Origin of the sequence: Bartonella rattaustraliani AUST/NH4 (genome assembly GCF_000312565.1) — a bacterium.
GTDB lineage: Bacteria > Pseudomonadota > Alphaproteobacteria > Rhizobiales > Rhizobiaceae > Bartonella > Bartonella rattaustraliani.
Window position 1 is genome coordinate 57,672 of record NZ_CALW02000006.1, and the last position, 55,347, is coordinate 113,018.

A 55,347-nucleotide genomic window follows, 5' to 3' on the forward strand; every position below is an offset into this window, starting at 1 on the left:
TTGTGTATTGCGCGTGCCATTGCAGTGAGTCCTGAAGTTATTTTGATGGATGAGCCGTGTTCGGCTCTTGATCCTATTGCAACGGCACGTATTGAAGAGCTTATTGATGCGTTACGACAAAATTATACAATTGTTATTGTGACACACTCTATGCAACAAGCAGCACGTGTATCTCAATATACGGCTATGTTTCATTTGGGGCATTTGGTAGAAGTTGGTGCAACTGAAATGATCTTCACTTCGCCAAAAGAGCAACGTACGCAAGATTATATTACGGGGCGTTTTGGATAGTTGAATTGAGGAGTATAGAGATGCCTATAAACCATACTGTTCGCTCGTATGATGCAGAACTCAAATATTTGGAAGCAAGGATTACTCAAATGGGGCATCATGCAGAAAGAATGATTGAACGTTCTGTTGCATCGATTGTGTGTAATGATCTTCAACTTGCTGCGGCAGTAATTGCCGATGATTTGTTTTTGGATGAAGCAGAGCGTGACATTGACGAGAAAGCGATTGCCATTATTTGCAAACGCCAACCAATGGCTGTTGATCTACGTGAAATTATTGGTGCTATTCGTATTTCTTCTGATCTTGAAAGGATTGGGGATATGGCAAAAAACATTGCCAAGCGGACAGTAGCTCTTTCAGAGATACGTCAGCCTGCTGCTTTTTATCATGGGCTTGAAACGATTACAACTTTAGCTCTCAATCAGTTGAAAGAAATATTGAGTGCTTATTCAGGACGTTTATTGGAGCGGGTTGATATTGTACGTGAACGTGATGGTAAAATTGATGCTTTGTATACTTCTCTTTTTCGTGAGCTTTTGACTTATATGATGGAGGATATGCGCAATATTACGATTTGCACGCACTTACTTTTTTGTTTAAAAAATATTGAACGGGTTGGTGACCATGTTACCAATATTGCTGAAATGTTGCATTATATCATAACGGGTGATCATATGTCTTTTGATCGTCCTCGTGATGATCTTACCTATAAAGTTGGAGTAGGTGAAGAGAAAAGAGATTAAAGTTTCCCTTTATGATTTATAAAATGGTTTTGTGATGAAACATGAAAATGATAGGGCACGGTTTACCATGAAGTCCGTAGGAGAGAGAGGGTGAATGTGTTTATAGGCTGGTGTAAAGCAAGCGGTGGAAAAGTTTTTACAGGCAAAGTGTGGATTTGTGACTTTAAATGAGATACACTCAGAAAGTGCTTTCTCTTTAATATTTTAGAGAGGGATATTTTTAAAAATTTGTGACATAAGGGATATGTGTGTTGAAGTCTCAATAGGGATGCAGACATGTCGCGTCTTTTAATTTTTTATTTAGAATTGTTAGAGAGCTTTCAGAGGCATGGTGTTTTTTATGATCGAAGTGGGACGAGAGGTATCGCTCTGTGCTGTTTGTCACTTCATAATGATAATATTGAACTGTAAATTAAGAGTTTTTTATTTTTTTTTGCATAAATCTCTTTTCATGACTGCTTGTATTAAAATTTTACGAAGTGGTAAAAATTAACCGTATACTTTCTTTGAACATATATTTAAAACGCGTTCAAGTTTTGGGTATTTCAGTGGCATAGGAATGTTTTGTATAAGATGAAAAAAAATTGTTGGACTGTTTTTATGAGCTTTTGTCTCATACCGTTTGTTATTGTGGGGTGCACTTCAAATCATTTTGGTATTGAAAAAATAAATAATAATAAGGAAACAAAAACAGTAACTTATCCATTGACAGAACGTCAATGCCTTGTGCGGGCCATGTATTTTGAATCAAATCGTACAAGCTTTGAAGGTATGGTTGCTGTGGGAACGGTTGTGATGAATCGTGTTAATTCAAGCGCTTATCCTAAAACGATTTGTGGTGTTGTTGGTCAGTATAAGCAGTTTGCTCCTGGTGTTTTAACACGTCCTATGAGAGAGTCCGCCTCTGTTGCTCTCGCTCAAAAGGCCGCTGATGCTGTTTTACGCGGAAAACGCGATAAGAAGCTTAAACACGCTAAGTTTTTTCATACCGCAGGTTTATCATTTCCTTATAAAAATATGCATTATGTTCGCGTTGCAGGGGGAAATGCTTTTTATGAAAGGCGCTCTCGTAATGGATTACTTCAGGTTCCTACCAACGATCGTCCTTATGATGTTGCCTATGCTTTTGCCCAAGAGCGTGCAGGCAATGTTCCGAGTTTCATGGATGAAATCTCAACAAGTCAGGGAATAAAAGCAGAGGAAAAACAAAATGCATCTTCTTCGGTAAAAGTGGCGCAGTCGAACAAAGTGTATACGAGGTCTTTTGCTCTGGTACAGCTTGATAAAGTTCCCATTCCTATGCAGGCACCTCATCGTATAGAGGAAAAACTAGGCACGGCAATTATGGCGTATACTGTGCCCTCATCAAAACAGTTAAATACGGTTGTTGCATTGTTGGAAAAGCGGCATAGAAGCTGGTAAATTTTTCAAAATCAAAAAAGGATCTTGTAATGAACTTTGATATTCATGAGGTCATTTCGCCTGAAATGTTGAACCATCTTGCAGAAGTTACGGTTAAAGTTGGGGTGAATTTACAAAAAGGGCAGGATCTCGTTTTGACGGCTCCAGTCTCAGCATTACCGTTTGTTCGGCGTGTTGCATACCATGCTTATAAGGTTGGTGCTGGTGTTATTACGCCACTTTTTAGCGATGATGTGCTCTCATTGACACGTTTTGAAAATGCGCATAGTTCTAGTTTTGATTGTGCACCTTCTTGGTTATATGAAGGGATGGCGAATGCTTTTGGAAAGGGTGCTGCTCGTTTAGCGATTGTTGGTGATAATCCTTTGCTGCTTTCCAATCAAGATTTTGATAAAGTTTCGCGTTTAAATAAGGCGACTTCCGTTGCTTATCAGCCGGCACTTAAAAAAATATCAAATTTTGCTATAAATTGGTCGATTGTTGCTTATCCAACACCAGGATGGGCTGAGGCAATGTTTCCTTCGTTACCGCTCAATGAGGCGATGAAGAAATTAGCGGATGCCATTTTTTCTGCTTCACGTGTGACAGAAGAAGATCCTGTACAGGCGTGGTTGGTGCATAATGCGGCTTTGAAACAACGGTCATCTTGGCTTAATGATCGGCGTTTTTCTGCTTTACATTTTACAGGACCAGAGACTGATTTAACGGTTGGTTTGGCAGATGATCATGAATGGCATGGCGGTGCCTCAAGAGCTAAAAATGGAGTTCTTTGTAATCCTAATATTCCGACAGAAGAAGTCTTTACCACCCCTCATGCGCATAAGGTTGAAGGTTTTGTTCGTTCGACGAAACCGCTTTCCTACCAAGGAGCACTCATTGATAATATTGAAGTACGTTTTGAAACAGGACGTATTGTTGAGGCACGTGCTTCAGCGGGGCAGGAAGTTTTACAACAGATTTTGAAAAGTGATGAAGGTGCAAGTCGATTAGGTGAAGTGGCTCTTGTGCCTCATTCTTCACCCATTTCTAAGAGTGGTCTTCTTTTTTATAATACATTGTTTGATGAAAATGCTGCCTGTCATATTGCTTTAGGGCAATGTTATTCTAAGTGCTTCTTGAATGGAGAATCATTGACAGCAGAAGAAATTGTAATGCGTGGGGGGAATAAAAGTATGATTCATATCGACTGGATGATTGGATCGGGTGAAATCGACATAGATGGCATTATGCAGGATGGTACGAGAGTTCCAATATTCCGTAAGGGGGAATGGGCTTAATATCATTATTTTTCAAATACGTTATTGGAATACATATAATGCGTATGCGCATAATTCTTAAGAAGGTAAATGCCTGAGCTTCCCGAAGTAGAAACCGTTCGTCGTGGGTTAGAACCAGTTGTCACTGGTGCAAAGATTAGGTCTGTTACACTTAATCGTAAAGATTTACGGTTTCCTTTCCCTGACTTATTTTGTGAGCGACTTGTGGGAAAGACGATTGTAGAGCTTAGTCGGCGTGCGAAATATTTATTGTTTCATCTTTCGCAGAATGAAACGATTTTGAGCCATTTAGGAATGTCTGGATCATGGCGCATAGAGGATGATTTTGCCAGAGAAAGGTCTTCTCTTACAGGAAAAATTGCCAAGCATGATCACTTTGTTATGGATATTCAAGCAAAGGATGGTAGAGCTTATCATCTTACTTATAATGATGTCCGTCGTTTTGGATTCATGCTTTTAGTCGATACAAACAGGCTTGATGAGCATCTGCTTTTAAAGAAGCTCGGGCTTGAGCCTATGAGTAATGCGTTTTCTGGTGATTATTTGCAAGAGTCCTTCGTTAATAAAAAAACATCCCTTAAAGGGGTTTTACTTAATCAGTCTATTGTTGCAGGCCTTGGGAATATTTATGTTTGTGAAGCGTTGTGGCGTAGTCGATTGTCTCCACAGCGTGGTGCATTTACTTTAGCATTGAAAACTGTACACGCACGTGCCTCTGCAGATTCTTTAGCGCAGAATATACGGGATGTTATTGCTGAAGCCATTTTTTCTGGGGGATCTTCTTTACGAGATTATAGGCATGTAGATGGTTCACTTGGTTATTTTCAACATGCTTTTGCTGTTTATGGACGAGAAGGCGAGGAATGTTTGCAATGTGAAACGCCCATTATACGTATTTTGCAGTCTGGGCGGTCAAGTTTTTACTGTCCAGAGTGTCAAAAGTGAATAAGGTGTCTTGCAAAATCCTATAAGAAGCTTAAAGTCATTTCTATAATGACACAAGGATTGGGAGGTTTTTTGATGCTGAATAAAGTATTAACATATCTTGATGATAATATAGAAAAGAGTCTTGAACGTCTTTTTTCTCTTTTGCGTTTTCAATCGATTTCAACAGATTCCGCTTATAAGGATGAGTGTCGTAAAGCCGCTGATTGGCTCGTAGAAGATTTAAAAAGCATAGGTTTTGAGGCTTCCCGTCGTGATACATCAGGTCATCCGATGGTTGTTGGGCATCATCCAGGACCTTCAGAGGATTGTCTGCATGTCTTGTTTTACGGGCATTATGACGTTCAACCTGTCGATCCACTAAGTTTATGGGAGGATGATCCGTTTACACCTGCTTTAAAAGAAAGAGATGGGGAAAAGGTCATTTCTGCTCGCGGAGCTTCAGATGATAAAGGTCAGCTCATGACATTTGTGGAAGCATGCCGCGCATTTAAAAAAGCGACAGGGCAGCTTCCTGTTAAAATTACTGTTTTATTTGAGGGTGAAGAAGAAAGTACTTCTCCTTCTCTTTTTCCTTTTTTGAAAGCAAATAAGGATGAGCTTAAGGCTGACTGTGCGTTGGTTTGTGATACGTCGATGTGGGATGCAAATACACCATCTGTTGCTATTGCTCTTAGAGGCATTATGGCAGATGAGGTTACTATTACAGCGGCTGATCGTGATTTGCATTCTGGGTATTTTGGGGGAGTTGCAGCCAACCCCATTCGTATTTTAACGAGAATTTTGGCTGGACTTTACGATGAAAATAACAGGGTAACACTTCCTGGTTTTTATGATGGTGTAGAAGAAACACCTCCTCATATTTTACAATCGTGGAATGCACTTAATTGCAATGCTGAAAATTTTCTTAATCCCATAGGTCTTTCTGTTTCTGCAGGTGAAAAAGAACGCAGCACTTTAGAACTTGTGTGGGCGCGCCCTACACTAGAAATTAATGGTATTAGTGGTGGTTATGAGGGAGAAGGGTTTAAAACGGTTATTGCTTCTCAAGCAAATGCAAAGGTATCTTGTCGTTTAGTTCATAAGCAAGATCCAGAGAAAATACGTCAAGCTTTTCGTGATTATGTACGCAGTCTACTTCCCGCTGATTGTAGCGTTGCATTTAAAGAACATGGTTCTGCTCCAGCATTTCAGCTTTCTTATGATTCACCTTTAATCAAGGCGGCACAGGATGCTTTATCGCAAGAATGGAGCAATCCCGCTGTTTTAACCGGCATGGGTGGTTCGATTCCAATTGTTGGAGATTTTCAGTCAATTCTTGATATGGAAACTGTTTTGGTCGGCTTTGGATTGGCAGATGATCGTATTCATTCACCGAATGAAAAGTATAATTTAAAATCATTTCATAAAGGGCAGCGGTCTTGGGCGCGTATCCTTACAGCTTTAGCAGATAGGAGGGTAAATGGCTGAGATTCGTGTTCATCGAGGTGATTTACCAAACTTAGACAATTATCAAGTCGGCTCTGTTGCGATTGACACTGAAACTTTAGGATTACAACCGCATCGCGATCGTTTATGTGTTGTTCAGCTTTCTTCTGGAGATGGAACTGCTGATATTATACAGATTGCTAAAGGGCAAAAGAGCGCACCAAATTTGGTGAAATTGCTTGAAGATAAGGCAATTACCAAAATATTTCATTTTGGGCGTTTTGATCTTTCTATTTTAGCACATACATTTGGTGTTATGCCAGATGTGGTTTTTTGTACAAAAATCGCTTCGAAACTCACGCGTACCTATACGGATCGTCATGGATTAAAGGAAGTTTGTGGTGAATTGCTGAATGTGAATATTTCTAAGCAGCAACAGTCTTCGGATTGGGCTGCTGAAACTTTATCACGTGCACAAATTGAATATGCTGCTTCAGATGTTTTATATTTGCATCGTTTAAAAGATATCTTTGAAGAACGCTTAAAACGTGAAGAGCGAGAGAGTGTTGCAAAGGCATGTTTCCAATTTTTGCCTATGAGAGCAAAGCTTGATCTTCTGGGATGGTCTGAGGTTGATATTTTTGCACATAGCTAAGTTTACAAATTTTTTAAAATTAGAATAGGAGGAGTTATTGATAATGCCGTAAAATGCTGTTTTGGGGGATAATATTTTACAGCATATATCAAAAAATAAAATGCGATACTGTTTGATTTCTATCTTTTGTCTCAACCAAGTGTAAAAAGAGTAATGAAGCGAAAAATTTAGAACTTGTCTGTAGGTACCTATGAAGTCTGTTGTGGTAAGGCTGGTGGAGCTTCGTCAGAAGAAATCAATCGAGTGATAGAGGCATGGGGGTAATATTTCTTGTTCTATGAAGAGAAAAGCCCACACTTTCTTTGTTAATTCTTAAATTGCGCGCGTTTTTGCATTGAAACGATTTTTAAGAGACATTTTTATTTTTTCTCTAAAAATCATATTATCTGCACGCTTATTGCATTTACAGCATACAAGGGAGTGATCGTATTTCACCATGAAAAAGGTTTGAAATAAGGGAATCTGAAGGTATTCATGGCTTTCTTTCAACAAAAAACAGGGAAATTATCTTTGCAAATGAATGTATTAATTTAAAAAAAAGGGGAAATTAAGGACGCAACAAAATAAAATATCCATAACATATGGGGTTGTCCATTTTTGTTTTTCTAAAATCTTTTTGATGAAGAATGTTATGGGGGGATGCCTAGAGTTGTTGTGTTCTGTTTCTTTTGATCTTTCGCAATTAAAGTTGCTCTTATAAATATGCACATTTTTATGTTTATAACTGTTTTTCTTAGTGTTTTTAAAAGAGACAAAAAGTTTTGTGAGAAGAAAGACCTTAGCAGAAATAATATTACAGAGAAAGTTTTCTATAGGAGTACTGTGGGATAAACCGGTACCATCACTCTATTGATCAGCGCTCAATGTTACGGCAGCCCTTGCATGAAAGGGGTTCATAAAAGGCATTTTTCCCTCTTTTTTTACTAATTTTTATCCACATACCAATTCCGCTTATGAAGTACAAGCCAAGTGAGCAAAATCGATTCAACACAAAGTGGTTTGAGATGCGAGGATCTTACAATATTCGGGGTTATGATTCGAGGTGAGAAAAGACAAATTATCATTAAAATCAATATGTTGTCATTATATTGAGCAATAGAGAATGGATCTTTTCATAAGTAGTGCTTTGATAAATGTCCATGTGATTGGTTTTCCATTGGGTGTGGTATTATTGATGATAAAGCCGATGATGTTTGTATCACTTTATTGAAAAAAATTGAAGAACTACAAAGCCTTGTTTGGGGAGAGGGTGCATTTTTTACCGCTTAAGTGTATCGTTTTTCATAGGATAACGACATTTGGTGTGAATTTTTAGTATGTGTGAAACCATTTTCATAAACCAGCAGAGAGGTTCACAATCATGGTTACTCGTGTCAATAAGGTCGCTTGACTGTGTGCCTTGGGTTTATCCTAAAATCAGTCCCCCCCTCAATTTAGGGAATAGAGTTGCCAGTTTTAATCTTGCTACTTTTGAAAGCTGGAAGGATCATAAGATGGGGGGAGAAGCACGAGTGTGCAAAGTAGTGTGATATTGTGATTTTTGATGAATATTTTGTAAAGATTACAGAGAAATATCTCAAAAAGGTGAAAGGGCTTATATTGAGAGGCAATTACAAATCCGTAAATGGCAAGATAAAAGTGGTCATAACCGTACAGCGCAGAAATTATTTTAAAGGACTTTCATGGAAATTGAAAGTGAGTACTCTATTATAAAATCCATTATGGATATTTATTATGGAGATAAATTTATGAACATAAAATATTATATTACAGCTTTCGCGACTTTTGCTTCAATCTCTGCAGCACAAGGATCTACGCTTTTAGGTTCTCAAAAGTTAGTAAAGGGCATAACAATTCCTTCTAAAGATTTTTCTTTTGCTAAGAAGGTTAGCAATATCTTGTCTGAAGCTTTTCAAGAAGAGTCTTCTTCTATTGATAACGTCCACGAACAAATAGCTGTTGAGTTGGTATCTGTGTCATCTTCGTCTAGAAGATGTAAGAGAGCTGTAAAAAAAGGAAGGCAACCAAATCCGTTTTGCAGAAGTCCAATGAGTTTTTAGTCAGTGAAGTAGGTGATTTTGAAAGATATATTTTCTTTTCGGTAAGGAGTGAAGCTTAAAGGAGGGAGAATATCTTAAAAAGAGAGTCCTCGTTCTATTTATTCGTAATTTTTAGTGTAATTCCTGTTTTAGAGAGAAGAAGAAATCTGCAAGTGTAAGTTGCTGTATCTTGTCATGTGATGTTTAAAGTTAGAGGTGTTGTGAGAAGTGTATTTGCGCAAATTGAGGGGGGCATTTTGCGAGAGTTGAGAATGCTATATGTTTTATGGTGTTCAGATTTTGAGGAAAGGAGGAAAATAGCATTAATTCTGAAAGGAGAGCAATTCTTAACGTCAAAACTTACAAATTTTCTTCAATAAAAAACTAAGGGAGGGCGAGAGGTTTTGTATTTTTTTATGACTGTATCATTTTTACTACAGATATCTGGAGGTGGGGCTCTATATGAGGTTGCGTGTTCAATATTCAGCTATGGAGAGAAAATATGAATATGAAATGGTTAATAACAGCTTCTGCTTTCGCTTTAGTTTCAACTTCAGTAGTGCATGCGGCAGATGTTATTGTGCCTCCAAATCCAGCACCGGTTGCACCGGTTGTTGTTATCCCTTCTTTTTCTTGGACAGGTTTTTATTTTGGGGGTCAGATTGGTGGTTTTTCGAGCAAAACAAAGATGGATATCCTTGCTAACGGAAAAAACATTCCGGTATATGATGATTTTTTGCCGAAGCTTTCAGGTTTTATGGGGGGTATTTATGGGGGGTCCAATATTGATCTTGGCAATGGTCTTATTTTAGGTGTGGATACAGATATCGTTTGGTCTAATAAAAGCGACACGAAGACGGGAAAAGCATATGTGATTTCTCCAGAGCACATAAATTATATTACAAAAATGCTGCAAAATGCTGGTATTAATGTTGGTGAAAAAACCATCCAGCCGAGTGATAAGCGTGCGAGCAGTTTCACTTTTAAAAAGAAGTGGGCTGGGGCGACACGAGTGCGCATTGGTTTTGCGGCTGAACGTATTATGCCTTATGTTGCTGGTGGTATTGCCTATACACAGCTTCAAGATACCACATCGGTATCAATAACAGACAAAGATACAAATAAAGTCAAAGTTTCTGGTAACTTGTTTGATGAAGCAAAAACATTTGTCGGCTACACTCTTGGCGCGGGTGTTGATTTGGCAATGACCAATAATGTGATTGTCCGTGCGGAATACCGTTACTCAGATTTTGGTAAAAAGAAGTTCTCAAACGATAAATACGAAACTTCTTACAAAACGAATGATTTCCGCGTTGGTGTGGCTTACAAATTTTAATTTCTTGTAAGATAAATGATGAAGAATCACGTTTTGAGTGATGTTGTGGTGATATTCTGTGGCTATATTATCACATAATTCATATTATTTACATATATGGAATATTGCTACATGTTGATTTTTGTGAAAAGAAATACGTAAATGATAAAGTAATTTATCTATTATTTCAACAAGTTGCGTATCTATATAACTTACAAGCTTTCGTATAAACAAAATTATCACAAGGTCCCATTTTTAAATGGGATCTTCATTTTATATGACTGTGTTATTTTTACTACAGATTTTTTTTCATAAATGTTTAGTATTGTGCCATAATTATAAGGAGCAAAATTTATGAACATAAAATCTTTAATGACAACTTCTATTATCGCTTTGGTTTCAGCTTCTGCTGCACAGGCTGCAGACGTGGTAATTCCTCATCAGGAGGCAGCACCAGCAGTTGTTACTACCCCTGCATTTTCTTGGACAGGCTTCTATCTTGGTGCTCAGATTGGTGGTTCTTCAGGTAAAGCTGCTTTTAAAGATAAGGATCAAGATACTTTAATTTTTGAAGGCGCAAAGTCTAAACTTTCAGGTTTTATTGGTGGTATTTACGCAGGATCCAATATCGATGTTGGAAATGGTCTTGTTTTTGGTGTTGAAACAGATTTGAATTGGTCTGGAAAAAAAGCGGTTACTATAAAAGATAATTCTGCAGGTGCTGGAGCTGATGCTGGTGCAGGTGCTGGAGCTGGAGCTGGAGCTGGAGCTGATGCTGGTGCTGGAGCTGATGCTGGTGCTGATGTTGGTGCTGGTGGTACAGAAGATGTTGGTTTTAAACAGAAATGGGCTGGTGCTACACGCGTACGTCTTGGTCTTTCTTCTATTGATCGTATTATGCCTTATGTTGCTGGTGGTGTTGCCTATACGCTGGTAGATGCTGTTTATGCAGCAGGGAAGGATGTTGCAGTTGATAAGACAGCAACAATGGTTGGTTTCACCGTTGGTGGTGGTATTGACTTTGCAATGACTGAAAATGTTCTGTTACGTGCGGAATATCGTTACTCAGATTATGGTAAAAAGAAATTTTTGGCAGAAAATAAAGAATATAATTTCAAAACCAATGACTTCCGTGTCGGTGTCGCTTACAAGTTTTAATTGAGTACAAAGCGCATTCTTATTATGTGTAAGCTTAAATTATACATGTAAAATAAATTACAAAAAGCCCTGTCTTTAGATGGGGCTTTTTTATTTTTTCATGTTTCATCCAAATAAGTATTTGTTTTCAACCTCTAAAAATAAATAACTTCTAAAATGCGTGATTTTTCTGATATTTCTTATGCTTGTATCATTTTTACTACAGATTTTTTTATAGATGTACAGTATTGCGTCATAATTAATAAGGGACAAAATTTATGAATATAAAATCTTTAATAACAATCTCAGTTATTGCTTTGGTTTCAGCGTCCGCAGTACAGGCTGCAGACGTGGTCATTCCTTATCAGGAAACAGCGTCAGAGGTTATTATTGCCCCTGCATTTTCTTGGGCAGGTTTCTATCTTGGTGCTCCGATTGGTGGTTCTTTAGGTAAATTTGGCTTTAAAGATAAGGATCAAGATGCTTTAGTTTTTAAAGGCTCGAAGCCTAAACTTTCAGGTTTTATTGGTGGTATTTATGCAGGATCCAATTTTTATATTGGAAATGATCTTGTTTTTGGTGTTGAAACAGATATGATCTGGTCTGGAAAAAAGGTGTAAAAGTAATTGCTATAACAGATGATTCTGCAGGTGGTACTGGAGCAGAAACAGGAACTGATACGGAAGGAAGTGAAACAGATGCTGTTACACTCGTTAAGAGTGCAGGCGTTCCAGCTGCGTTTGGTAGCGCCAGTGTGAGTGAATACAAAGCTGTTGGTTTTAAACAGAAATGGGCTGGTGCTACGCGCGTGCGTATCGGTTTAGTTACTTCTTGAATGCATTATGCCTTATGTTGTTGGGGGTGTTGCCTATACACAGGTAGAGGCTACTTATGGAGAAGGAAATAAAGAGAGTGCTAATGCTGTAACTAAAATTGCTAAAACTACATTGTATGAAACAGCAACAATGGTTGGCATTGGTGGTGGTATTGATTTTGCAATGACTGACAATGTTCTGTTGCGTGTGGAATATCGTTTCTCAGATTATGGTAAAAAGAAATTTTTTACAGACAATGAAAAATATAATTTCAAAACCAATGATTTCTGCGTTGATGTAGCTTACAAGTTTTAATTGAGTACAAAGCGCACTCTTATTACGTGCAAGTTTAAATTGTACATGTAAGATAAATTGTAAAAATCCCTGTCTTTAGATGGGGCTTTTTTATTCTTTCATATTCTATCCAAATAAGTATTCGTTTTCAACCTCTAAAAATAAATAACTTTTAAAATGAATGATTTTCCTGATATTTCTTATGACTGTGTCATTTTTACTATATATTTTCTTTGCATAAGTGTCTAAGGTCGAGTGATTATTAAAAGGAGCAAAATTATGAATATAAAATCTTTAATGACGGCTTTTATAATCGCTTTAATTTCAGCTTTTGCTGCGCAGGCTGCAGATGTTGTCATTTTTCATCGGGAAGCAGCACCAGCGGTTATTACTGCCCCTACATTTTCTTGGACTGGTTTCTACTTCGGTGGCCAGGTGGGAAATTTTTCAAGCAAGACCAAGATAAAAGATCCAGCATTTGGTGAAGATACTTTCACAAAAGAGTGTACGCCAAACCCTTCAGGTTTTATGGGTGGTGTTTATCTGGGTTCCAATATTGATCTCGGAAGTGGGCTTATTTTAGGTGTTGAAACAGATGCTGTTTGGGCTGGTCGTAAAGAAACAAAAGAGCTTGGAGAGAGAGAGCTAGGTGACAAGAATGTTGACGCTATTAATAAGTCCCTTAAATTAACGGCGGACGCAGATGGCAGAGTATTTAAACAAGGTGAAAAAGCAAGCGCTTTTGCAATCGGCGACACGATAACAGACAGTTATACTTACAAAGAGAAGTGGTCTGGTGCTACACGCATACGTCTTGGTCTTTCTTCTGTTGATCGCATTATGCCTTACGTCGCAGGTGGTATCGCCTATACGCAAGTGCAGGGGATTCATTCGATTTCAGGAAAAAGAGGAACCAGAACTAATGCTGCTAAGGTGGTCACTAAAGAGGGTGATAAAAGCACAGTTGCTGTAACTTTGCTTCAGGGTGGAAATGTTGCTGATCGCAGTAAGACAATGGTTGGTTTTACCATTGGTGGAGGTGTTGATTTTGCGGTAACAGATAATATTCTGTTGCGTGCGGAATATCGTTACTCAGACTTTGGTAAAAAGAAAGTCGTAGATGATACACAGGAATTTCATTACAAAACCAATGACTTCCGTGTTGGCGTCGCTTACAAACTCTAATTTAAGTATTTTAATTTCGTGCAAAGCCTGCTCCAGGCAAAGCTGAGCGGTTAATACGAAATTAAGTTGCTGACAGGCCCCGTCAAAGACGGGGCCTTTATTTTTTTTGTGAATGTGATATTTTTGCTACAGATATTTCAAAATAGATACACTATATACAATTCGTTTTGGATATTTGGAGATTTTTTTATGAACACTAAACGGTTAATAACAACATCTATTTTTGCTTTGATTTCAGCTTCTGCGGTTCATGCAGCGGATGTCATGGTTCCTCATAAACCAGCACCAGTTTCTTCATCAGCTTTTGTCGCACCTGCTTTTACATGGACAGGTTTTTACTTTGGTGTCCAAGCTGGAGGTTTTTCAAGTAAAACTGACATGGGGCTTGCCGGTGAAGAGAAGGTTATACCACTGAGCAAAGATTTATCACCTAAGCTTTCAGGGTTTGAAGGTGGTTTTTATGCAGGTTCCAATATTGACCTTGGTGATAACTTTGTTTTTGGTATTGATACAGATTTAACATGGTCTGGTCAAAAGCACACAAAGACCATAACAATCGGTGTACCTGACAGTTTTTCAGTGGATGGTATCGTAGCAAGATCTCGTAGATCAGCAGAACTTACTCCTACTTCACCAGCACCTGCGAAGCCAGCCGCTACAAAACCAGCCGGAACAGCAGGGGGTCCAGGAGCAGGAACACCAGCATCTGCAAAACCAGCGCCTGTGAGTTCGGTTTCAGGGGCAGTACAAGGAACAGGAAGGGTAGCAGCAGCGCCAAAAGCAGCACAAGAGATACAAGTAAAGAGACAGCCATTAGTGCTTGCAAGATTAGCAGAATCGGAAGAAAAACCAGCCGGGCAAGGAGCTTCGTCCTTAACTTTATCAGATTCAGCACATGAACAATCAGAACAAGCTGGGAAAAAACAAGCGTCAACGGAATCAGCAGCAAAAGTATCAGGATCATCTAGCTCAGAACAAGGTAGTTCCGGTGGGGCAAGTGGGAATCATGGGCACGGTCATTCTCATGGGGGTCGATATCGTGGTGGTCATTACGGGGGTGGTGCTGTTAATCCACATGGTCCTGGTCATCCTGGTTATTCTGGTGGGCAGGGTAGTAAAGCTCATCCACATGTTGCATTGGGTTCTTCTGGACATGGTACACAGAATGTGTATAAGAATGATGCTGGTGTTTATGCTATAGAAGAAATAAAGAAGGCAGTTTCTGAACTTGGTCTCGAGGAAGAAGTTGAAGCTTTAGACCATACTTTAAAGCAAAATTGGGCTGGTGCCACACGGGTTCGTATCGGTTTTGTCGCTGATCGCTTTATGCCTTATGTTGCTGGTGGTATTGCTTATACGCAGCTTCAAGATACCGTATCGGTATCGGTTAAGAGTGAAAGCAGAAGCGAGATTTCTTCTAAGGATTTAACCAATGAAATAAAGACGATGATTGGTTACACCCTTGGTGGTGGTGTTGACTTTGCGATGCTGGACAATGTTGTTGTGCGTGCTGAATACCGCTACTCCGATTTTGGGAAGAAGAACTTTGCTAAGGAAAAACTTGAAATGAGTTACAAAACCAATGATTTCCGCGTTGGCGTAGCATATAAGTTTTAATTGAGGATATCGTTAAATTTTTTTAAGAGGCTTCACCATGGGTGGAGCCTCTATTTTTAAAAGGAATCATTTTTGGGTTTCCTTTCTTTAGTGTTTCATGATAAAGCCCATAAAATATGATGATATATTTTCTTGATCGCTGCTTAATACGAATGATGAGTTTGGTTTTCCCTATAAATAAAAAAACAAAGTTGCAGGGTTCAGGGAAGTTATGCAAAAATGAAATCGTAAAAGTGGACAGGAATATTTCACAATGACTGTGAAAAATGAAACAATAGATTATTCAAAAACTCTTTATCTTCCACAAACAAATTTTCCCATGCGTGCGGGGTTGCCGCAAAAAGAGCTTGAATTGATGGCTCGGTGGGAAAAGATGGGGCTTTATGCCAAATTGCGCCAGCAAGCTAAAGAGCGTCCACTTTACATTCTTCATGATGGTCCCCCTTATGCCAATGGCCATATTCATATTGGTCATGCCTTGAACAAAGTTCTAAAGGATGTGATTATTCGTTCATTTCAAATGCGTGGTTTTAATGCAAATTATGTTCCCGGTTGGGACTGCCATGGGCTTCCGATTGAATGGAAGATTGAAGAAAAATACCGTGCGCAGGGAAAAAATAAAGATGATGTTCCTCTTAATGAATTTCGTCAAGAATGCCGTGAATTTGCACAACATTGGATAACTGTTCAAAGTGAAGAGTTTAAACGCCTTGGTGTTGTGGGAGATTTTAACACGCCCTATACGACAATGGCTTTTCATGCAGAGGCGCGTATTGCCAGCGAATTGATGAAATTTGTTATGTCCGATCAGGTTTATTGTGGTTCAAAACCTGTCATGTGGTCTGTTGTTGAGCGTACGGCTTTAGCTGAAGCAGAAATTGAATATCATGATCATGAATCGGAGGTTATATGGGTTAAGTTTCCAGTTCTTGAGGCAGATTCGAGCGATTTACAGAATGCCTTTATTATCATTTGGACAACGACTCCGTGGACAATTCCTAGTAACCGTGCAGTGAGTTATTCTTCACAGATTGCTTATGGTGTTTATGAAGTGGAAAGTGCAGAAAATGATTTTGGTCCTCAAGCTGGAGAGAAACTTCTTTTTGCTGATGTCTTAGCCATGAGTTGTGCAGAAAAAGCAAAACTTGTTTTAAAGCGTTTGCGTGCGGTTTCTGTTGAAGAACTGAAAACGATGGTTCTTTCTCATCCACTCAAAGGTTTAGCTGGAGGTTATCATTATAAGATTGCACTACTTGATGGTTCACACGTAACAGACAGTGCTGGTACTGGTTTTGTTCATACGGCGCCAAGCCATGGGCGTGAGGATTTTGAGATTTGGAATGCTTATAAGCCGCTTTTAGAGCAGGCGGGGATTGATTTTTCGATACCATTTCCCGTTGATGATGCTGGTTTTTATACAAAAGATGTTCCTGGTTTTGGGCCAGATCGTGAAGGGGGACCAGCACGCATTATTGATGATAATGGAAAAATGGGTGATGCCAATAGGGAGGTTATTAACGCTTTAATTAAAGCGGATCGATTATTTGCGCGTGGTCGTTTAAAGCATTCCTATCCTCATAGTTGGCGTTCAAAAAAGCCAGTCATTTTCCGTAACACACCGCAGTGGTTTATTTCAATGGATAAAGATCTGGGGGATGGCTCAACTTTACGTAGTCGTGCTTTAAAAGCTGTTGCGATGACACGTTTTGTTCCTTCTTCTGGTCAAAACCGTTTGGCTTCTATGATCACAGATCGTCCTGATTGGGTTCTTTCTCGCCAACGGTCTTGGGGAGTTCCGATTTGTATTTTTGCTGATGAAGATGGCGTTATTTTGAAAGATGAGCGAGTCAATGAGCGTATTTTGCAGGCTTTTGAAAAAGAAGGAGCTGATGCGTGGTTTGCTGAAGGAGCACGTGAGCGTTTTTTAGGAGAACGTGCATATGAGCCTTGGGTTCAGGTATATGATATTCTTGATGTTTGGTTTGATTCTGGAGCGAGCCATAGTTTTGTATTAGAAGATCGAGATGATTTGAAATGGCCTGCCGATGTTTATTTTGAAGGGTCTGATCAACATCGCGGGTGGTTCCAATCTTCTCTTTTAGAAAGCTGTGGTACGCGCGCTTGTTCTCCATATAAGACGGTGATTACACACGGTTTTACTCTGGATGAAAATGGCAAAAAAATGTCTAAATCCTTGGGGAATACAGTTGTTCCACAAGAGATTATAAAAACATCTGGTGCTGATATTTTTCGTCTCTGGGTGATGACAACGGATTATTGGGAAGATCAGCGTTTAGGGAAAAGAGTTCTTCAAACAAATGTGGATTCCTATCGAAAATTACGCAATGCAATTCGTTGGATGCTTGGAACTTTAGCATATGACGAAGGGGAAGAAGTATCTTATCGCGCACTACCGGATCTTGAAAAATTTATATTGCACCGGCTTTTTGAACTCGATCAATTGATTAATCAGGCTTATAATGCGTTTGATTTTAAGAAGATTATGCGTGCATTGTTAGATTTTTCGATTATTGAGTTATCAGCGTTCTATTTTGATATCCGTAAAGATTCTCTTTATTGTGATGCCCCTTCATCAGAAAAACGGAAAGCTTCTTTGCAGGTTGTCCGTGAGATTTTCACGCGAATGGTAACGTGGCTTGCTCCTATGTTGCCTTTTACAATGGAAGAAGCCTGGTTAGAGCGTTACCCAGAAAGTGGTTCAGTCCATTTGGAGCAGTTTCGTCCTGTGCGAGAGGAATGGCAAAATGAAGCTTTAGCTGAACGTTGGAAAAAAGTTCGCCAAGTCCGTAAAGTTGTGACGGGTGCTTTAGAACTTGAACGCGCTGAAAAGCATATTGGTTCATCTTTAGAAGCAGCACCTATTGTTTTTATTTCTAATCCAGATTTACGGGAAGCCTTGGAAAACTTGGATATGGCAGAAATTTGCATCACCAGTGCTCTTACAATAAAGAAAGAGATACCACCTCCAGATGCTTTTATTTTAAGCGATGTGGAGGGCGTTGGTGTATATCCAGAGAAAGCTTCGGGTAAAAAATGTGCTCGATCATGGCGTTATACACAAGATGTTGGGAGTGATCCAGCTTATCCTGATGTGTCTGCGCGTGATGCAGCTGCTTTACGAGAATTACAGGAGCTTGGAAGGATTTAAAATGGAGGAAAAAGTGCAGGCTGTAAACAGCGTTGTTTTCATTTGAATTCTTTCATTGATACATAGGACTTTTTATGCCATAAAAGAAAATCATTATTTTTTCTATAGGGGGGCTTAAGTATGGAGTTTGCCCCTTCTAAATTGCTGGAATATCAATCGGCTATTTGCTGAGAGAAATGGGGTAAGCAGTGAGAAAACGCGAAATAAAAATATTATCAGTCGGTAGTTTAATTCTGTGTGTTGTTTTGACGGGATGCAATTTATCTGCTCCTACCTATGGTACTGGGAAGACGGTTTCTTTACAGTTTTTTGAAGATATTGCGAACATTGCTTCGTTAACACCAAAAAATAATAACAGCCAAATTGTTATGAAAGATCATCCAAAGCTTGTGGAGGTGAAACCTGGTTCACATCTCGTTTTGCCACGGCCTCAGCAAGAGGTGGCAAAGGATAATTCTCTTGGTAAAATGACAACACGAAAGCAATATCATACTCATGGTAAAGGGGGGGGCCTTGCTCAAGAAGAGTCACAAGTTAATAAGCGCTCTAATGCGCAAAGTGTTTCGCGGTTAAATGAGAAACAGAGACAGGAATATTTACGTCGTCAAAGAGCGCAAGTTGGAAGTGCGAAGTATCGTCGATATCTCACTGAGCCGCCTTTAAGTTATCGTCAACCGGCGAAAATAGCACCTGCTGATAAACAAGGTAAAGAGAAACGTTAAAAGAGTGTAAACAGTGCTTCGAAAGTGGGTATTGGTAAAGGGATTTGGTAGCTTTTAAAAGAAGTCTGATAGCGTGTAGAGGGGGAGTAATGAGGAGAACACGTGCTTTTTTTACTGCTTGTCAATCAACTTCCAATACCAAGGTAGTGTATTGATTTATAATGACTTTATCGTTTCTCTCCTTGACTTATAACCCCAAATACCCATAAGATTCTCTCATTTTAAACCACTTTACTTTGAATCAATTTTGTTTACTTGACTTTATACTATCGGCAGAATTGGCATGAGGGTAAAAATAAGAAAAGAAAGAAGGGAAAATGCCTCTCATGAACCGTCTTCATGCAAGGGCTGTCGCAACATGGAGTGCTGGTCAATATAATGATAGTATCGGCTTGTACCTTCATAAGCGTGAAGATGGTGGTGCGCAATTGCAGCTGCATGTTTGAAACAAAATTTAAGATGAACAGGGCTTTCCCTGCTATTAAAGTTTTTGTATGCCATATAGGAACAAACGTATCGCATATATCTTTTTGTATGATTTTTGAAATGGGAACACAGCTTCATTTGAGGAGTACATGAAATTGTAAAGGTAAAAACCAGCCGCCAGCCTTACCAACTCTTTTTAATTCGGTTTTACGACTTTCAAGAGTTTCTACAGTAATGTCTTTGAGATTATGAAGATTATGTATTGCCTCAAGCTTTTGTTTTTCACGTTCTTTAATGGGATGACGACTCTCACGCAAAATAGAACGCTACCATTTTGCACGTTTACGTGCTTGTTTTAAAGAGACATCTCTTAGCTTTTTAAGCGCATTGTGTGGTATCGTCCGTGAATTGTATACCGATAAATCCTGTATACTGATAAAGCCATTGTGTACCGTCATTTTCATACTGATCAAGGCGAAAAGTTGGCATCATCATTCTCTTTACTAACTCATGGTCTATTTACGCGCTCATGAGATTTTGACAGTTTTTGCATGAAGGCAGTTTATGAGTGGCATTTTTTCTCCTTTCTTCTCTTATTTTTATCTTCGTACCAATTTCACTGATAGTGTAAAGCCAAGTGCATAAAATGGGCTCAATAGAAAGAGATTTTAAAGGGAATATCTTACAATATTTACAGGTTATAATTCAAAGTGAATAACGACAAATTATGATTATTAATCAATATGTTGTCTAAATAAGAAGAGGGGTTATTTTTAACGTCGCTTTTGTGTAAAAAAATCTTTGAGAAGTTGGGCAGCTTCTTTTTCCTTGAAACCAGAATAAACGTCAGGCTTGTGATGGCAAGTTGGTTGCTGATAAAGGCGTGGTCCGTGTTCAATGGCGCCTCCTTTGGGATCATTTGTTGCATAGTAAAGGCGTCGTATGCGTGCGAATGAAATGGCAGAAGCGCACATAGCACAAGGTTCAAGCGTTACATAAAGGTCGCAATCGGTTAGTCTTTCGCTTTGGAATATTTCGCAGGCTATACGAATGACACGCATTTCTGCATGTCCTGTCGGGTCATGGGCGGCTTTTATGTAGTTGCCAGCGCGTGCAATGATTGTTTGACCGTGTGTGATAACGGCGCCTACCGGTACTTCATTTTTTTTGCTGGCCCATTGTGCTTCTTCGAGGGCTATTTCCATAGGAGTTAAAGTCATAGAATTTTTTCACTCAAAGTGTAGGGAACCAAAAGGTTTTTCTATAGAAAGGAATGCGATAAATGAATGCATTTATAACGAAGAAGCAGCATTTTTAAAATGTTTAAAATTGATTTATCAGTAAATCGATACATTGTGATTGCTAAAGGATAGAAAATGATAAATGATTGTGTTACTCCCCTTTTTCAAGATAAATGCTATTACGGGTAGATGACTTGCCAAATGTAGTAGAAGAGGTTAGTGTAAAGAGCAAATGAATGAAAACAGTGAAAGTGAGCGGATTGCCAAGAGGTTAGCGCGTGCTGGTGTTGCGTCGCGTCGTGATGCAGAAATGATGATTTTTGCAGGTCGTATTGTTGTGAATGGTAAAGTTGTAGCGACACCTGCTTTTAATGTTACGCGCTCTGATGTTATTAAAGTTGATGGAAAACCTTTATCTCCTACGGAACGAACACGATTATGGCTTTATCACAAGCCGGCAGGGCTTGTTACCACGAACCGTGACCCTGAAGACAGACCAACAGTATTTAGCAATTTGCCCAAAGAAATGCCTCGAGTTCTTTCTGTTGGGAGACTTGATATTAATACGGAAGGGCTTTTATTGTTAACCAATGATGGTGGTTTAGCACGTGTCTTAGAGCTTCCATTAACGGGGTGGGTGCGCAAATATAGGGTTCGTGCTCATGGACGTGTAAAACAGAGTGCGCTTGATAACCTTAAAAATGGTATAGCAGTTGATGGTATTTTTTATGGTTCGATTGAAGCATCAATTGAACGTGAACAAGGCACAAATATATGGCTTTCTGTTGCTTTACGTGAAGGAAAAAATCGTGAAATAAAGAAGGTTTTGGGCGCATTGGGATTATCAGTGAATCGTTTAATTCGTGTGTCTTATGGTCCGTTTCAACTCTCTGATTTGGAAGAAGGGGCGGTTCGTGAAATAAAAGGGCGCATGTTACGTGAGCAATTGGGTGAGCGTTTAATTATGCAAGCCAATGCAGATTTTGATTCTCCAATTTTAAAGCCTTTTTCAAATTCTAAGGTTATTGCAGAAAAAAGAAGTGATAAAGATTCTTCTATTGCAAAGGATGGTTGGATTTTTTCAAGTGGGGGAGGTGCACAGCGTAAACAGAAGGGCGGTTTTGCAAAGCGCGTTCAAGAAAAAACGGGTGAAAAACTTATGCGCAAGGATCAAAGTGAAGATGGAAAAGCAAAGCGTCCTTTGCTTCGTTCTCGCCGCTCTAATGTTTGGATGGCACCTGGCGCACGTCCACAAAGTGCACGTGAAAAATCTTTCTCTAGTGGGGGGGGGGCCTCATGATAAAAAGAGTGATTTAGGGCATAAAAAATCTTTTCATGGAGGTAAGAAAAAATCATCAGACTCTCAGTTACGGAAAGATAGAGGCGGTCGTTTTGATAAAAAACGTGGCAAGATTTCTTGCGATGAAGGGCATATTTCTGAGAGGAAGGATCGTTTTTTCAAGAAAGAAGAAAAGATGATGAAAGGCCATCATAATGAGCGGTCTTTTGAGTATAAACGAAGAGTGAAATCATTTGATGGTGCCCTAAAAAAATCTAAAGCGTATAGAGATGATACAAAAAAGTCGAAACGATTTGGAGGTTCTTGTGCGGATCGTTGGCGGTAAATTTGCAGGGCGCACTTTGTTTGCGCCCGTGGGGCAGTCTGTTCGTCCCACAAGTGATCGCGTACGCGAAAGTCTTTTTAATATTCTTACCAGTCGAGAACAACAATTTTGGGTCAATAAACGTATTCTTGATCTTTTTGCTGGGACTGGTGCTTTAGGCATAGAAGCTTTATCACGTGGTGCAAAAGCTGCTGTTTTTGTTGAAAATTCAGTGGAAGGACGTGGAGTTCTTCAAAAAAATATTGAAGCTTTTGATTTGCAGTCAATTGGCCGTATTTTGCGTCGTGATGCAACGAAGCTTGGCAATATTGGGACAATGCTTCCATTTGATGTTATTTTTGTGGATCCTCCCTATGGGCATTGTTTGGGAGAGCGTGCTTTTGTAGAGGCTCTAAGAGGTGGGTGGGCAAAAGCTGATGCACTTTTTGTGCTTGAAGAAAAGAAAGAGGCAATGATTCATTTACCTAATCTATTTTTCCTTGATGATGAACGTTTTTATGGCGAGACAGTAATACGTCTCTATAAACTGCGGTCATAGCTTGAAACTTTCAGAAATTCTCCTTCTGACTCGATAAGGTAAGAGGAATTATTCTGGCTTGCTTTTTCAGTCATAGTCTTATTATGGAGCGGTCCTTTGGTTTAAAAAAGAGTCATTTTTTTACCACCAAAAATCATGGAAAGTATTTTTGTATTATGAATGATGCAATTTCTTGTTTCTGTACATATATGCAACACCTAAAGATATATCAAAAATCTAGAGTGTAGTTTAAGTGCTGTTTGGAAGAGACACCTCGTAGTACTCCTAAGCCCATTTCCTGACGGTGTGGAGTGAGTTGTATAATGATGAAATCATTAAGCACCACCATCTTTATGCTTCTGAAGATACAAGCTGGAGCTGTTATTCTATTGACCGGCTCATGCTGTTGCAACAGCCTTTGCATTAAGGCGGTTCATAGGAGGCATTTTTCTTCCTTTCTTTTATAATTTTTATCTCTACGCCACCTCTGCTTATGGCGTACAAGTAAGTGAATAAAATTGTTTTAACATAAAGAGGTCTGAAATGAGAGGATCTCACAACATTGAAACAGCGAATATTTCTGGAACTATAGGTTTCAATTATAAGAGAAAATAAACAGAAAAACAGTATAGAAAGTGTCGTTATTCTTTCTAATTTGGCTACGTAAAAAGCAAATCTCTTTCGTTATTTTAAAGTCTGCTTTACAATGATTTTTATTAAGCGCATAATATAAAACCGATTGCACACCACTATGCTTATTGGTGTGAAGTACGACCCATGCTATCATTTTTTTCACTCCTTAATATATTTTTTAGCTCATATCAGGCTGACAATTTCTGTATTGAAGACGGCTTATAAGAGGTTTTTTCCTTCTTTTAAAATTGTTTTATTCGCATACTGACCGAATTTATGATGACAGCGGATTTTATCGTTTCATGATAAAAAGATTTTAAATAAAATACTCTTATGGTATTTGCGCTTCTCATTGAACATGTAAAGTGATCATTTATCTTTATAAAACAAAAGACTATATAAATCTTCTCTTTAAAAGCACTGGGTAAGCCAATCTGTCATGGAGGTCAATTGGATATTCTAGCAAATAATACAATAACGAAGAAAGTATAACAAAAGCTATTTTAATGATGAGATAATATATAAAAATATGAGAGTGAATTCAAAGACACCTGTCAACTTAAAGCATTATAAATATGAGCTAAAAAGAGTACAAACAATTGAAAATGTTGAAAAAAGTAAGAAATATAGAGCATTGAACCTAGCTTCTACAGCCTTCAATGGGCGCATTTCTCTTGTGCCAGAACGGTAAAACAAGATACATTTATTCATTCTTTAAAAGCATCTGTATTCACTAAACTCTCACGTGTGATCTCTTTAATTGTGCGTACACCAGTTAATGTCATGGCAACGCGCATTTCCTTGGCAAAGAGATCAAGAAGGTGCGCAACACCTTTCTCACCTGCTGCGGCAAGCGCATAAACAAAAGCACGACCAATCATAACGGCATCGGCACCTTGTGCAATCATGCGTACAACATCAAGGCCAGAACGAACACCGGAATCTGCTAAAATGGTCAAATCACCTTTTACGGCTTCTGCAATTGCGGGTAACGCTCGTGCAGTGGATAATACACCATCAAGCTGACGCCCTCCATGGTTAGAAACAACAATACCATCAGCGCCAAATTTTACGGCTTCTCGCGCATCTTCTGGATCAAGAATGCCTTTTAAAATCATTTTTCCTTTCCAAAAGTCCCGAATCCACTGTAGGTCACGCCAGCCAATTGATGGATCAAAATTTGCACCAAGCCAACCAACATAATCATCTAGTGCAATTTTCTTTTTGAGATAGGCAGAAACATTCCCAAGGTCATGTGGGCGTCCCATAAGACCAACATTCCAAGCCCAATGTGGATGAGTAAAAGCTTGTAAAATACGGCGCAACTGAGCATAAGGTCCAGACATTCCCGAATGGGCATCACGATAACGTGCACCAGGAACCGGCATATCAACTGTGAAAACCAAGGTTCGCACACCAGAGGCCCAAGAGCGCTCTAATGCATCGCGCATAAATCCACGATCTTTAAGAACGTAGAGCTGAAACCAAAACGCATTTCCAACTGCTTTGTGCACCTCTGCAATAGAACAAACTGAAACTGAGGAGAGGGTAAAAGGAATACCTTTTGCAACAGCTGCTCGTGCGGCTTTTACTTCACCACGATGCGCATACATGCCTGTTAACCCAACAGGTGAGAGCACAATCGGTAAATCAAGTGTTTTGTCAAAAAGTTTGGTTGAAAGATCAACTTCACCAATCTGCTTTAGAATCCTTTGACGCAATGCAAGAGCTTGAAGATCTGTACCATTACGTCGCAATGTTTCCTCAGCATAGGCCCCTCCATCGATATAGTGAAAAAGAAAAGGAGGTAGCCGACGTTTTGCTGCTTTGCGGTAATCAAATGTTGAGGAAATAATCATAATGGTACCATCTTCCTAAATAAAAAGCAAAAATATCCTAAAACCAATAGCCCCGCATGCCTTCTATTTAGACATCTCCAAAATGCTCTCTATTCAGTAAATGCAGGCAATTAAGATTGCAACTCAAAAAAAACACATTCCAAAAAAAACACATTAAATGAAAACAATATTTTTGTTGCTATTTTTTTAGGTTAAAATCCTATGGTGCTCAGTTATTAATCAATAACTCATAAACACATGGGGTATTATGGTAACCAAACAGCAAAAATAAAGACATGATAGTTTTTTATAAGCAGTGATTTCGTAAGATATTGTTTGAACTATCTGTTTCTATTTTAAAGCGATATACTCTCTATGAATTTAAAGAGACATCACATTAAAAGTTATACAGCTTATGATTGAGCCCCTCCAACAAAGATAAAAAAATATTCATAGAATAAAATGAATTTGTCATATGTATTTGGAAATATTTTTTCTTGCATGTTTTCTGTTAACTAAAATTGATCAAACTACATATTTCTTGTTTTCATATGGAGCGTTTAAATAAATTTTAAATATGAGGGTATAGAAAAAATAAAACTCATTTTGGATTATTTATTATCTAATTGTGTGTATAATGCCTTTATTGGCTTATTACTTTTATAAAGGAAAAAATGAAGAGGATGTTCATTTAAATTTCTAAAAATAGAGCGGCTTAGTGGTAAGGGATTTTACATCTTTAGTTTGCGAAAAGAATACATTGACGGTCTATAACGTTGTGTACAAAACCGAAGAATTTCTTTCATTCAAACATTCTTCTCACACAGAGTTTGTCAGAGCCTATGATTCGCAATTATTTAAAATGCTTGGATAACTTTAACTCTTGTGCTTGATAATGCGATCCGGCTTTATATCCATAAAGTGTTAACGGCTGATGAAGCATGTGTTCATACATTAAACGTCCAATCATTTGACCATGCTCCAAAATAAATGGCACTTCATGGCTGCGCACTTCTAAAACGGCTTTTGCTCCTTTCCCGCCTGTTTCCATATGCCCAAATCCTGGATCAAAAAAACCTGCATAATGCACTCTAAATTCACCAACGAGGGGGTCAAAGGGTGTCATTTCAGCGGCATAAAGCGGGGGGACATGGATCGACTCTCGCGAAACTAAAATATAAAATTCATCAGGATCAAGAATCAGTTCTCTTTGATCACGGTCAAAAAGAGGTTCCCAAAAATCTAGAACATGAAAAGCTGCACGTTTATCAATATCAATCACACTTGCATGACGTTTACCACGATAGCCTACAAGCCCATTTTCGTCCCCCTTCAAATTAATGGAAAGCCCAATACCACCTGCGCTAATATTAGGAAGATCATCTGATATTAGTGTTTCATTTGTATGCAAAGCATACAGATCCGTTTCATTTAGATAACTGCATCCCTTGCGAAACCGAAGTTGAGATAAACGTGAACCGGTACGCACCAAAATCGGAAATGTCCGTGGACTAATTTCAAGATAAAGTGGACCATGATAACCAGCACAAACTTTATCAAACTCTTGAGCATTGTCAGTAATAACACGTGTAAAAATATCTAACCGTCCGGTAGAGCTTTTAGGATTGGCAACTGCGGCTAAAATTTCTGGTAAAGCCAAATTTTCCAAAAGAGGAACAATATAAACGCAACCTGTTTCTAAGACTGCGCCATCTTGCAAATCAAATTCGTGTAACTTCAATCGTTCGAGTTTATCGAAAACTTTTACATCTGCTCCTGGCATAAAGGAAGCACGAATACGATAAGCTTTGTCTCCCAAACGAAGATCAAGACTTGCAGGCTGTATTTGACTTGTCTCAAATGGCCAAGAAGCCTTAAGAATGCCATTGTCAATCAAAGCTTGGATATCACTATCTGCCAAAATACCGCTTACATGCGCCATATGTGTTTTGCCTTCCATTTTTGTTTCATTTCTTTTTTTGCTCAGATAATTGATGGGTGCAAGCTGTTTTAAAGCAATAAAAACAGTTCTCTTCTAATTTTATAAATAATAAGCTCATACAATTTATATGATGATACTGAAATGAGAGCATTAAAATAAAGAAAGAGTCTTGAACCATTCTTTGAATAATCAATATATTTTGACTTTGAAAATAACACTTCTTCCACAACTCTCGTTCTTGAATGTTGCACAAATAATGCTATCATGCACCAGAATTTGTATATAATTTGCAAGAATCCCATTAGAATTTATGATGATTATACGCCATCTCAGTGAAAATATTATTAATCAAATTGCTGCTGGTGAAGTTATTGAGCGACCGGCAAATGTTGTCAAGGAACTTGTTGAAAATGCCATTGATGCTGGAGCAACCAGAATCGAGATTGTGACAGCGAACGGTGGAAAAAATCTTATAAAAGTGAGTGATAATGGCTGTGGTATTCCAGAAGATCAGTTAACCTTGGCCGTTTCTCGCCATTGTACCTCAAAAATTACTGACGATGTGCACAATATTTGTTTTCTTGGGTTTAGAGGAGAAGCTTTGCCCTCTATTGGTTCTGTTGCTAAACTGAAATTAACTTCACGAACGCAAGATGCGGAGAGTGCTGCTGAAATTATTGTCACGGCGGGAAAGATTGTCGGCCCCAAACCAGCTGCAGCAAATCCTGGAACGATTGTTGAAGTTCGTGATCTTTTTTTTGTGACTCCAGCACGGTTAAAATTTATGAAAACAGACCGTGCTGAAATGAATGCCATAACCGATATGGTTAAACGAATTGCAATTGCGTTTCCCCATATTCGTTTTTTTCTTTCAGGACCAGATAGAACGTCTATGGAATTACCTGCTACGGAAAATAATACGCAAGGGCAGTTACAACGTATTACACAAATTATGGGGAAAGAGTTTGCTCCCAACAGTGTTGTACTGAATGCTGAGCGCGAATCAGTTCGTTTGACTGGGTTTGCTTGTTTGCCATCCTTTAACCGCAGCAATAGCCTTCATCAATTTGCTTATGTTAATGGGCGTCCAGTGCGTGATAAATTTCTCTGGGGTGCAATTCGAGGCGCTTATGCTGATGTCATGCCGCGGGATCGTTATCCTGTGTCTATTCTTTTTATTGATCTGCCGCCTGCTGATGTAGATGTGAATGTTCATCCTGCGAAAGCAGATATACGTTTTCGTGATTCTGGATTAATTCGTGGTTTAATCGTTGGCGCCATTCGTGAAGCATTGCATCAAACGGGTGTTCGTCCTACTTCAACACGTTCTGAAGCCATGTTGGCTGCATTTCAAACACAACAGCCATTAAATACTGTTAAAAACACGCCTCAATTTTCTTCTTATTCTCCACAGTCCCATTATTTTGCAGCCGCCTCAATGGTTCATAAACCATTGGAGCCAGCCGGTTCTTTTGCTTTAAAAGAGAATTTTGCCCCCATCATGGAGGGTTTAGAGACACTCAGCGGTGATGTGTACATTCCAAGTACGGAATCTTCCTTAGAAGAGCTCTCTTATCCATTAGGAGCTGCTAGAGCACAAATTCATAAAAACTATATTATCGCACAAACACAAGACAGCTTGATTATCGTGGATCAGCATGCTGCTCATGAAAGATTGGTTTATGAAGCTCTAAAGAATGCGCTTTATTCAAAACCACTCCCTTCACAATTGCTGCTTATCCCAGAAATTGTAGAACTTTCTGAAGAAGATGCAACATGCCTTTTAGCGCACAAAGAGGCTTTGCAGAAGTTTGGTTTGGGAATAGAACCGTTTGGGCCTGGCGCAATTGTTGTACGTGAAACTCCTTCTATGTTGGGGGAGATTGATGTACAAGCTCTCATTAAAGATCTTGCAGATGAAGCTGCTGAATATGATACTACAGATAATTTAAAAGCAATGCTTGATTATGTTGCAGCGACTATGGCTTGTCATGGTTCCATACGATCGGGACGTCTTTTACGCCCTGAAGAAATGAATGCCTTGCTACGGCAGATAGAAGAAACGCCTAACACAGGAACGTGTAATCACGGTCGTCCCACTTATATTGAACTCAAATTAGCTGATATAGAAAGGCTTTTTGGCAGGAAGTAGATACCCACACACTCTTTTGACAAGGAAAAAATATTTTTTAATTTATTCTCGACTTTATAAAGTCTTTTATGGCACTTTACTTGCTAATCTCTCACAAAAATAGAAAGGGAGTATAAGATATGTTTTCCAGTAATGAACGCGAAGCAAAAGTTCATTATTCTAGTAGTGGATATGAAGTCATAGAATATGGAAGCTACACTCTTTGTGCTGTTAGTGGACAAAAAATTCCAATCGATGATTTAAAATATTGGAATCATCATCGCCAAGAAGCCTATGCGAGTTGTGAAATTTCCTACCATCGCGAACTTGAGTGCAATCCATATCTCAGGCAACTGTTAGATGCACAGAAAAAGTAACAAATGATTAAGTGCAATGTTTAAAGAAGATGTTTGCGCTCTCTAAAGCGAGTCATGACTTCTTCAAGCAGTATATGGCAAAAATCTTTTTGAGCAAAATCAACCTTCACGTCAAATACGATAAGATTTTTTAAGTTTTTTTGCTCACAGTTTGCTTGTATCCGTGCATAATCTTTAGCCGTTGTAGCGAGCCATAAGTTTTGCATTTTAGCCTTTTGTGCGAGATCTTTTAAATCTGTGTCGGAAAAAAAATAGTGATCGGGATAAGAGTAAGCTTGTGCCACATGACCAGAAAGCTCTTTAATGGATTTAAAAAATTTATCTGGATTCCCGATGCCTGCAAATGCCAAAAATGATTTTCCAGCAACCTCATGAGATGCTAAGGGTTGAAGCCGTGCATGATAGAGGGGGGGGGCAGGAGGTGTGGCAAGAGAACGAATTTTATCATGCGCACTTGGAGAACCAATTAATAAAATACTGTCTGTAAAAGAGAGCTGCGTTTTTAATGGTACACGCAAAGGTCCTGCTGGAAAAACAGCTCCATTCCCAAAACCACGCATTGCATCTACAACGAGCAATGCATAATCCATATAAAGGCGACGGCTTTGAAACCCATCATCCATCAAAATAAGATTACATCCTTCTTGCTGAAGTCGTTGTGCTGCTGCATGACGATCAATGGATATAGCAACAAAAGCATGTTGTGCGAGTAAAAGTGCTTCATCTCCAACATTGTGTGCATTATCATGTTTTTTATTGACAAGATGCACGCCTTTTATTGCTCCGCCATAACCGCGTGACACAATACCCGGCATGAAACCAAGTTCTTTCGCAGCTTGAGCAAAAGCAATAACAACAGGTGTTTTACCAGCACCACCACAGGTAAAATTTCCAATGCACAAAACTGGAAGATCAATCACAGGAGGCTTTCGTAACATAAAGCGCTGTGAAAAATAACCATATCCGCAAGCAATTGGGGTTAACAAAGTCCGTAAAAAGCTTTTATTTTTCCACCAAAAATGCGGTGTACTAATGCGCATATTGGCTCCGATATTGATTTAACCCTGTTTCTATCACAAGAGGCTGCAAAAATGGCTCAAGAACTTTTAATGTACGCTCAAGTGCTCCTTCCATATTTTTTGCTGTTTTATAGGCTTTATCAACTATTTCTTGTCGCAATGCTTCATTTGTTAAAAGTTTATATACTTGAATAGTAAGTTGTTTTGTATCTTGGACCATATATGCTGCATTATTTGTTAAGAATTGTTCAAAAGTCTCTTGAAAATTTGAGAAATGGGGGCCTGTTAAAATAGCTGAACCAAGAAAAGCTAACTCTAAAGGGTTATGTCCACCGTTTTCACATAACGACTTTCCGACGAAAGAAGCTTTTGATAAGCGTAGAAAAAGCCCCATTTCTCCAATTGTATCGCCCCACAAAACGTCTGTATTTGCGTCTGGAACAATATTGCTGCTTCTACGGATAAAATGTAAATTTTGATTGTTGCATTTTTTGATGAGATCTTCTAGACGCTCAGGATGGCGGGGCACAATAATTGTTAATAAATCTGGCAAATACTCTTTAAGAATTTTATGAACATCAAGAGCAATTTCTTCTTCTCCTTCATGCGTTGAAACAGCTGCCCAAACTGGACGATTGCCAATAGCATTTCGATAATATGCAAGTAATTCTTTATTTTCAATTGGTAAAACATTAGCCTTAAGATTGCCAGAAAGCGCAACAGATTTTACTCCAAGTTCATGATAATATGTTACGTCTCTTTTATTTTGACCAATAGCTAAGTCAATATGCTGAAAAATATGTTTAGCGAGCATGCGGTGTTTTTGCCAAGCTTTAAAAGAGCGCTCCGACATATGTGCATTCACCAAAATCTGTGGAATGCGCATTCTAGCAAGTTCTTTAATACGTAAAGGCCAAATCTCTGATTCACAGGTTAATGCTAAATCAGGCTTCCAATGATTTATAAAACGCTGCACAGCTAAATTTAAATCCAACGGAGCATATTGATGAATTAACCGGTTACCAAAAAGTTTTTTCACCAGAGAAGAAGAGGTTACAGTACATGTTGTCAATAATATATTGATTTTTAAGGATAAGATATAATTAATCAATGGAACAAGAGCAAGTGTTTCTCCAACACTTGCCGCATGTATCCAAATTAATGGGCTTTGAGGTCGTGTTGAGAGGCTTTTTCCTAAACGTTCTTTTTGACGTCCGCGCTCTTCTTTTCCACGAATAGTACGAAGAAACAAATAGAAAGGTATAAGAGGACGTAAACAAAAACCAATTATACGATAGATTAAAAAAGCCGCGTGTGCTTTTAGTTCCATCATTAAAATCACCTCATTTATTTATTTTGAGACGTTTATATAAACTTTTTTTGAATAATTTATAAACTTTGTTTATGGCATTCATTTTTCTTTTAACGAAAAGTGCAGTACCTCTCACATTTTAGGCAACTAAAGTGTTCTACTCATGCAAAAGAATATCGGGAAGTAGAAACGCAATTTTATCCCATGTCTTAGGCATTCTTCCACGAGAAGATATGTACACAAAATAGGGCAGGACAAGTAAATAATTGAGTACATAAAATATTTTTTCTTATTTTATACACTTTGGTATCCACGATTATAATATTTCTTATCAGATTTTAAGAAAATTTTTAAGCGTTATCATCTTTTACACGGATAGTTATGAATGTAAGATAATTTTTCGTTCTTAAGATAGCACGTGCTTTCTCTGTTGTTCTCGCTTTTGTACGCCATATGGGGGCAAGCCTATTGCATATATCCGTTTGTGTAATTTCTGAAATGGGAAGACAGTCTCATTTGGGCAGAATGTAAAGACGCAAAGGTGAAAACCAATTTCCAGCTTTACCATATCCTTTTAATTCGGCTTTACGACTTTCAAAAGTATCTACAGCAATGTTTTTGAGATAATGAGGATATCGCATTGTTTCACGCTTTTGTTTCTCACGTTCTTTAATGGGAGCATGACCTTCACACAAAACAGAGCGTCACCATGTTGCACATTCACGGGCTTGTTTTAAAGAGACATGTCTTAGAGCTCCTTAGTCTATTGCACGACAGTGTGGGTGAATTGTATACCGATAAATCCTGTATACTGATAAAGCCATTGAACACCACCATTTTTACGCTGATAAAAAGTTGGCACCACCATTCTCTTTATCAGATCATGGTCTATTTACACGCTCATGAGATTGCGACAGGCACTTAACATGAGGAGAGGGCAGTCCATGAGAAGCGTTTTTTTCTTTTTTTCTATAATTTGATTCATGTACCAATCCCACTGATAATGTAAAGCAAAGTGAAAAAATTAATTCAACATACATAAAGAAGTTTGAAATGAGAGGATCTTACAGGTATTCGCGGTTATGATTCACAAGTGAATAACGACAAAAGGCCATTATAAATAAACACGTTAGAGTTCACTGAAACGATGCATGGATTTAACATTTTATTTTTTTGCAAATCACCTCTTTATTCCTGAATGGGTAAAACGAGAAAGCATGGCAATAACTTTTTCATTTTGAGGACGAAGAAAGATTATTAAATATATTTTTACATAACATATTGATTGATAATGTATTATATATCATTTACATGTTCAGAGAAAGCTTAAAATAGAGTAAGTTGTTCTCGTTTAAAGCTCTTTGATGTTGAATTAGAAAAAACATCTGTTTGCACATCCCAAGCAGGATTGGCACGTATTAAAAAGCTCTTAAGATAAATATTCAAAACACCCCTTGTGAACTACTTTTAATACTTATGAACTGTTTTTAATACAAGTGCAAGAGATCATGAAAGAGAGATTATAAACACCTTGTAATTTTGAGAATACTGTTAAGGTTTTTCAATAAGGAAGTGCTTTCATAAAAAGTGCAAATAATCAATTTCCGCACCAAAATACTGTAAAGTTACATTTTCATACAGTATATTGATTATATGATCAAAAGAACACAGTTTTTTCTAAAACTTCTCACTTTTCTTGATATTAAACCTAAAAAACTGAATATTCTTACATTCATATCATCCAGGTAAATAACGATTGAATTCTCAAGGGTTATTACGTCTCATCCATTTCAGTGTCAAGAAACTGCTGCAAGTTGATAATGTAATAACGTTGTAATGCGTTATCCACACTGCTTTGTGCTTTTGCTTGCCAAGCCTCTTGAGCTGATTGGTAATCTGGAAAAATACCCACCACATCTAAATCATTAATATTCTTAAATTGATTACTCTTAAGATTTTTTAACTCTCCACCGAATACAAGATGCAAAAATTGTTTTTTTTCGTCGTCTTTCATCATATATGCCTCCAGATTAAGAAATTTGAGCGTGTTTTTATGTGATTAAACTAACTTCGCCCGATGAACAACATCTATCATATTTTGACAGCAATTATTTTTACCAGCAATTAAAAATCCATATTGGTAAGGTTTCATGCCATAAGATATAAGAGATGTATCAAGTGATAGAAAACATCCTCCACATTCTTGTAAAATAAGATCAGCAGCAGCAATATCCCATGCGTGACAATTTGGGCGAACCAGCACAATATCAATTTCATTTTGAGTAACAAGCACAAGACGATATGCGAGCGAGGGAATATAGGGATAAAAATGCGCTTGGTTGCGAAAATCATCTGGTAGTTTTTGAGCGAGCGATTGATCAATCGAAATTTGATATTTTCTGTTAATTTTGGAAGAAAGAAGAGGAATCTCTCTACCATTTAACGTCGCTCCTTTACCAATAACAGCTGCATAGAGTTCTCTTTGAGCTGGGCATTGAACAACACCTACGATTGGACGTCCATTCTCGATAATAGCAATCGAAATACACCAATAGGTGTTGCCAGCAAGAAAACCGCGGGTTCCATCAATAGGATCAACCACAAAGTAGCGCTCATAAATGTTTTGCTCCCGGTCATCTTTTGTTTCTTCTGAAATCCACCCATAATTCGGGCGGGCTTTTAGAAGCTTTTCCTTCAAAAAGTGATCAACCGCAAAATCTACTTTACTGACTGGTGAATTGCCTTCTTTGAACCAGACATCCACCGCACCTCCAAAATACCCCATTGCTAAATCTCCTGCTTCTCTACAAACATCAAGCAAAAGATTTAAATCAGAAGAATGGTGCGTATTATTTTCCTGCAAGTGTCATCCCTTCAATTAATAACGTTGGAGCTGCTGTACCATAACGCCGATCAAGATCGTTTGCAGGTGTTAAATGCGCCAACATATGGATCAAATCAGAACCTAGTGTTACTTCGCTTACGGGATAAGCAATTTCGCCATTTTCAATCCAAAAACCAGAAGCACCACGGCTATACTGTCCCGTAACAAAATCAATGCCATGTCCGAATAATTCTGTGACATAAAACCCACTTTGCAAACTTTTTATCATATCGTGAGGCGATACTGAACCCGGTTCAATAGCAAAATTGGTGCTAGATGGTTGAACCAGTGATGCTGAACGTACACCGTGACCATTGGTTTGAAGTCCCAGTTCACGCGCTGAAGATGATGAAAGAAGCCAGTTTTTTAAAATACCATTTTCAATAATATTTAATGTTTGTCCTTCTACACCTTCTCCATCAAAAGGACGAGAAGCATTTCCACGCAATCGCAAAGGCTGATCTGTCACGTTAACATTCGATTTCATCACTGCTTTTCCGAAGAGATTTTGTAAAAGACTTGTTTTGCGAGCTACAGATGCTCCATTCACCATAGATGCGATATGCCCAGCAATACCGCGAGCTGTGCGCGGATCAAAGACAACATCAACATTTCCAGTGGCAGCACGAATTGCTCCTAAACGTCGCACTGCTCTAACACCGGCATTTTTCCCTACAGTTTCTGCTGCTTCTAAGTCAGAAAAATGTAGGGCAGTTGTATAGTCATAATCCCGCTCCATTGCCGTTCCTTCACCAGCTATAGCACTGCAGGAACGCGAAAAATAACTCGAGTGATAAGTTCCGCAAAAACCATCACTGGTCACAAGAACAAATCCACTACGACCATAGGCTGTGGCAGCTCCGCCAGAATTGCTAACGCCTTTAACATCAAGAGCTGCAGCTTCTATCTTTAAAGCATCTTCTGTGAGGAAATGACTATGTGGAATAAAATTATCAAAAAGATCAAGGTCTTTAGGATTCTTAACCAAAGATTCTTTATCTGCCAAACCTTCAAACAAACTGTCAGGAGACGCTTTTGCCATTGCAACAGCACGCTCTGCAAGTTCTTTTGGATAAGCTGCTAAATTAGCAGAAACACTTGCTGCTTTCTTGCCAACAAAAACCCTTAATGTAAAGTCGTTGTTTTCAGAAGATTCTGTCGATTCAACTTTTCCAAAACGAACCGACATACTTGTGGAATGTGAGCGAACAATAACAGCATCAGCAGCATCTGCTCCAGAACGTTTTGCCGCTTCAATCAGTGAAGTGGCTTTATCAATCTGGTTTTCGTCGGTCATTATAGACTCCTTCAATATTCATTATTTATACGGGCAAGCAATTTGGTAAATGGGTAATATAGCTTTATATATTCATTGATAAAAAATTATGCGCCATTTATGCCATCTTTTCTTTCAATGAACTAAGCAATTTCCTTTTTAGCTTCTTTTCAAAAAGGTACAATATATTATCAATCTTTTCGCCTCAACCATTCCCATATCATTCGTATAACTTTGTGGTATTACAGAAAAACAAGCTTGGCAACTTATTACACCAGATAAGCATGGGATTGGATAAAGCAACGTGATGAGAGTTTCAAAACATTTTTAGCACTAGGTATAAAAAAAGGAATGATAAAAAGCTGTTTGAGGCTTATTCTCGTGGCATTATGACATGTCGTGATGCTTGGGCGTATAACTCAAGCCGTGAGGCTTTAGCGAAGAACATGAGCAATATGATTGGCTTTTATAATAGTGAAGTAAAGTGTTTTAATGATATCTATCTACATTTTGATCGTGAGACACGTAAAAAGGCTGTAGATAGTTTCGTAAATGCTGATGCAAATAAAATCAGTTGGAGTAGTAGTCTCAAACAAGAATTGGTAAGAGGAAAAGTTTTTGAATTTGAAAATAACTGTCTTACGCAAAGTCTTTACCGCCTTTTTACAAATGCAGTGGCTTTATTACAATCACTCTTTTAATGAGAGAGTTTATCAAATGCCACATATATTTCCGATAGGACAAACCGTTGAAAATAGGGGCATACAACTTGCAGGAGTTGCGGCAGTCAAAAGTTTTTCTGTTTTAATGACAAATACTTTGCCTAATTTAGAGTCAATAGAGGTTGGTCAATGCTTTCCACGCTATATTTAAGAAGAGTCTGCAGTTTCAAAAGATAAAAATAAAAAGCAGCCTCATTTATTCGAAAGCTCTATAAAGAATGATGGAACAGTTGGTTTACAACGGCGTGACGCACTCACTGATGAAGGGTTAGCACATTTTAAAGCCTCTTATCCTAGTGAAATCATAACAAAAGATTATATCTTCTATTATGTTTATGGAATTTTGCATTCAGAAGATTATCGTGCTCGTTATGCTGATAACCTCTCTAAAGAATTGCTTCGTATCCCTTGTGTGAAAACCGCTGAATATTTTTGGAAATTCACTAAAGCAGGGCGTGAACTTGGTCACTTGCATGTCAATTATGAAACTGTAGCACCTTATCCAGTGAGTTTTAAAAAGGGTGATCCTAAACTGACTGATATTTTTAATCCTGAACAATTTTATTATGTTACAAAAATGAAATTCGCAAAAGTTAAGAATAGTAAGGAAAAGGATAAATCTACTGTCATTTATAATAGCAATATCATCATGACAGATATACCTCTTAAAGCCTATGAGTATATCGTCAATGGTAAACCCGCTCTTGAATGGGTTATGGAACGTCAATGTGTAAAAACTGATAAAAAAAGTGGCATTGTTAATGATGCCAATTGTTATGCCGTTAAGACCATTGGCAATCCTGCTTATCCTCTAGAATTGTTTCAAAGGGGCATTACTGTAAGCTTAGAGACCATGAAAATTGTGAGAAACTTACCAACATTAGAAATAAGAGAAACGGAAGTGAATTTATAAGGCATGCTCACATAATGGGTATGATAAACTCATAAGGGGTATAGAGCTTATAACCATAATCTATACCTCTCTTGTTAAGTTGATTACATAGAATCTTTAAAAGGCTTGCATTTTTAAACACTGTTATTTGGATTGCTTTAAGGCTTTTAAGAACCCCCTTCCTATTCATAAGTTATATTGAAACTACTCTCTCAAATTGTGAGTTTCGTCTGTTAAGAAAACTGATAAAGCATGCCAAAATATATTTCATTGGTTGTATTTATAGGTTGTGTTGTCGATGTGAATTGTATTCGCAAAATGCTAACTATTTGAAATATAATAATTTTTATTTTTATCATTAAAAAAAATCACATAGCTACTAGAATGAACTGACAAAACTGACAAAGCTCTTAAAAAGAGATAATGATAATGTGTGAATAAATTTGATAAGACTCTTTAGAGGCTCTCATAACAAAAACGCATTATCATATTTGTCTGTTTGATTCTATAAAAGCGCGGTGCCTTATGAAAGCTCGCTAGGTAAATGATAAACCTCCTATAAAGATAATTCACAAAAATCATTCTATAATAAAGAGCTATGCTTTTAAAGCTAAAAATATGGGCGCTAAGAGCCTTTGTAAATTTTATTCAGTATAGAGAAGCAAATAACGAAAACGCTTACACAAGCCATTAATATAGAATCCAAAGTACATAATAAAATAGAGACTGTTTATAAGAATATGACAATTTTTATACATAACATGTTTTAAAAAATATCAAAAAAGATAAAATATTAATTGACAATAAATGAGTATTTTGATAAACAGATATTCAAGTGATGAAAACACTTGATGTTAAGCGAATAGAACAACCTTTTCCATGTCTTTAAAATACTGACTAACTTTTATGCTATGATTAGCATATATAATAATTTTGTCGGGTGTGGTTACGCCATACAATACCCTTATGGGGAAAAGCGTAACAACGGACTTAACACCGTGTTTTCAACACCCGGCGCCTTTATAAGGTGTCAATTGAAAACAAGTTATGTTAAGGTTTTAATTATGAACAATACAGTAAAAAGCACCCAGCACCCCGGTTTCCTCTTCACAAAATCAAAAAATTGAAAAAAATATGAATTTGCTAATGATTGTGCATTGATAAATGATCACTTCGTATATCGAATTAGAGCTTTAAGAGATTTTGGGGACGTAAAGGCAGGTGACCTTGGTGGCTATATTGAAAGTGAAGAAAATCTTTCTCACGAAGGCGACTGCTGGATTTATGATAAAGCTATGGTTTTCGAAAATGCTCGCGTTTTTAGAAATGCCAAGGTAAAAAGCTTTTTTGTTTATATTTATAACAATGTTCACGTTTTTTATAACGCTTGGGTTTGTAGTTATGCAAGGATTTATGCTGATGCGCAGGTTTCAGGTTTTGCATATATTTGTAACTATGGGAAAGTTTATGGGCATGTTCGAGTGAGTGGCACGGCTGAAATTTATGGTTCTGTTTATGATAGAGCGAAAATTTCCCACAAGATTAAGGTTTGGGGGAAAGTCTATGGCACTGCCATTCTCGATAAAAAAGCAAAATAAGCTCTATTAAAAATCATCAAGAGGTTTATAGAGGACGTAAAATTGTTGATATTAAAAACAATAAATAATGAGGCATGGGGGGCGCCTTTTATTTTTTAAACCTATTAAAAAAGCCGCGTCGATTAAAAGCGCGGCTTTATAGATTGAAATGCATAAAAAATACAAATTTACAATAAATGCCTCTATATACAAAACCTATCATATTGCAAGCTCTCTATTGTCATTATGAAACCTTATCCAAAAAAGCATAAATGTTAAATAGGAAAGCATTCTTGTTATATTTGATATGAAGAGAGAAACTGTGAATACAGCATTTACGATAAAACCTATTCATAAATCAAACGTTTTGTAAGGTCTCTATCAATCCAATCAAGAGTAAATGCGTTGATAAGTGCAATTAGTAACAAACCCGCTCTTTTGATTTTATGCTTGCAAGTGTTGGTTTTGAAACCAATCTCTCATAAGACAATAAACACCGGCTTTTATCAAATGAGATATAAAGCACGCATAATCTTATGACTACAATAGAAAGTCATTTTATAACTAAACCGTTTCAACATGCTTAGTCGTGATCTCAAGAGAATGTTTGAGAACTTAACGAATCCAAATTTGAGATGAGTGATTTATGCGTGATATTAAGAGAATACTTAAAGAATTATACTCTAAAGGAGGTCACCCCAATTTGGGGGATACCTATCAAAGTCGCTTTATATTTTAGCTAGCAAAATTAACCGCTCCAATTTTAGAGGCGTTGTTTTTAGAGCTGTAACGATTTTAACGTTATAACTATCGATTTTATGATCAAAACGTATTATTGAATTGTTATGAATGATTACTGCTTTTGAATGCTCACATGCGTTATAAGATTTGTGTCATGATTTGCTTTTCATGCTTTGTTCATACATGGCAATTGTTGATAAAAAAGGGTCAATTGAATCATATACAAAAGTGTGGATTCGTATAAAATAATTGCATACAAGCTATTGACTTGATTGTGTTTTCTAATAAAATCCCTCCAATTTTAAGCTTGGATCCGCGAACAGCATCGATCGCCTCCAAAACTGCTGCTGTTGAGACAACAAAGGAGGCGGATGATACAGATGCGCCCTTGACCATGGAGAGTACGCACGCGCTTTTACAAAGCTTAGGCTGGTCGACAGAAAAAATCGACGGGGGATATGTGGCAATTTATCAATTGTCAGATCGTGAAGTGCAATTTCTTTATAACGATGAAACTGTTGAAGATTGTCCGCAATTTGATAGCGCCTTTTTGATTGATACCAGAATTCTTGCTACTGTTTGCAAGATGATTGATCCTACCTACATGGAAGATTTACCAGATTTAGAATTGAATTTTGAGGCAAAGGGTTTGGAAATCTGAGTGTTGACTGCTTACAGCAAGCGTTTGACGAGGCGCTAGAATGGGCAGAGAAGGAGATAGAGCTTTCTGAGAAATTTCGCTCTCGATATGGCACACCGCCTTGGAAGAAAAGCAAAACAAAAACAAGCAAAAAGCATGAATTTCACTATGATTTGCTTCATATTGGTGCTCTTGCTTTATTGGGCGATGTTGAGACCTTACACTCTTATCAGCAAAGTTTTGCAGCAGAAGAGCATCTAGGCTTTGACGATAACATCAGGCAAGCCCACCTTGAACGCGCCGTGGCTTTAGCTGAAGAAGTGTCAAAAGTTCAACAGCTCAGCTACGCTTTGATAGAACAGGTAGCAGAAAAATTTGACAATCAACAAGAAGTTTCCGGTGGGAAGTAATCTTACAAAGGAAAAGAAATGATTCAGAAAAAGAAAGTTTATCGGAGAAGCGGCCTGTTTTATCCTAACAAAATTGTTATTTGGAAAGAAAAAGGGGAAAAAATATGGGGTACAAACATTGCTAGAATGGAAACAGGAAGAGCACCTCTTGACGCTAATGCCCCCCATTGAATTGCATCACATGTTACAAACACAAGATAGCTCTCTAACAGAAGTGAAAAATGAGTTTCATAACAAATATGCTTCTGTTATCCATATTAATCCCAATATAATAGGATCAAGTATCTATGATGTTATTTTTAAAATAATGGAGAGAAAAATGTTGGCAAGAAGAAGGACAAATTATTAAAATTTACACTTTAGCTGATGTTGCAGAGTTGGTTGAGAGGTAAGTTAAGCCATTATGTAGACATTAGGGGAGAAAAAGAGACTGCAAAAACATCAATTTCGTCAACAATCAACCAAAATATCACAAACAAAACAACAATAGAAATGGGCGCTAACCTCTCAATACACGCGGATAGCTACGTCACAGCATGTGAATATATACAGCTCTTATGGGTATCAACAACCAAAATTTGTAGTTGGGTATTCAAGGAAAGTTTTCTTGAACCGTATAAATGAAGGAAAGTTATGACGTGTAGAAAAAAGAGTTATGAGCATTCACTTCAAAGAAAAATAAGAAGAAAATAAAAATAATTTAGATAAAATGGTATAAAGTGCAAAAGTTAGTCAGAAAATAGCTTGTTAAAAAATATACATTTCAATGTATTAAATATATAAAATGGTGCCGCATGCCGGATTCGAACCAGCGACCCCATCATTACGAATGATGTGCTCTTCCAACTGAGCTAATGCGGCATATGCTTGTACAATAAGCAAATAGAACTAATCTGAGGGTAATAGCTAAAACTATGCATAAAAGCAAGTATACATTTTTTTCAATAATTTAATGAGATCGCATTTATTGGGTGAGGAACGCTTCATGGAAGTTAAGAGTAGGATAGTATTTGTGTTTTAGATAGGGTCAAATGCTTTTTCATTGATGATCGCATTAGACCCGTAAGTTTATATAAAAGCGCATCTTTGTGATGGACCGTGAGGTCAGAACATCTTTTTCAAGATAAAAATATTTGTTACGTCAATGGGGAAAGGAAACAATTTATTGAACAAGTGATTGGGAGAGTAGGATTATTGGGGGAATAGGACAAGTGATTGAGCAAATAAAAGATATCATAAACTTTTGTGTTATGAAGATTAAGGCCCGTAGAATTTGTAGAAAAGTTACTTCTTATTTTTTATAAAATGATGATAAATGAGTGATTTAATCAAAATCATTTTTTATTTTAGATGGAGTAAAAACGATGTCGGATGAAAATCGACTGGTCGAACTAGAAACAAGATTAGCTTACCAGGAAAGGCTTATTGAAGAGCTTTCTTGTGTAGTGACAGATCAATGGAAAAGTTTGAATGAGATATCTAAAAAGTTTAATATTTTAACAAAGCGGTTTTCAGATTTAGAAGAATGAAGTTTTGCTGAAACTGCTGTGCTACCATCGTCTCATCAAGAAGAGTATTAGGTATTTTTTTGAATCTTTCAATAAGAGTGTTTTGAATTTCAAAATAGGATGAGTATTGGATCTCGATAATATCATGTTTTCACAATGACTGTTGTTGACTACTTTTTTATTTAACTCCTTAATTCAAAATAAGGGAGGGCGATTTTTGTAAGACTCGGAATTTTCCTTCATGATTTCAAAAAAGTCAATTTCAGTTAAGGGGGAGGAATACCATTATAAGAGAAAGTATTTTCTGTATATGATTCATAGTACTAAAAAACAGAGAAAAGCTTTTGGATAGGGTAAAACATGAGAGATCATAATAACTTTTAACTACTGCAAGTATTGAGTTCTTTCTTTGTAGACTTGAACGAAAGGTTAATAACGAAACGTTCATTGAGTAACCCATTGCTTTTTATAAATGAAAAGGAGCCTATACCTTAGCATAGCAATCATGAGGATTGGTGTGTATTTGATAGGAGTCTTTTAACCTGTTTCTATGAGTAAAATCTATTTTAAAAAATGAAAAGCTCTGAAATGTGTTGAGTGTGTATGGTATAGTGGGTTTTAAAAGATAATTTTCAATATTAAAATGGAATATATTTTTTTAAGTATATGATATTTTGTGAAAAGGCTTTTGTTTTTTGTGATTCAATACACAAAGTATTATTGCTATAGCACCAAAAATAAACCATACTGGTAAACAAATAAGGGCAATGCAAATGGAGGATAGGGGAGTGGGCATGATATTGTGTAGAGATTGGTTGAGTCCATAGATATCTGTTTGCAGAAGATTTGCCAATATTTTATCGAAGGAGGTTATCGTCCAGTGTGATGTACTCATGGAATGTACGCTATCAATAACAAAGATTACAATTGTTAGTGTAACGAAAATGAAGATCATAAATTTGAGCAGAGGGCGAAGCATTTTTTCCCTATAATTGAAATGGAATAATTGCATAATGCATAGCAAAATAAGAAGTTGCATTGTGACAAGAAAATAAGTTTGCGTTCGTTTTGCTTTTTTACAAGAGGCATAGAAATTTTGATTGTTTCTATAAAAACCGAGTTTGAATTCAACAAAAGTAATGAGGAATAATGTTTGAAGAAAAGCATAATGAATTGAAGCGTAGTCTTCAAAATCGTCATATTCAAATGATTGCTTTGGGTGGCGTTATTGGGACAGGACTTTTTTATGGATCAACGGAAGCAATTCAATTAGCTGGCCCATCTGTTATTTTAGCTTATCTTATTGGCGGGCTTACTATGTATTTTATTATGCGAATGCTTGGTGAAATGTCTGTAGAAGAGCCATCTTCAGGGGCTTTTAGTTTTTTTGCTTATAAATATTGGGGGCAATTGGCTGGTTTCATCACAGGTTGGAATTATTGGTTTCTTTATATTCTTGTGAGTATGGCTGAACTTACAGTGATAGGGTTTTACCTTGATCATTGGATTTTGGTTGATCGTTGGAAGTCATCTTTCATTGTTCTTTTGTTTGTTACGTTGGTTAATTTGTTTAATGTTCGTTTTTACGGGGAATTTGAATTTTGTTGCGCTTTGATCAAAGTTGCTGCTGTTATTGGTATGATTATTTTGGGAATTTTTCTCATTGTTACTGGATTCGGGAGAAATCAAGCGAATATTCATTATCTTTGGGATCATGGCGGTTTTTTTCCTTATGGAGCCATAGGGGTGGTTTTGGCAACTTCTGTAGTAATGTTTTCTTTTGGAGGAACAGAGCTTGTTGGTATCGCTGCTGGAGAGGCATCTAACCCACAAAAAACAATTCCAACGGCTATCCGTCAAGTTATGTGGAGAATTATCATTTTTTACATTGGTTCTATCAGTGTCATTATGATAATCAGTCCGTGGAATAGGATTGCAAAAAACGGTAGTCCTTTTGTTACAATTTTCGAAACTGTAGGGATTCCTGCGGCTGGTCATATTTTAAATTTTGTAGTCATTATGGCTGCTATTTCTGTTTACAACAGTGGTATTTATTCTAATGGTCGTATGCTTCATAGCTTAGCATTGCAAAAAAATGCACCACATGTTTTTAGTAAACTGAGTGCTGCGCGTGCCCCTTATGTTGCTATCCTTTTTTCATCAATCTGTACGGCATTGATTATCGTTGTTAATGCTTTGGTTCCTGATAACAGTTTTATGCGGATTATGGCTCTTGCAACTGCTGCAGCAGTTATAACTTGGGCTATTATTGTTATTGTTCATTTGAAGTTTCGAAAGGCACATAAAAACAAAAAAGGTGATTTTATTTATGCATTTGGTTTATATCCTTACGCCAATTATTTTTGCCTTTGCTTTCTTGCTTTATTATTTTGCATTATGTTTTTAAGTGGTTTTGGACAGAATGGATTAATGGGAAAATTTTTTGAGATTGTAGGAATAAGGGTATCTTGTTTTGAAACATATATTCCTGTACAGATGCCTGACATGAGTTTGGCCGTTATTATTATTCCTGTATGGTATTTGTTTTTGCTCTTGGGCTATAAATTGAAGCTGTAGCAGTAAAGGAGCGGATAAAAGGGGTTGATAGGAATAAAATTTTGGGGATTATAAAATTCGATAAGGTGACACAAGTCTTTGGTGAGTTGTGTGTTTTAAGAGATATTACTGTACAGCTTACAGAAAAAAGAGTTGCTATTGTTGGTGCGAATGGTTCTGGAAAAAGTACATTTGTTCGTCTTATCAATGGGCTACAATTACCGTCTTATGGTTTTGTAAGCGTTGATGGGCTTGATACAAAGCATGATGCAAAGGCAGTAAAGCGTAAAGTAGGGTTTGTTTTTCAAAATCCCGATAATCAAATTGTTTTATCATTAGTGGAAGAAGACTTATCTTTTGGTCTTAAAAATCTAAAACTGAGTAAAGAAGAAATTAAGGAGCGTGTTGATGAAATTTTACAGCGCTATGATCTTCAAGCTTTTAGAAATCACGCAGTTCATTTATTAAGTGGTGGACAAAAACAACTCGTTGCTATTTCTAGTGTTGTTGCCATGAAACCAGACTATATTGTTTTCGATGAGCCGACAACATTACTTGATTTGCGAAATAAGCGCCGTGTTACACAGGTGATAGAAGAATTATCACAAACGGTGATCGTTGTATCCCATGATTTGGAGTTTCTTAAAAATTTTGATAGAGTGTTGGTTTTTGATAAGGGGGAAATAGTTGTTGACGATGTACCTTTTGTGGCGATCAAAGAATATATAAGGAAAATGTCGTGATTGGTTTATACCTTCCTCAAGATACATTTATTCATAGGCTGAGACCAGGAGTTAAGCTGTTCTTTCTTGCGGTGTGTACAAGCACTTTATTGATGGTATCAGCAGTTCCTATTCTTTTGTTTTTTTATTGTTTGTTGTCCTTTTTTACAAAGTTGCTAAGGTTCCTTTTAACAATGTGTTAAAGCAACTTAAAGCAATGGGATTGCTTTTAGTACTTCTCTTTGTTTTTCAAGTTATTTATAAAGATTGGACTACAGGTTTTGAAGTCATAGTGCGTTTTATTTCTCTCATTTTTTTAGCATTACTTGTGTCTTTAACGACTAAAGTTTCGGATATGGTGAGTGTAATTGAAACATGGGTTCAACCATTACGACGTTTTGGTATAAATCCATCAAAATTTAGTATGGTTTTATCTCTGGCAATTAGATTTATTCCGCTTGTGAGTGAAAAATTCAATGAAGTGCATGAAGCACAGCGCGCACGTGGACTTGATACAAATATTGCTGCCCTTGCAATACCGTTAATTATACGAACCATAAGGATGGCATCGGAAGTTGCTGAAGCACTTGAGGCACGTTCTTATGATGGTGATGCTGAAAATATTTAATGATGATAGGATTATTCTTAGTAAGGGGATCATGAATGAGTACAAAAGATTTGACTTATATTGCTTTATTTGCAGCTATTTACGTGGTTTTAAGCAGTTTTCCTGCTATTTATCTCCCCATTTCTCTTGGTATTCCGATTACGGCTCAGTCGATGGGTCCCATGTTGGCAGGGTCTATACTTGGGGCGAAAAGAGGCTTCTTAGCATCATTGCTTTTTCTTATACTTATAGCTGTTGGATTGCCTGTATTACCTGGTGGGCGTGGAGGAATAAGTGTTTTTTTAGGGCCTACCGCTGGTTATCTGATTGGTTTTGCAGTTGGTGCATTTCTTATTGGCTTTATGGTTGAGTTGTTTTGGAAGCGATTAAATTTTGTGACATTATGTGTGATAAATATTGTAGGAGGTATTGGGGTTGTCTATTTTTTGGGAATACCATGGATGGCATATGTTACGAAGACTCCTTTATGGGCAGCGATAACAAGTTCATTCGTTTTTTTGATTGGTGATTTTTTGAAAGTTCTGATTGCATCTTTTGTTGCATTGGCAATTAAAAAAGCTGTTCCTCTGATTGCTTCAAAGAAAGGATAATTGTACCTTGAAACGAGGGATTATGTTGTGGTTTTGCTTAAAGGATAAAAAAGAAAGCACGACAGAGTTCTCTTCTCTGATTTTTTTATGCTGTAATGAATAAAAATGTTGTTCTATGAGCAGAAAACTATAAGAGTAAAAAAGGATATCTATTATCCATTCTAAATAAACTGTATGAAGTACAGCAGAGGTAAGAGGGTATATTATATTGCTAATCGTATAGGTTAATAATAAGGATATTTTTAGAAGTTCTAGAAGCATGTTCTTATAAGGTAACACTAAGAATATGGATCGGATAGAGTACTTTATAGTAAAGGGGGATTTAATGAATACAAAAGATCTAACTTATATTGCTTTCTTTGCAGCTATTTATGTGGTTTTAAGCAGTTTTCCTGCTATTTATCTTCCCATTTCTCTTGGTGTTCCGATTACAGCTCAGTCTATGGGGCCAATGTTAGCAGGGTCTATACTTGGTGCGAAAAGAGGGGCCTTAGCATCACTGCTTTTTCTTGTACTTATAGCTATTGGGCTGCCTGTACTACCTAGTGGAAATGGAGGGGTAAGTGTTTTTCTGGGTCCTACGGCTGGGTATCTTGTTGGTTTTGTATTTGCTGCATTTTTTATTGGTTTTATGGTTGAGTTATTTTGGCAGCGGCTAAATTTTCTCATATTATGTGTGATAAATGCTGTGGGTGGTATTGGGGTTGTCTATCTTTTTGGAATACCGTGGACGGCATATATTGCCCAAGTTTCCTTGTTAGCAGCTTTTACAGCTTCATTAGGTTTTTTGATTGGCGCTTTTCTGAAAGTGCTGATTGCATCCTTTATAGCCCTTACAGTTAAAAAATCCATTCCTTTCATTACGTCAAAGAAAGGGTAGCTCCACTTCTGTAATGGAGATGCTGTGTTGAGGATTCTGTAAAGATAAAAAGAGAAATTATGAAAATTTTCTGTTTTATTTTTTGCACAATTCTAAGAGGAAGTATGCTAAAACAAAAGAAGATTGTTGCATAATATTTTAAGAAGCTATCTAGAAATATGTCATGTAAAGTATATAGTATTTTAAATATATAAAAGTATAAAAATTTACGAATAATCATAATACCTCATTTTCACTTGTTTTATATGGAAAAATTCATTATATGATTTTTAATATTTTATTAAATTTAAATCGTATGAAATTTTATTTACATTATGTTTATTGTTTTAAGAAAAGTAAGGAAAAATAAAAATATGAATATAAGATATTACTTTGCTGTATGCGCTATTATCTTAAGTTTTTCGTCTGTTGTAAAAGCATCTGAACATACGATTTTTGTAAGAGAAGTACCCGTCATTATTGTTCCTTCTATTTTTGCGACAAAGATAAATGTTTTTTTTGATAAGCAGGTTAATTCTTTGTTACATAAAGTTATTATACCAACACATCAAGGTGATCATAATGTATTTTGGAAAACTATGACATCGATATTTGAGAAGATAAAACATGTATATGCTAATTTAGGGTATTATTTATATAACTCTCTATTCTCCATATTCAATTGGTAGAATACAAGAAATATATTATCTTTAGATTCCATAGCAAATCTTATTAATAAAAGAGGCTTAGTTTTATTATAAATGTAAGAGATTATAGTTTAAATGTGTTTATATAAATTGTTTATATTTATATTGTCGTATACATGAAGTATTGATTTATCAGTATGAGCAATTTGGAGAGTGATATTCTCAGTATATTCAAGATATTGAGAAACACTGAGATAGTTTTGCAAAACAACATGAGTATCACTTTCTTATAACAATTTTTTGAACTTACAGGTTTAATTCTATAAGTTTGTACAGGATTTAAAAGTGATGTCTCTCTTTAAAAGACGGCGAGCCAAGAATGAAAAGAAGCAAATATTTTTTAGAAGATAAATCCAGAACATGATTTATGAGTGCACATGCTTGAGACTTTATCATTGTACTTTTAAAAATATAAAAAATCATTTTCTTCTTTCAATAAAAGAGCTTGAACGAGGAAAGGTAATTTCCAGACAAAGAGCAACAATGAAATGTCTTTTCAGATACTTAAAAGAAGTGATGGAGGCTGGAATAACTAACTTCTTAACATAACCGGTTTGGATTAAATTCCTGAGAAATATTTTGGGAATATTAGTGTGGTTAAGAGTTTAGCTGTGGTCACAAGAGTAAAACAATCCACAGTGCTAAAATGAGAAACGAATGCCTCGAGCACTATTGGAGGAGCAGGTGTTTTTATCTGTCGAGGTATTTAGAAACGCTTCAGATATACAATTAATTATTCTCTCATGATTTTCACTTGACGCTGGGATGACTTCATTTGAGATAATTTTGCCAAGCTTTTAGGCAATTATGCTGTCCATGATTGTGTGATATTTAGGGGATGACGAGTCTTCAGAAGACTAAGCAGAATAGTATGAGCAAAAAAGCACGTACATTTTCATAGTAAACATTAATGTTTCAAATCTTTCAGTCTCCATTATAAAAAAGCCACTTCAAATTTACAAAGGAGCCCATCCCTCATCTAGGGAATAATAACAGTATTATTTTTCTTAAAATAGTTACAACCAAAAATCATTCCACCCAAAAGTATCAAACAATATCCTATATAACTAAACCCATAACATTCGATTAAATAAGCAGTGAATGGAAGGACAATCATCAAGCTGCTTCGCATAATGGTTGCAAGAAAAGATTCATAAGTTGCTCGTAAACGGTCTTCGATCATATCATGCAATATTGTTTCGCAGATCATATGAATGAGCCGCACAATAAAAAACAAGAAAGCAACCAAGAAACCAACTATGAAAAAATTCAGTGGTCATATCTTTATCAAAGGTAGGTTCGTAGCAATAGCTACCATCAATGTGAAGATAGCTACATACTTTATTTTTTAAATTTTCTAGAATTAAGCCTGAAAAAGATTGGGCTAACAATAATGCAGAGAATACAATGCCCAATTGTGTGTGAGAAACCGTCAGGTTAAATTGCACAAAGAGAGCCTGCCATATCGCGCAGGGATATCAAACAATATGCCGCTTATAATGAATAAGAGTGAAATAAAACGTAAATTTTTAGATAAACTTACCGCTTGCTTAAAATCATGCACGAAGCTGATTAAAGCACTCTCATGATTTCCTCTTTCAGAAATAGAATCTGGTAAAAAAATACCCCCGTAAATAAATACGATAAACATTAAACATGCAGCAATATACCAAACACCAATATTAAAATAATCAGTGACAAAAGCACCTGTTAAACTGAAAACAAACATTCCAATATGGTTCCATTTATGACTCGTACTTAAAACTTTTGTAATGGACAAAGAATTATCCTTTGAAGCGTGGATGAGCAGAGCATTATAAGCTCCACTTATAAAGGTCATTGATAAGGCGTTAAAAAATTCTGCCAGTATAAAACCAAAAAACGATGAGGATAATCCGATAGGAAAAAGCTAAATCAGAGCAGTAACGGCGGCAAGGAGAACCGATAATTTGCGGCTTATTTTATTAGAGAAATAACCAAGTGGTAAATCCCAAAGCAACATAATGGCTGCTTGAAAAGTTTTAATGAAACCGACATTAGCGATTGTCAAACCTTGCGACATCATATAGACTAAAGCGGAAGCACCCGTAAAAATCCGCACACCATGATACAAGACTCCATAGATAAAGACACTTTTCATAACTTTCCCTCAATAAATGAATGACAACTTTTACAATAGTAGAGTGCTGTGTCTGGTCACTTTCAGTAAAAGTATAGTGATTGAAATCAAGAGATAACGTTTTGCCGACAATTTGGTACGCACCAAATCTTGTGAGAAGTTTAACGGCTTCAAGAGCGCAAAGAGAATCCGCCACGCATTGTAAGGGTCTATTAAAATGTTTACATGCCCCTCTTTTATTTTCTGAACAAAAGGAAAAGTATTTTTCTGTTTTTTACATGATTAATACAATTATAACACCTCGTTTTCCTGAAATAACCAAAGGACCTATGACAGCATTATGAGTACTGGATTCTGCATAGAGCAAAGGTATTTTCCTGGCATAAGATGCCTTATTCATTAAATAAAAAAACTCAGGCCTCGGCATATCCGCTGCGCATATTACTAAATCAACATCTTCAAAGACTAAACATGCGTGATCAAAAGTTTCTATTTTTTGATCGTAAAATAAATATTTTGTTGTTGGGCTTATGCGTTTTCCTTTCTTTTTTGCAACCTCTATTTTTTTCATACCAGTATCATCATATGTATATAACATCTGCCTCGATAGATTAGATTCTTCTACGACATCAAATTCATAGCTGATAATTTTTCCAATACTCATAGCTGAAAGCGTGTAGAAAATGTAGCTACTAACTCCTCCGAGGCCAATAAGAGCAACCGATGCTTTTTGTAAATTTTTCTGAATTTTCACTGCAGAAGAGAAATCTCCCACGGCATGCTTAAACAAATTAATTTGTCTATCAAAATGCTTATAACTCTATATACTTAAACCATGTTGTGAGAAAGCATCTTCTTTAGAAAAGATTGGTTCTACTACACGAGGTCCACCAGCATTTGTACAATTGCTTAAAGTCGTCTCTCTCTAAATAAAATCACATTTTCATAAGGTGTAATTTTTTTCTCAAAATCACCTCGCAATGCGGTACCCGAAAGAATATTTCCTATATAGATTTCAAACACGAATTGTCTGCTCAAGAGATCAAATGATGAATTTTGAAGTTTAGAACGCAACTCTCTAACAAATGATGTTTTGCCAACACCAGCATCGCCTGTAATAAGCAAAGATTTTTAATAAGCACAAAAAGCCATATTATAGCCTCTTGAAAGATTTCGTCACGTCTGACATAACCTGCAGAGCAGTCACGTTCTAAAAAAGAAAGAGCAATACTGCGGCATTCTTTAATCAGTTCATTTAATTGTAAAAATACGTTGCCCTCAATAATCTAAAGGGGAGGTTTGTTATCCCCCACACAATATGCTTATTTTATGAAGCAGCTATACTAGATAGCAAACATTTTGCGTAAACCGAATTGGCAATGCAGGATTTAACTTTTATAGATGTAGTCATAAGATTATCCCTTTTCTCAAAAATCAGTCAATCATATTATTTACCATAAAATAATTATTAATGAGAAAAAACTTAAAAGAGTTAAAAATTTTTGCTCTCTGCAAACTATAGGAACAAGGTCGACAATTCCCAAAAAGATTCTAGAAAATATGATGACTTTTATCGTTTTTTGTATGAGCAAAAATGTCGACTATGTCAGATTTAGTCCGCTTGATATGTTGTTATTTCGTTGTTTGAGAAAAAGTAAGGTAAAGGATTGATCTGAAGTTTTAAGAAACAAAACGCCTTCGCCAAAAGCCTCATTTTTTCATTTAAGGGCTGAATTATCAACGAAAGAATCTCTTCTTCAGGCTTTTATAAGTAAACAGTTCTAAGAAAGGAAAATTTCATGGAATCCATAAAGCTTTGTAAACTGCATGAATGATTACTGAGGGGAAAATTCTATGTATGTTTCGTTGTTATGAATGTATTCACTTCCATTTTCATCGTTGGCATTGGATAATAATGGAGGTTTTAAAATTTTTTATTCAGTAGCTTTTGGGAAGCCAAAGAATTTTGAAGCAATAGACTGGTTTGCTTAAAACATTTAAAAGGATCTGGTGAATGTCGTGGGGAGGTGTTTTGTGGATAAGATTAAGCAATTTAAGATTTATAATGTTAGCAAGTTGACTGCTCTAGTGGTTGCTGTTTTACCACTTTTTTTGTCGGAAAAATTGCATTTGTTGCAAGCGGATATTGTTTTAATCGGTAGTTATTTTTTATTGCTTCCTTTGATCTTAGAAGTCCCCTTGGGTTTCTTATCAGATGCTTATGGAAGTAAGCGCGTTATTTATGCTGGGTTGTTTTTCTTTTTTTGCGGTTTTTTAGCTCTTTTTATGAATTATGCATATTTTGCTTACGCCACTTATTTGCTGTGTATTACATTAGCAGCCGCTTGTTTTTCAGGTGCAGAAGATAGTTTACTCTTTTTTGTAGTACCAAAGCATCGCACACTGTTTTCCGTTAAGTCCGAAGTGGCTGCTGTTACCTATAGTGCGACAACGATACTTATTTTTTAGGGGGCGTCCTTTATTATGTGCATCCCGCATTGCCTATGATTTTTCAAGTCCTTTCATTAATTTTTGCTATTTTTATGTTTCCAAAATTGACGAAGGGATTAAATAGTTTTCATATCAATGCTCATCCGAGTATTTTCACAGTTATGCGCGCCAGCCGTAAAGAAGTCAAAAATCCTTACCGCTTCACGCTTATTTTTTGAAGTGCAGTTTCAGCTTTTGCTATTTTGGTCAATAATCGAACTGTTTCTACCGCATTTTCTGATTTTTTGCTATTTCAACCTGCACTTTTCATTTCGATTATTTTTATCATTGGGAATTTTTTTTCAGAAAGTTCCAATATATTGTTTCAGAAGTATTTTTCAAAGTTTCAAAATCCTATTTTTCCCGTCTTAATGATTGGTTGTATGGTAAGCATTGCTTTTTTCTCATGTCATTTCAAATCATTGCGGCTCTCATATTAGGATTTTTATTGCTATGTGTCTTTAAATCTGCTTATCGATCTTATCTGTCGTCTCTTCTTATAAATTCACTGATTGATCCCAAAGCTATCGCAACTGTTTTATCATTTCACGACGGCGCCCGTGAATTGTATAACGGTAAATCCATTGCGCACCACCATCTTTACGCTTATGAAGGTACAAGCCGGCACCATCATTCACTTTACCAGCACCCAATGTTGCGACAGCCCTTGGCACTTAAGACGGTTCATAAGAGCCATTTTTAGTCCTTTCTTATATAAATTTTATCCACACATTCATCCCACTTGTGAGGTGCAAGTGAGTAGTTTTGATTGATTCAACATAAGCAGCTTTGGAATGAGAGAATCTTACAATATTCGGGGGTATGATTCAAGGTGAGAAACGATAAAAAACACTTATGAATCAATGTGTTGTCAGCGTCAGAAAATGGAGTGTCTGATAGCCTTATTGATTGGTCGGATGGACAGTCGCCACATACAGTTAATAACAGTGCGCGTGCGATGATGCAAAGGATTAGAGAGTATTTATCGGATACGAGTGGATGTCTTGAGGGTATTTTTGATGTTGATTTTTCAGGCGAACAAACAGCCATTAGGATTCAAACAAAATCCCCCTTTTTAGGATACAAGAATGATATTGTTGTCAGTTTTAGAGCGAGAGGATTCAATGTTGGGTCTACAACAGTTTCTTTGAATAATTTATCAGGCAAGCCGGTTTACAAAGCTGCAGAAACGGGTGTTTCTCGTCTTGTTGGAGATGAGATACAAGGTGGCTGTATTTATACTTTGGTGTATGATGAAGATCTCTCAGGTTGGCAGTTGCTTAACCCAACGCTAAAGAAAGTTTCTCATTTTAAACGTCTTCCTATTGGATTTATAGGCATCTTTGCAATGGAAAGTTTACCAGAAGGTTGGTTGTTGTGTGATGGGGGATCTTATTCGCGTGAGACTTATCGTAATCTTTTTGCAACGATAGGGACGACATGGGGAGATGGTGATGGTGCAACGACCTTTCATGTACCGGACTTACGAGGAATGTTTTTGCGTGGTTTTGATTATTTTGGCAGCGTTGATGCAGATCGCAGTTTTGCAACGATGCAAGAATATTCGATGAGATGGCATGATCATGTTATTGAACTTCGAGATGATACCCCGGGCACTTTGTCGAGAAGAAAGCGTAGTCTCTCATCAGATTATGAAACGAGAAGAAAGCAAGAGCATGCAATAGGCTGTTTTGATAGTCATAGCAATTTGGATGAAGTTTATGAATGTATGGAAGATCGTTTGCAAGGGACAAAGCTTCCAGAATCTTTGATTAAAAAATATTCCAATCGTTGTTTTAGCCCCACACTTTGGGGATATGCGAATCCCGATTGTTTCGGCACCTCTCTACTGCCTACTCCTAGTGATGATTCTCCGTTGTATATTCTTAAGAATAAAAAAGTATCGCAAAC

General features: G+C 37.1%; 44 protein-coding genes, 1 tRNA gene and 5 pseudogenes (1 of these 50 cut by a window edge). 33 read left to right on the top strand and 17 right to left on the bottom strand.

What is annotated here, in order from left to right; genetic code table 11:
- The 15 genes and pseudogenes from pstB to BN67_RS00690 all read left to right on the top strand — a co-directional run.
- Positions 1 to 291: the final stretch of a phosphate ABC transporter ATP-binding protein PstB gene (gene pstB, locus BN67_RS00615; protein ID WP_026088078.1), read on the top strand. It extends 468 nt beyond the left edge of the window; only the last 291 of its 759 coding nucleotides appear in the window; its start codon lies off the left edge, out of view; the stop codon is at positions 289 to 291.
- A gap of 20 nt (positions 292 to 311) precedes the next feature.
- The gene (gene phoU, locus BN67_RS00620) at positions 312 to 1,034 is read left to right on the top strand and encodes a phosphate signaling complex protein PhoU (RefSeq protein ID WP_019222243.1); all 723 of its coding nucleotides are present in this window, start codon (positions 312 to 314) and stop codon (positions 1,032 to 1,034) included.
- Positions 1,035 to 1,607: 573 nt separating this feature from the next.
- On the top strand, positions 1,608 to 2,456 hold the full coding sequence (locus tag BN67_RS00625; RefSeq protein ID WP_019222244.1) for a cell wall hydrolase: 849 nt from the start codon (positions 1,608 to 1,610) through the stop codon (positions 2,454 to 2,456).
- A gap of 29 nt (positions 2,457 to 2,485) precedes the next feature.
- Positions 2,486 to 3,733, top strand: coding sequence for an aminopeptidase (locus BN67_RS00630; RefSeq protein WP_019222245.1), 1,248 nt, complete (start codon positions 2,486 to 2,488; stop codon positions 3,731 to 3,733).
- A gap of 69 nt (positions 3,734 to 3,802) precedes the next feature.
- Positions 3,803 to 4,678 carry a bifunctional DNA-formamidopyrimidine glycosylase/DNA-(apurinic or apyrimidinic site) lyase gene (gene mutM / locus BN67_RS00635; RefSeq protein WP_019222246.1) on the top strand — a complete coding sequence of 292 codons (876 nt, stop codon included), beginning with the start codon at positions 3,803 to 3,805 and terminating at the stop codon, positions 4,676 to 4,678.
- Positions 4,679 to 4,753: 75 nt separating this feature from the next.
- The gene (locus BN67_RS00640; RefSeq protein WP_026088079.1) at positions 4,754 to 6,148 is read left to right on the top strand and encodes a dipeptidase; all 1,395 of its coding nucleotides are present in this window, start codon (positions 4,754 to 4,756) and stop codon (positions 6,146 to 6,148) included.
- A complete protein-coding gene (locus BN67_RS00645) occupies positions 6,141 to 6,761 on the top strand; it encodes a ribonuclease D (protein WP_019222248.1) in 621 nt (206 codons plus the stop codon). Before BN67_RS00640 ends, BN67_RS00645 begins: the two co-directional genes overlap by 8 nt.
- 1,682 nt (positions 6,762 to 8,443) lie before the next feature.
- Positions 8,444 to 8,821: a hypothetical protein gene (locus BN67_RS00650; protein WP_019222249.1), complete on the top strand. Its 378-nt coding sequence runs from the start codon at positions 8,444 to 8,446 to the stop codon at positions 8,819 to 8,821.
- A gap of 481 nt (positions 8,822 to 9,302) precedes the next feature.
- Positions 9,303 to 10,136: an outer membrane protein gene (locus BN67_RS00660; protein WP_019222251.1), complete on the top strand. Its 834-nt coding sequence runs from the start codon at positions 9,303 to 9,305 to the stop codon at positions 10,134 to 10,136.
- Positions 10,137 to 10,469: 333 nt separating this feature from the next.
- A complete protein-coding gene (locus BN67_RS00665; RefSeq protein ID WP_019222252.1) occupies positions 10,470 to 11,273 on the top strand; it encodes an outer membrane protein in 804 nt (267 codons plus the stop codon).
- 257 nt (positions 11,274 to 11,530) lie between these two features.
- Positions 11,531 to 12,382, top strand: a pseudogene (locus BN67_RS15375) (outer membrane protein).
- Between the two features lie 258 nt (positions 12,383 to 12,640).
- Positions 12,641 to 13,546, top strand: a complete 906-nt coding sequence (locus tag BN67_RS00675; RefSeq protein WP_019222253.1) for an outer membrane protein — start codon at positions 12,641 to 12,643, stop codon at positions 13,544 to 13,546.
- A gap of 189 nt (positions 13,547 to 13,735) precedes the next feature.
- Complete coding sequence (locus BN67_RS00680) at positions 13,736 to 15,163, top strand: outer membrane protein (RefSeq protein WP_019222254.1); 1,428 nt, start codon at positions 13,736 to 13,738, stop codon at positions 15,161 to 15,163.
- Positions 15,164 to 15,416: 253 nt separating this feature from the next.
- Complete coding sequence (gene ileS, locus BN67_RS00685) at positions 15,417 to 18,332, top strand: isoleucine--tRNA ligase (protein WP_019222255.1); 2,916 nt, start codon at positions 15,417 to 15,419, stop codon at positions 18,330 to 18,332.
- Between the two features lie 188 nt (positions 18,333 to 18,520).
- Positions 18,521 to 19,054 (top strand): hypothetical protein, encoded by a 534-nt coding sequence (locus BN67_RS00690; protein WP_019222256.1) that lies wholly within the window; start codon positions 18,521 to 18,523, stop codon positions 19,052 to 19,054.
- Positions 19,055 to 19,614: 560 nt separating this feature from the next.
- Here the strand turns inward: BN67_RS00690 and BN67_RS15380 are convergent.
- Positions 19,615 to 19,797, bottom strand: coding sequence for a hypothetical protein (locus BN67_RS15380; protein WP_019222258.1), 183 nt, complete (start codon positions 19,795 to 19,797; stop codon positions 19,615 to 19,617).
- Between the two features lie 456 nt (positions 19,798 to 20,253).
- Positions 20,254 to 20,700 (bottom strand): nucleoside deaminase, encoded by a 447-nt coding sequence (locus BN67_RS00710; protein WP_026088081.1) that lies wholly within the window; start codon positions 20,698 to 20,700, stop codon positions 20,254 to 20,256.
- A gap of 253 nt (positions 20,701 to 20,953) precedes the next feature.
- Between BN67_RS00710 and BN67_RS12410 the strand changes: the two are divergent.
- Positions 20,954 to 22,346, top strand: a pseudogene (locus tag BN67_RS12410) (pseudouridine synthase).
- The gene (gene rsmD, locus BN67_RS00720) at positions 22,327 to 22,884 is read left to right on the top strand and encodes a 16S rRNA (guanine(966)-N(2))-methyltransferase RsmD (protein ID WP_026088082.1); all 558 of its coding nucleotides are present in this window, start codon (positions 22,327 to 22,329) and stop codon (positions 22,882 to 22,884) included. The pseudogene BN67_RS12410 and the gene rsmD overlap by 20 nt, the downstream one beginning before the upstream one ends.
- A gap of 1,319 nt (positions 22,885 to 24,203) precedes the next feature.
- Here the strand turns inward: rsmD and lldD are convergent.
- Both lldD and BN67_RS00740 read right to left on the bottom strand, forming a co-directional pair.
- Positions 24,204 to 25,355, bottom strand: coding sequence for an FMN-dependent L-lactate dehydrogenase LldD (gene lldD / locus BN67_RS00735; RefSeq protein WP_019222264.1), 1,152 nt, complete (start codon positions 25,353 to 25,355; stop codon positions 24,204 to 24,206).
- 832 nt (positions 25,356 to 26,187) lie between these two features.
- Positions 26,188 to 27,276 carry a 2'-deoxycytidine 5'-triphosphate deaminase gene (locus BN67_RS00740; RefSeq protein ID WP_026088083.1) on the bottom strand — a complete coding sequence of 363 codons (1,089 nt, stop codon included), beginning with the start codon at positions 27,274 to 27,276 and terminating at the stop codon, positions 26,188 to 26,190.
- Between the two features lie 313 nt (positions 27,277 to 27,589).
- Here BN67_RS00740 and mutL point away from each other — a divergent pair, with 313 nt between their 5' ends.
- Complete coding sequence (gene mutL, locus BN67_RS00745; RefSeq protein ID WP_026088084.1) at positions 27,590 to 29,428, top strand: DNA mismatch repair endonuclease MutL; 1,839 nt, start codon at positions 27,590 to 27,592, stop codon at positions 29,426 to 29,428.
- A gap of 119 nt (positions 29,429 to 29,547) precedes the next feature.
- The gene (locus BN67_RS00750) at positions 29,548 to 29,784 is read left to right on the top strand and encodes a DUF2093 domain-containing protein (RefSeq protein ID WP_019222267.1); all 237 of its coding nucleotides are present in this window, start codon (positions 29,548 to 29,550) and stop codon (positions 29,782 to 29,784) included.
- 20 nt (positions 29,785 to 29,804) lie between these two features.
- Here the strand turns inward: BN67_RS00750 and lpxK are convergent, their stop codons facing one another.
- From lpxK to BN67_RS00785, 6 genes and pseudogenes are all read right to left on the bottom strand, one after another.
- Positions 29,805 to 30,824 (bottom strand): tetraacyldisaccharide 4'-kinase, encoded by a 1,020-nt coding sequence (lpxK, locus tag BN67_RS00755; protein ID WP_019222268.1) that lies wholly within the window; start codon positions 30,822 to 30,824, stop codon positions 29,805 to 29,807.
- Positions 30,814 to 32,136: a lipid IV(A) 3-deoxy-D-manno-octulosonic acid transferase gene (gene waaA, locus BN67_RS00760; RefSeq protein ID WP_019222269.1), complete on the bottom strand. Its 1,323-nt coding sequence runs from the start codon at positions 32,134 to 32,136 to the stop codon at positions 30,814 to 30,816. Before waaA ends, lpxK begins: the two co-directional genes overlap by 11 nt.
- 398 nt (positions 32,137 to 32,534) lie before the next feature.
- Positions 32,535 to 32,983, bottom strand: a pseudogene (locus tag BN67_RS13355) (integrase); the annotation flags it as partial.
- 906 nt (positions 32,984 to 33,889) lie between these two features.
- Positions 33,890 to 34,132, bottom strand: coding sequence for a DUF4170 domain-containing protein (locus tag BN67_RS00775; protein ID WP_019222271.1), 243 nt, complete (start codon positions 34,130 to 34,132; stop codon positions 33,890 to 33,892).
- Positions 34,133 to 34,174: 42 nt separating this feature from the next.
- On the bottom strand, positions 34,175 to 34,978 hold the full coding sequence (locus BN67_RS00780) for a 3'(2'),5'-bisphosphate nucleotidase CysQ (protein ID WP_019222272.1): 804 nt from the start codon (positions 34,976 to 34,978) through the stop codon (positions 34,175 to 34,177).
- Positions 34,965 to 36,296 (bottom strand): TldD/PmbA family protein, encoded by a 1,332-nt coding sequence (locus BN67_RS00785; RefSeq protein ID WP_019222273.1) that lies wholly within the window; start codon positions 36,294 to 36,296, stop codon positions 34,965 to 34,967. The genes BN67_RS00780 and BN67_RS00785 overlap by 14 nt, the downstream gene beginning before the upstream one ends.
- Positions 36,297 to 36,513: 217 nt before the next feature.
- Here BN67_RS00785 and BN67_RS14680 point away from each other — a divergent pair.
- The 6 genes and pseudogenes from BN67_RS14680 to BN67_RS15385 form a co-directional block, all read left to right on the top strand.
- A pseudogene (locus BN67_RS14680) lies at positions 36,514 to 37,910 on the top strand (type ISP restriction/modification enzyme); the annotation flags it as partial.
- A 1,136-nt stretch (positions 37,911 to 39,046) separates the two neighbouring features.
- Positions 39,047 to 39,487 carry a hypothetical protein gene (locus tag BN67_RS11240; protein ID WP_019222275.1) on the top strand — a complete coding sequence of 147 codons (441 nt, stop codon included), beginning with the start codon at positions 39,047 to 39,049 and terminating at the stop codon, positions 39,485 to 39,487.
- Positions 39,488 to 40,481: 994 nt separating this feature from the next.
- Entirely contained in the window at positions 40,482 to 40,868 is a 387-nt protein-coding gene (locus BN67_RS15290) for a hypothetical protein (RefSeq protein ID WP_026088086.1), read from the top strand.
- Positions 40,869 to 41,020: 152 nt separating this feature from the next.
- Positions 41,021 to 41,257: a DUF6990 domain-containing protein gene (locus tag BN67_RS15295; RefSeq protein WP_026088087.1), complete on the top strand. Its 237-nt coding sequence runs from the start codon at positions 41,021 to 41,023 to the stop codon at positions 41,255 to 41,257.
- Between the two features lie 18 nt (positions 41,258 to 41,275).
- Complete coding sequence (locus BN67_RS13980) at positions 41,276 to 41,428, top strand: hypothetical protein (RefSeq protein ID WP_019222276.1); 153 nt, start codon at positions 41,276 to 41,278, stop codon at positions 41,426 to 41,428.
- A 10-nt stretch (positions 41,429 to 41,438) separates the two neighbouring features.
- On the top strand, positions 41,439 to 41,606 hold the full coding sequence (locus tag BN67_RS15385; protein WP_192813112.1) for a hypothetical protein: 168 nt from the start codon (positions 41,439 to 41,441) through the stop codon (positions 41,604 to 41,606).
- Positions 41,607 to 42,042: 436 nt separating this feature from the next.
- On the opposite strand, the gene BN67_RS00830 is transcribed toward BN67_RS15385, so the two are convergent.
- Positions 42,043 to 42,118 (bottom strand) — tRNA-Thr (locus BN67_RS00830).
- Positions 42,119 to 42,621: 503 nt separating this feature from the next.
- Here BN67_RS00830 and BN67_RS00835 point away from each other — a divergent pair.
- Entirely contained in the window at positions 42,622 to 42,786 is a 165-nt protein-coding gene (locus tag BN67_RS00835) for a SlyX family protein (protein ID WP_019222278.1), read from the top strand.
- 637 nt (positions 42,787 to 43,423) lie between these two features.
- Here the strand turns inward: BN67_RS00835 and BN67_RS14690 are convergent.
- A complete protein-coding gene (locus tag BN67_RS14690; RefSeq protein ID WP_026088088.1) occupies positions 43,424 to 43,744 on the bottom strand; it encodes a hypothetical protein in 321 nt (106 codons plus the stop codon).
- A 170-nt stretch (positions 43,745 to 43,914) separates the two neighbouring features.
- Between BN67_RS14690 and BN67_RS00845 the strand changes: the two genes are divergently transcribed.
- From BN67_RS00845 to BN67_RS00865, 5 genes and pseudogenes are all read left to right on the top strand, one after another.
- Complete coding sequence (locus BN67_RS00845) at positions 43,915 to 45,342, top strand: amino acid permease (RefSeq protein WP_019222280.1); 1,428 nt, start codon at positions 43,915 to 43,917, stop codon at positions 45,340 to 45,342.
- Between the two features lie 41 nt (positions 45,343 to 45,383).
- Complete coding sequence (locus BN67_RS00850; RefSeq protein ID WP_019222281.1) at positions 45,384 to 46,064, top strand: energy-coupling factor ABC transporter ATP-binding protein; 681 nt, start codon at positions 45,384 to 45,386, stop codon at positions 46,062 to 46,064.
- A pseudogene (locus BN67_RS12430) lies at positions 46,061 to 46,671 on the top strand (energy-coupling factor transporter transmembrane component T family protein). Before BN67_RS00850 ends, BN67_RS12430 begins: the two are co-directional and overlap by 4 nt.
- Before the next feature lie 35 nt (positions 46,672 to 46,706).
- Entirely contained in the window at positions 46,707 to 47,261 is a 555-nt protein-coding gene (locus BN67_RS00860) for a biotin transporter BioY (RefSeq protein WP_019222282.1), read from the top strand.
- Positions 47,262 to 47,586: 325 nt separating this feature from the next.
- Positions 47,587 to 48,141: a biotin transporter BioY gene (locus tag BN67_RS00865; protein WP_019222283.1), complete on the top strand. Its 555-nt coding sequence runs from the start codon at positions 47,587 to 47,589 to the stop codon at positions 48,139 to 48,141.
- Positions 48,142 to 49,806: 1,665 nt separating this feature from the next.
- On the opposite strand, the gene BN67_RS13130 is transcribed toward BN67_RS00865, so the two are convergent.
- The 4 genes from BN67_RS13130 to BN67_RS13145 all read right to left on the bottom strand — a co-directional run bounded on the left by BN67_RS13130 (position 49,807) and on the right by BN67_RS13145 (position 51,736).
- Entirely contained in the window at positions 49,807 to 50,064 is a 258-nt protein-coding gene (locus BN67_RS13130; protein WP_156791607.1) for a hypothetical protein, read from the bottom strand.
- 195 nt (positions 50,065 to 50,259) lie between these two features.
- The gene (locus BN67_RS13135) at positions 50,260 to 50,607 is read right to left on the bottom strand and encodes a hypothetical protein (RefSeq protein WP_156791608.1); all 348 of its coding nucleotides are present in this window, start codon (positions 50,605 to 50,607) and stop codon (positions 50,260 to 50,262) included.
- Between the two features lie 129 nt (positions 50,608 to 50,736).
- The gene (locus BN67_RS13140) at positions 50,737 to 50,967 is read right to left on the bottom strand and encodes a hypothetical protein (protein WP_051011278.1); all 231 of its coding nucleotides are present in this window, start codon (positions 50,965 to 50,967) and stop codon (positions 50,737 to 50,739) included.
- 253 nt (positions 50,968 to 51,220) lie between these two features.
- Entirely contained in the window at positions 51,221 to 51,736 is a 516-nt protein-coding gene (locus BN67_RS13145) for a HesA/MoeB/ThiF family protein (protein ID WP_051011279.1), read from the bottom strand.
- 1,244 nt (positions 51,737 to 52,980) lie between these two features.
- Between BN67_RS13145 and BN67_RS14695 the strand changes: the two genes are divergently transcribed.
- The gene (locus BN67_RS14695; protein WP_019222287.1) at positions 52,981 to 53,415 is read left to right on the top strand and encodes an MFS transporter; all 435 of its coding nucleotides are present in this window, start codon (positions 52,981 to 52,983) and stop codon (positions 53,413 to 53,415) included.
- 545 nt (positions 53,416 to 53,960) lie between these two features.
- Here BN67_RS14695 and BN67_RS13985 read toward each other — a convergent pair.
- Complete coding sequence (locus tag BN67_RS13985) at positions 53,961 to 54,110, bottom strand: hypothetical protein (RefSeq protein WP_019222289.1); 150 nt, start codon at positions 54,108 to 54,110, stop codon at positions 53,961 to 53,963.
- Between the two features lie 194 nt (positions 54,111 to 54,304).
- On the opposite strand from BN67_RS13985, the gene BN67_RS00920 reads away from it, so the two are divergent.
- Positions 54,305 to 55,347, top strand: a 1,043-nt coding sequence (locus BN67_RS00920) for a tail fiber protein (RefSeq protein WP_244427012.1), incomplete at its 3' end; no start/stop codon positions are given.

Coding starts and splice junctions, on each gene's coding strand:
- BN67_RS00865 (WP_019222283.1), top strand. CDS start 47,587: ATGAATACAAAAGATCTAACTTATATTGCTTTCTTTGCAGCTATTTAT.
- phoU (WP_019222243.1), top strand. CDS start 312: ATGCCTATAAACCATACTGTTCGCTCGTATGATGCAGAACTCAAATAT.
- BN67_RS00775 (WP_019222271.1), bottom strand. CDS start 34,132: ATGATGAAAGACGACGAAAAAAAACAATTTTTGCATCTTGTATTCGGT.
- BN67_RS00665 (WP_019222252.1), top strand. CDS start 10,470: ATGAACATAAAATCTTTAATGACAACTTCTATTATCGCTTTGGTTTCA.
- lldD (WP_019222264.1), bottom strand. CDS start 25,355: ATGATTATTTCCTCAACATTTGATTACCGCAAAGCAGCAAAACGTCGG.
- lpxK (WP_019222268.1), bottom strand. CDS start 30,824: ATGCGCATTAGTACACCGCATTTTTGGTGGAAAAATAAAAGCTTTTTA.
- BN67_RS00835 (WP_019222278.1), top strand. CDS start 42,622: ATGTCGGATGAAAATCGACTGGTCGAACTAGAAACAAGATTAGCTTAC.
- BN67_RS00860 (WP_019222282.1), top strand. CDS start 46,707: ATGAGTACAAAAGATTTGACTTATATTGCTTTATTTGCAGCTATTTAC.
- BN67_RS00710 (WP_026088081.1), bottom strand. CDS start 20,700: ATGACTTTAACTCCTATGGAAATAGCCCTCGAAGAAGCACAATGGGCC.
- BN67_RS00645 (WP_019222248.1), top strand. CDS start 6,141: ATGGCTGAGATTCGTGTTCATCGAGGTGATTTACCAAACTTAGACAAT.
- BN67_RS00845 (WP_019222280.1), top strand. CDS start 43,915: ATGTTTGAAGAAAAGCATAATGAATTGAAGCGTAGTCTTCAAAATCGT.
- BN67_RS00785 (WP_019222273.1), bottom strand. CDS start 36,296: ATGACCGACGAAAACCAGATTGATAAAGCCACTTCACTGATTGAAGCG.
- mutM (WP_019222246.1), top strand. CDS start 3,803: ATGCCTGAGCTTCCCGAAGTAGAAACCGTTCGTCGTGGGTTAGAACCA.
- BN67_RS00625 (WP_019222244.1), top strand. CDS start 1,608: ATGAAAAAAAATTGTTGGACTGTTTTTATGAGCTTTTGTCTCATACCG.
- BN67_RS00650 (WP_019222249.1), top strand. CDS start 8,444: ATGGAAATTGAAAGTGAGTACTCTATTATAAAATCCATTATGGATATT.
- BN67_RS13140 (WP_051011278.1), bottom strand. CDS start 50,967: ATGAAAAGTGTCTTTATCTATGGAGTCTTGTATCATGGTGTGCGGATT.
- BN67_RS00680 (WP_019222254.1), top strand. CDS start 13,736: ATGAACACTAAACGGTTAATAACAACATCTATTTTTGCTTTGATTTCA.
- BN67_RS00675 (WP_019222253.1), top strand. CDS start 12,641: ATGAATATAAAATCTTTAATGACGGCTTTTATAATCGCTTTAATTTCA.
- BN67_RS13980 (WP_019222276.1), top strand. CDS start 41,276: ATGATTCAGAAAAAGAAAGTTTATCGGAGAAGCGGCCTGTTTTATCCT.
- BN67_RS00640 (WP_026088079.1), top strand. CDS start 4,754: ATGCTGAATAAAGTATTAACATATCTTGATGATAATATAGAAAAGAGT.
- BN67_RS15385 (WP_192813112.1), top strand. CDS start 41,439: ATGTTACAAACACAAGATAGCTCTCTAACAGAAGTGAAAAATGAGTTT.
- BN67_RS00750 (WP_019222267.1), top strand. CDS start 29,548: ATGTTTTCCAGTAATGAACGCGAAGCAAAAGTTCATTATTCTAGTAGT.
- ileS (WP_019222255.1), top strand. CDS start 15,417: ATGACTGTGAAAAATGAAACAATAGATTATTCAAAAACTCTTTATCTT.
- waaA (WP_019222269.1), bottom strand. CDS start 32,136: ATGATGGAACTAAAAGCACACGCGGCTTTTTTAATCTATCGTATAATT.
- BN67_RS14690 (WP_026088088.1), bottom strand. CDS start 43,744: ATGCTTCGCCCTCTGCTCAAATTTATGATCTTCATTTTCGTTACACTA.
- BN67_RS00660 (WP_019222251.1), top strand. CDS start 9,303: ATGAATATGAAATGGTTAATAACAGCTTCTGCTTTCGCTTTAGTTTCA.
- BN67_RS00630 (WP_019222245.1), top strand. CDS start 2,486: ATGAACTTTGATATTCATGAGGTCATTTCGCCTGAAATGTTGAACCAT.
- BN67_RS00740 (WP_026088083.1), bottom strand. CDS start 27,276: ATGGCGCATGTAAGCGGTATTTTGGCAGATAGTGATATCCAAGCTTTG.
- mutL (WP_026088084.1), top strand. CDS start 27,590: ATGATTATACGCCATCTCAGTGAAAATATTATTAATCAAATTGCTGCT.